52 protein-coding genes (1 of these 52 only partly in view) are annotated in these 56,909 nt (G+C 72.2%); 34 read left to right on the plus strand and 18 right to left on the minus strand.

Annotated elements, in window-relative coordinates; translation table 11 throughout:
- Positions 1–22: 22 nt before the first annotated feature.
- Complete coding sequence (locus ACPA54_RS07655) at positions 23–940, minus strand: SCO3374 family protein (RefSeq protein ID WP_423527924.1); 918 nt, start codon at positions 938–940, stop codon at positions 23–25.
- 503 nt (positions 941–1,443) lie between these two features.
- On the opposite strand from ACPA54_RS07655, the gene ACPA54_RS07660 reads away from it, so the two are divergent.
- Complete coding sequence (locus ACPA54_RS07660; RefSeq protein ID WP_423527925.1) at positions 1,444–3,972, plus strand: ATP-dependent Clp protease ATP-binding subunit; 2,529 nt, start codon at positions 1,444–1,446, stop codon at positions 3,970–3,972.
- Between the two features lie 179 nt (positions 3,973–4,151).
- Here the strand turns inward: ACPA54_RS07660 and ACPA54_RS07665 are convergent, their stop codons facing one another.
- Positions 4,152–4,574 carry an ATP-binding protein gene (locus ACPA54_RS07665; RefSeq protein ID WP_423527926.1) on the minus strand — a complete coding sequence of 141 codons (423 nt, stop codon included), beginning with the start codon at positions 4,572–4,574 and terminating at the stop codon, positions 4,152–4,154.
- Between the two features lie 138 nt (positions 4,575–4,712).
- Between ACPA54_RS07665 and ACPA54_RS07670 the strand changes: the two genes are divergently transcribed.
- Together ACPA54_RS07670 and ACPA54_RS07675 are read left to right on the plus strand one after the other, a co-directional pair.
- Entirely contained in the window at positions 4,713–5,567 is an 855-nt protein-coding gene (locus ACPA54_RS07670; RefSeq protein WP_423527927.1) for a DUF5753 domain-containing protein, read from the plus strand.
- Positions 5,564–5,791 carry a DUF397 domain-containing protein gene (locus tag ACPA54_RS07675; RefSeq protein WP_345678020.1) on the plus strand — a complete coding sequence of 76 codons (228 nt, stop codon included), beginning with the start codon at positions 5,564–5,566 and terminating at the stop codon, positions 5,789–5,791. The genes ACPA54_RS07670 and ACPA54_RS07675 overlap by 4 nt, the downstream gene beginning before the upstream one ends.
- Positions 5,792–5,875: 84 nt before the next feature.
- On the opposite strand, the gene ACPA54_RS07680 is transcribed toward ACPA54_RS07675, so the two are convergent.
- Complete coding sequence (locus ACPA54_RS07680) at positions 5,876–8,080, minus strand: MMPL family transporter (RefSeq protein ID WP_423527928.1); 2,205 nt, start codon at positions 8,078–8,080, stop codon at positions 5,876–5,878.
- A 103-nt stretch (positions 8,081–8,183) separates the two neighbouring features.
- Here ACPA54_RS07680 and ACPA54_RS07685 point away from each other — a divergent pair, with 103 nt between their 5' ends.
- The 3 genes from ACPA54_RS07685 to ACPA54_RS07695 all read left to right on the plus strand — a co-directional run bounded on the left by ACPA54_RS07685 (position 8,184) and on the right by ACPA54_RS07695 (position 10,323).
- Positions 8,184–9,023 carry a TetR/AcrR family transcriptional regulator gene (locus tag ACPA54_RS07685; protein ID WP_423527929.1) on the plus strand — a complete coding sequence of 280 codons (840 nt, stop codon included), beginning with the start codon at positions 8,184–8,186 and terminating at the stop codon, positions 9,021–9,023.
- Positions 9,024–9,064: 41 nt separating this feature from the next.
- The gene (locus ACPA54_RS07690; protein WP_423527930.1) at positions 9,065–9,847 is read left to right on the plus strand and encodes an SDR family NAD(P)-dependent oxidoreductase; all 783 of its coding nucleotides are present in this window, start codon (positions 9,065–9,067) and stop codon (positions 9,845–9,847) included.
- 95 nt (positions 9,848–9,942) lie between these two features.
- Complete coding sequence (locus tag ACPA54_RS07695) at positions 9,943–10,323, plus strand: tetratricopeptide repeat protein (RefSeq protein WP_423527931.1); 381 nt, start codon at positions 9,943–9,945, stop codon at positions 10,321–10,323.
- Between the two features lie 16 nt (positions 10,324–10,339).
- Here ACPA54_RS07695 and ACPA54_RS07700 read toward each other — a convergent pair whose 3' ends face one another.
- The 3 genes from ACPA54_RS07700 to ACPA54_RS07710 form a co-directional block, all read right to left on the minus strand.
- Positions 10,340–11,035 (minus strand): lysoplasmalogenase, encoded by a 696-nt coding sequence (locus ACPA54_RS07700; RefSeq protein ID WP_423527932.1) that lies wholly within the window; start codon positions 11,033–11,035, stop codon positions 10,340–10,342.
- Complete coding sequence (locus ACPA54_RS07705; RefSeq protein ID WP_423527933.1) at positions 11,032–11,889, minus strand: sterol desaturase family protein; 858 nt, start codon at positions 11,887–11,889, stop codon at positions 11,032–11,034. The genes ACPA54_RS07700 and ACPA54_RS07705 overlap by 4 nt, the downstream gene beginning before the upstream one ends.
- Positions 11,890–11,979: 90 nt before the next feature.
- The gene (locus ACPA54_RS07710; protein ID WP_423527934.1) at positions 11,980–12,870 is read right to left on the minus strand and encodes an HhH-GPD family protein; all 891 of its coding nucleotides are present in this window, start codon (positions 12,868–12,870) and stop codon (positions 11,980–11,982) included.
- A 227-nt stretch (positions 12,871–13,097) separates the two neighbouring features.
- On the opposite strand from ACPA54_RS07710, the gene ACPA54_RS07715 reads away from it, so the two are divergent.
- Positions 13,098–13,955: a DUF4232 domain-containing protein gene (locus ACPA54_RS07715; protein WP_423527935.1), complete on the plus strand. Its 858-nt coding sequence runs from the start codon at positions 13,098–13,100 to the stop codon at positions 13,953–13,955.
- 81 nt (positions 13,956–14,036) lie between these two features.
- On the opposite strand, the gene disA is transcribed toward ACPA54_RS07715, so the two are convergent.
- The gene (gene disA / locus ACPA54_RS07720) at positions 14,037–15,143 is read right to left on the minus strand and encodes a DNA integrity scanning diadenylate cyclase DisA (RefSeq protein WP_345678579.1); all 1,107 of its coding nucleotides are present in this window, start codon (positions 15,141–15,143) and stop codon (positions 14,037–14,039) included.
- An 86-nt stretch (positions 15,144–15,229) separates the two neighbouring features.
- Positions 15,230–16,615 carry a DNA repair protein RadA gene (gene radA, locus ACPA54_RS07725; protein ID WP_423527936.1) on the minus strand — a complete coding sequence of 462 codons (1,386 nt, stop codon included), beginning with the start codon at positions 16,613–16,615 and terminating at the stop codon, positions 15,230–15,232.
- Positions 16,616–16,816: 201 nt separating this feature from the next.
- Here radA and ACPA54_RS07730 point away from each other — a divergent pair, with 201 nt between their 5' ends.
- Both ACPA54_RS07730 and ACPA54_RS07735 read left to right on the plus strand, forming a co-directional pair.
- Positions 16,817–18,415 (plus strand): hypothetical protein, encoded by a 1,599-nt coding sequence (locus ACPA54_RS07730; protein WP_423527937.1) that lies wholly within the window; start codon positions 16,817–16,819, stop codon positions 18,413–18,415.
- A gap of 149 nt (positions 18,416–18,564) precedes the next feature.
- Complete coding sequence (locus ACPA54_RS07735) at positions 18,565–20,301, plus strand: BACON domain-containing protein (protein WP_423527938.1); 1,737 nt, start codon at positions 18,565–18,567, stop codon at positions 20,299–20,301.
- Between the two features lie 45 nt (positions 20,302–20,346).
- Here ACPA54_RS07735 and ACPA54_RS07740 read toward each other — a convergent pair whose 3' ends face one another.
- Complete coding sequence (locus tag ACPA54_RS07740; protein ID WP_423527939.1) at positions 20,347–21,099, minus strand: DUF3109 family protein; 753 nt, start codon at positions 21,097–21,099, stop codon at positions 20,347–20,349.
- 208 nt (positions 21,100–21,307) lie between these two features.
- On the opposite strand from ACPA54_RS07740, the gene ACPA54_RS07745 reads away from it, so the two are divergent.
- From ACPA54_RS07745 to ACPA54_RS07815, 15 genes are all read left to right on the plus strand, one after another.
- Positions 21,308–22,240, plus strand: coding sequence for a Ppx/GppA family phosphatase (locus ACPA54_RS07745; protein ID WP_345678574.1), 933 nt, complete (start codon positions 21,308–21,310; stop codon positions 22,238–22,240).
- 461 nt (positions 22,241–22,701) lie between these two features.
- Positions 22,702–23,505 carry a sugar phosphate isomerase/epimerase family protein gene (locus ACPA54_RS07750; protein ID WP_423528297.1) on the plus strand — a complete coding sequence of 268 codons (804 nt, stop codon included), beginning with the start codon at positions 22,702–22,704 and terminating at the stop codon, positions 23,503–23,505.
- A gap of 1 nt (position 23,506) precedes the next feature.
- The gene (locus ACPA54_RS07755; RefSeq protein WP_423527940.1) at positions 23,507–24,124 is read left to right on the plus strand and encodes a TetR/AcrR family transcriptional regulator; all 618 of its coding nucleotides are present in this window, start codon (positions 23,507–23,509) and stop codon (positions 24,122–24,124) included.
- Between the two features lie 170 nt (positions 24,125–24,294).
- Entirely contained in the window at positions 24,295–26,148 is a 1,854-nt protein-coding gene (ilvD, locus tag ACPA54_RS07760; RefSeq protein ID WP_423528298.1) for a dihydroxy-acid dehydratase, read from the plus strand.
- A gap of 214 nt (positions 26,149–26,362) precedes the next feature.
- The gene (locus ACPA54_RS07765) at positions 26,363–28,210 is read left to right on the plus strand and encodes a TIGR03767 family metallophosphoesterase (RefSeq protein ID WP_423527941.1); all 1,848 of its coding nucleotides are present in this window, start codon (positions 26,363–26,365) and stop codon (positions 28,208–28,210) included.
- Positions 28,211–28,339: 129 nt separating this feature from the next.
- Positions 28,340–29,266: a proline dehydrogenase family protein gene (locus ACPA54_RS07770; RefSeq protein ID WP_423527942.1), complete on the plus strand. Its 927-nt coding sequence runs from the start codon at positions 28,340–28,342 to the stop codon at positions 29,264–29,266.
- Positions 29,267–29,359: 93 nt separating this feature from the next.
- Positions 29,360–30,169 (plus strand): pyrroline-5-carboxylate reductase, encoded by an 810-nt coding sequence (gene proC / locus ACPA54_RS07775; protein ID WP_423527943.1) that lies wholly within the window; start codon positions 29,360–29,362, stop codon positions 30,167–30,169.
- A complete protein-coding gene (locus ACPA54_RS07780; RefSeq protein ID WP_423527944.1) occupies positions 30,166–30,813 on the plus strand; it encodes an HAD family hydrolase in 648 nt (215 codons plus the stop codon). The genes proC and ACPA54_RS07780 overlap by 4 nt, the downstream gene beginning before the upstream one ends.
- A gap of 70 nt (positions 30,814–30,883) precedes the next feature.
- Positions 30,884–32,170 (plus strand): MFS transporter, encoded by a 1,287-nt coding sequence (locus ACPA54_RS07785; RefSeq protein ID WP_423527945.1) that lies wholly within the window; start codon positions 30,884–30,886, stop codon positions 32,168–32,170.
- A gap of 10 nt (positions 32,171–32,180) precedes the next feature.
- Positions 32,181–33,368, plus strand: a complete 1,188-nt coding sequence (locus ACPA54_RS07790) for an acetoin utilization protein AcuC (RefSeq protein WP_423527946.1) — start codon at positions 32,181–32,183, stop codon at positions 33,366–33,368.
- 85 nt (positions 33,369–33,453) lie between these two features.
- Positions 33,454–34,272 (plus strand): phosphatase, encoded by an 819-nt coding sequence (locus ACPA54_RS07795; RefSeq protein ID WP_345678566.1) that lies wholly within the window; start codon positions 33,454–33,456, stop codon positions 34,270–34,272.
- Positions 34,273–34,420: 148 nt separating this feature from the next.
- The gene (locus tag ACPA54_RS07800; RefSeq protein WP_020549639.1) at positions 34,421–34,624 is read left to right on the plus strand and encodes a helix-turn-helix domain-containing protein; all 204 of its coding nucleotides are present in this window, start codon (positions 34,421–34,423) and stop codon (positions 34,622–34,624) included.
- Between the two features lie 203 nt (positions 34,625–34,827).
- Positions 34,828–34,926, plus strand: coding sequence for a 30S ribosomal protein bS22 (locus ACPA54_RS07805; RefSeq protein WP_012854759.1), 99 nt, complete (start codon positions 34,828–34,830; stop codon positions 34,924–34,926).
- Between the two features lie 212 nt (positions 34,927–35,138).
- Positions 35,139–36,224 (plus strand): NAD-dependent epimerase/dehydratase family protein, encoded by a 1,086-nt coding sequence (locus ACPA54_RS07810; protein WP_423527947.1) that lies wholly within the window; start codon positions 35,139–35,141, stop codon positions 36,222–36,224.
- On the plus strand, positions 36,217–37,404 hold the full coding sequence (locus ACPA54_RS07815; protein WP_423527948.1) for a lysophospholipid acyltransferase family protein: 1,188 nt from the start codon (positions 36,217–36,219) through the stop codon (positions 37,402–37,404). The genes ACPA54_RS07810 and ACPA54_RS07815 overlap by 8 nt, the downstream gene beginning before the upstream one ends.
- A 106-nt stretch (positions 37,405–37,510) precedes the next feature.
- Here ACPA54_RS07815 and ACPA54_RS07820 read toward each other — a convergent pair whose 3' ends face one another.
- The 3 genes from ACPA54_RS07820 to ACPA54_RS07830 all read right to left on the minus strand — a co-directional run bounded on the left by ACPA54_RS07820 (position 37,511) and on the right by ACPA54_RS07830 (position 40,966).
- Positions 37,511–38,752 (minus strand): DUF5667 domain-containing protein, encoded by a 1,242-nt coding sequence (locus ACPA54_RS07820; protein ID WP_423527949.1) that lies wholly within the window; start codon positions 38,750–38,752, stop codon positions 37,511–37,513.
- Between the two features lie 145 nt (positions 38,753–38,897).
- On the minus strand, positions 38,898–39,683 hold the full coding sequence (locus ACPA54_RS07825) for an ECF subfamily RNA polymerase sigma factor, BldN family (protein WP_345678562.1): 786 nt from the start codon (positions 39,681–39,683) through the stop codon (positions 38,898–38,900).
- Positions 39,684–39,973: 290 nt separating this feature from the next.
- Entirely contained in the window at positions 39,974–40,966 is a 993-nt protein-coding gene (locus ACPA54_RS07830) for an HAD family hydrolase (RefSeq protein WP_423527950.1), read from the minus strand.
- Positions 40,967–41,177: 211 nt separating this feature from the next.
- Between ACPA54_RS07830 and ACPA54_RS07835 the strand changes: the two genes are divergently transcribed.
- From ACPA54_RS07835 to hemB, 6 genes are all read left to right on the plus strand, one after another.
- Complete coding sequence (locus tag ACPA54_RS07835; RefSeq protein ID WP_423527951.1) at positions 41,178–41,483, plus strand: glutaredoxin family protein; 306 nt, start codon at positions 41,178–41,180, stop codon at positions 41,481–41,483.
- 160 nt (positions 41,484–41,643) lie between these two features.
- On the plus strand, positions 41,644–42,444 hold the full coding sequence (locus ACPA54_RS07840) for a redox-sensing transcriptional repressor Rex (protein WP_423527952.1): 801 nt from the start codon (positions 41,644–41,646) through the stop codon (positions 42,442–42,444).
- A gap of 46 nt (positions 42,445–42,490) precedes the next feature.
- The gene (locus ACPA54_RS07845; protein ID WP_423527953.1) at positions 42,491–43,840 is read left to right on the plus strand and encodes a glutamyl-tRNA reductase; all 1,350 of its coding nucleotides are present in this window, start codon (positions 42,491–42,493) and stop codon (positions 43,838–43,840) included.
- A gap of 14 nt (positions 43,841–43,854) precedes the next feature.
- Positions 43,855–44,799 (plus strand): hydroxymethylbilane synthase, encoded by a 945-nt coding sequence (gene hemC, locus ACPA54_RS07850; protein ID WP_423528299.1) that lies wholly within the window; start codon positions 43,855–43,857, stop codon positions 44,797–44,799.
- Positions 44,796–46,403, plus strand: coding sequence for a bifunctional uroporphyrinogen-III C-methyltransferase/uroporphyrinogen-III synthase (locus ACPA54_RS07855; protein ID WP_423527954.1), 1,608 nt, complete (start codon positions 44,796–44,798; stop codon positions 46,401–46,403). The genes hemC and ACPA54_RS07855 overlap by 4 nt, the downstream gene beginning before the upstream one ends.
- 44 nt (positions 46,404–46,447) lie before the next feature.
- Complete coding sequence (gene hemB / locus ACPA54_RS07860; protein ID WP_423527955.1) at positions 46,448–47,407, plus strand: porphobilinogen synthase; 960 nt, start codon at positions 46,448–46,450, stop codon at positions 47,405–47,407.
- A gap of 91 nt (positions 47,408–47,498) precedes the next feature.
- On the opposite strand, the gene ACPA54_RS07865 is transcribed toward hemB, so the two are convergent.
- The 5 genes from ACPA54_RS07865 to ACPA54_RS07885 all read right to left on the minus strand — a co-directional run bounded on the left by ACPA54_RS07865 (position 47,499) and on the right by ACPA54_RS07885 (position 50,718).
- Positions 47,499–48,077: an anthrone oxygenase family protein gene (locus ACPA54_RS07865; protein WP_423527956.1), complete on the minus strand. Its 579-nt coding sequence runs from the start codon at positions 48,075–48,077 to the stop codon at positions 47,499–47,501.
- Between the two features lie 191 nt (positions 48,078–48,268).
- Positions 48,269–49,567: a DUF2786 domain-containing protein gene (locus ACPA54_RS07870; protein WP_423527957.1), complete on the minus strand. Its 1,299-nt coding sequence runs from the start codon at positions 49,565–49,567 to the stop codon at positions 48,269–48,271.
- A 47-nt stretch (positions 49,568–49,614) separates the two neighbouring features.
- Positions 49,615–49,905: a type II toxin-antitoxin system RelE family toxin gene (locus tag ACPA54_RS07875; RefSeq protein WP_423527958.1), complete on the minus strand. Its 291-nt coding sequence runs from the start codon at positions 49,903–49,905 to the stop codon at positions 49,615–49,617.
- A complete protein-coding gene (locus ACPA54_RS07880) occupies positions 49,898–50,182 on the minus strand; it encodes a type II toxin-antitoxin system Phd/YefM family antitoxin (RefSeq protein ID WP_423527959.1) in 285 nt (94 codons plus the stop codon). Before ACPA54_RS07880 ends, ACPA54_RS07875 begins: the two co-directional genes overlap by 8 nt.
- A gap of 128 nt (positions 50,183–50,310) precedes the next feature.
- Complete coding sequence (locus tag ACPA54_RS07885; protein WP_423527960.1) at positions 50,311–50,718, minus strand: Rieske (2Fe-2S) protein; 408 nt, start codon at positions 50,716–50,718, stop codon at positions 50,311–50,313.
- Positions 50,719–50,918: 200 nt separating this feature from the next.
- Here ACPA54_RS07885 and ACPA54_RS07890 point away from each other — a divergent pair, with 200 nt between their 5' ends.
- Positions 50,919–52,481 carry a class I adenylate-forming enzyme family protein gene (locus ACPA54_RS07890; RefSeq protein WP_423527961.1) on the plus strand — a complete coding sequence of 521 codons (1,563 nt, stop codon included), beginning with the start codon at positions 50,919–50,921 and terminating at the stop codon, positions 52,479–52,481.
- A gap of 209 nt (positions 52,482–52,690) precedes the next feature.
- Here ACPA54_RS07890 and ACPA54_RS07895 read toward each other — a convergent pair whose 3' ends face one another.
- Positions 52,691–53,305 carry a cysteine hydrolase family protein gene (locus ACPA54_RS07895; protein WP_423527962.1) on the minus strand — a complete coding sequence of 205 codons (615 nt, stop codon included), beginning with the start codon at positions 53,303–53,305 and terminating at the stop codon, positions 52,691–52,693.
- A 96-nt stretch (positions 53,306–53,401) separates the two neighbouring features.
- On the opposite strand from ACPA54_RS07895, the gene ACPA54_RS07900 reads away from it, so the two are divergent.
- From ACPA54_RS07900 to ACPA54_RS07910, 3 genes are all read left to right on the plus strand, one after another.
- Entirely contained in the window at positions 53,402–54,643 is a 1,242-nt protein-coding gene (locus tag ACPA54_RS07900) for an amidohydrolase family protein (RefSeq protein WP_423527963.1), read from the plus strand.
- 188 nt (positions 54,644–54,831) lie between these two features.
- A complete protein-coding gene (locus tag ACPA54_RS07905; RefSeq protein ID WP_423527964.1) occupies positions 54,832–55,737 on the plus strand; it encodes an SDR family oxidoreductase in 906 nt (301 codons plus the stop codon).
- 56 nt (positions 55,738–55,793) lie between these two features.
- Positions 55,794–56,909, plus strand: the 5' portion of a protein-coding gene (locus tag ACPA54_RS07910) for an acyl-CoA dehydrogenase (protein ID WP_423527965.1). It continues 72 nt past the right edge of the window; only the first 1,116 of its 1,188 coding nucleotides appear in the window; it begins with the start codon at positions 55,794–55,796; the stop codon falls past the right edge of the window.

Raw genomic sequence — 56,909 nt, forward strand, 5'->3', positions numbered from 1 at the left:
GGCCGGGTTCCCAGCCGATTCCTCAAGCCGCGCCTTCGCCCGCGAGGGATGGGGTGCCGGCGGACCGGCGGGGGAGCAGGCGCACCTGCTGGCAGGCATGCGCGAGGCCGCTCAGGAGCCGCGTGACGTCGGGGAAGCGGACGTCGACGGCCATGAGGGGTTCGGGGGTGCTGCCGGCGGCGCAGCGCAGGCGCGAAGCGGCAGGGGCGCGGAGCCAGCGCGAGGCCTCCCAGGCACGCGGCCAGGGCGCCAGCCAGGTGGCGGGCCACGGGGACGGCGCCGGCACCGAGTCGCCCGCGCCGAACGCCCGGAGATCCAGGTCGAGGCCGGCCCAGTCGAGCCAGTCGAGCAGTTCGGGCAGGCTTTCCGCGACGCCGGGGGCCACGAAGAACTGCATGCGTCCGCCCGCCGTGGCCGCGACCGGGCCGACCGGCATGCCGAACTGCTCCGCCCGCCGCAGCGCGCGCGTCCCGGCGCGGCCGGGCACGTCGAGCACGTCGAAATGCACGCCCGCGGCGAGCCGCACGGCCCGCCGGGGAGCCGTCCCCCACCACCCGAGGATCACGGCCGGATCGACGCTGCCCGCGGTGGCGCCGACGCGTGTCCCCGGTGCCGATCCCGCAACGCCGTTCGTCGTGGCACCCTGGCCGGTACTCCCCGTACTTCCGGCGCCGCCGACCGCGGCGTCCGCCGCCCCGCCGCGGCCCGCCGCGCACGCGGACGCACCGGCCGTCCGCTGCCCCGGCACCGCCGTCGCGGCGCGGCGCGGGTCCGTCGGCCACGCCGCGCCGGTGTCGGCCCCGGCCGTTTCACTGGGCTCCGTCCGGCCCCGCTCGGGCAGGACCGGCCACCCCAGCGAGCGGGCGTACCAGAGCGCCTCGTCGAGCGGGCCGGGGACGACCGGGGCCGAGCGAGGGGCGAAAAGGAGTGTCGCTGCCATAGCGTGTTCAACTCCGGGGAAGGACTCCGGTTACGAGAGGTGATTGCTCGATTGCGAAACGTGTTCACGGCAACTTCGGCCGTTGCCTCCCGGGCGGTCGGGGACACGGCGCGACCTGCGGTGTTCCGTCCATCGGGGCGCCGGGAACCGGCATACGCGCCGGGCGGCCGTGGGTATGAGCCGGGCAGGAGTGCTGTGGAGGGGGTGCGGATGCGGCGTACGCCGGTACGGAACGAGGTGGCGGACGGCCGGGGCTCGGCCGTCGGAAGCGCCGCCCGGCCGCTGCGTTCGCTTCTGGCGTACTCACAATCGGCGACTCTGCTTGGTTCGGGGGAACACTGCCCCGCACTATCGGGTTTGACTAGGTGTCCAGCGCGGCCCGCAACACGTGGGTCGCACGTCCTTGTGGACGAAGTGAGCGGTCCCGCGTGCGGGACTAGCATGCGGAAGGACAGGGAGGGGACCGTCCCCGAACTGCACGACCGCTCTGAGGAGCGATAACGATGTTCGAGAGGTTCACCGACCGCGCGCGGCGGGTTGTCGTCTTGGCTCAGGAGGAGGCCAGGATGCTCAACCACAACTACATCGGGACTGAGCACATCCTCCTCGGCCTTATCCACGAGGGCGAAGGCGTTGCCGCCAAGGCGCTGGAGAGCCTCGGCATCTCGCTTGAGGCCGTCCGCCAGCAGGTGGAGGAGATCATCGGCCAGGGCCAGCAGGCCCCGTCCGGCCACATCCCCTTCACGCCCCGCGCCAAGAAGGTGCTGGAGCTTTCGCTTCGCGAGGCGCTTCAGCTGGGTCACAACTACATCGGCACCGAGCACATCCTGCTGGGCCTGATCCGCGAGGGCGAGGGCGTCGCCGCCCAGGTCCTGGTCAAGCTCGGCGCGGACCTCAACCGGGTGCGCCAGCAGGTCATCCAGTTGCTGTCCGGGTACTCCGGCGAGAAGACCGCGTCGCCCGGCGGCGCCGGCCAGGAGGGCACGCCGTCCACCTCGCTGGTGCTCGACCAGTTCGGGCGCAACCTCACGCAGGCGGCCCGCGAGGGCAAGCTGGACCCGGTCATCGGGCGTGAGAAGGAAATCGAGCGGGTCATGCAGGTCCTGTCCCGCCGGACCAAGAACAACCCGGTCCTCATCGGCGAGCCCGGCGTCGGCAAGACGGCGGTCGTCGAGGGCCTGGCGCAGGCCATCGTCAAGGGCGAGGTGCCCGAGACGCTCAAGGACAAGCAGCTGTACACGCTGGACCTGGGCGCCCTGGTGGCCGGCTCCCGCTACCGCGGCGACTTCGAAGAGCGCCTGAAGAAGGTGCTCAAGGAGATCCGCACGCGCGGCGACATCATCCTGTTCATCGACGAGCTGCACACCCTCGTGGGTGCGGGCGCCGCCGAGGGCGCGATCGACGCGGCGAGCATCCTCAAGCCGATGCTGGCCCGCGGCGAGCTGCAGACCATCGGTGCCACGACCCTCGACGAGTACCGCAAGCACCTGGAGAAGGACGCGGCTCTCGAGCGCCGCTTCCAGCCGATCCAGGTCGCCGAGCCGTCGCTGTCGCACACCATCGAGATCCTCAAGGGTCTGCGCGACCGCTACGAGGCGCACCACCGCGTGTCGATCACCGACGCCGCGCTGGTCGCCGCCGCCACGCTGGCCGACCGGTACATCTCGGACCGCTTCCTCCCGGACAAGGCGATCGACCTGATCGACGAGGCCGGCTCCCGGATGCGCATCCGCCGGATGACCGCGCCGCCGGACCTGCGCGAGTTCGACGAGAAGATCGCGAACGTGCGCCGCGAGAAGGAGTCCGCGATCGACGCGCAGGACTTCGAGAAGGCGGCGTCGCTGCGCGACAAGGAGAAGACCCTCCTTGCCGACAAGGCGAAGCGCGAGAAGGAGTGGAAGGCCGGCGACATGGACGTCGTCGCCGAGGTCGACGAGGAGCTGATCGCCGAGGTCCTGTCCACGGCGACGGGCATCCCGGTGTTCAAGCTGACCGAGGAGGAGTCCGCGCGGCTGCTCCGCATGGAAGACGAGCTGCACAAGCGCGTCATCGGCCAGAAGGACGCGATCAAGGCGCTGTCGCAGGCGATCCGGCGTACACGTGCGGGTCTGAAGGACCCGAAGCGTCCCGGCGGCTCGTTCATCTTCGCGGGCCCGTCCGGTGTCGGTAAGACGGAGCTGTCCAAGACGCTCGCCGAGTTCCTGTTCGGCGACGAGGACGCGCTGATCCAGCTCGACATGTCGGAGTTCTCCGAGAAGCACACCGTGTCGCGGCTGTTCGGCTCGCCTCCCGGCTACGTCGGCTACGAAGAGGGCGGCCAGCTCACCGAGAAGGTGCGCCGCAAGCCGTTCTCGGTCGTGCTGTTCGACGAGGTCGAGAAGGCGCACCCGGACATCTTCAACTCGCTGCTGCAGATCCTGGAAGACGGTCGCCTGACCGACTCCCAGGGCCGGGTGGTCGACTTCAAGAACACCGTCATCATCATGACGACCAACCTGGGCACCCGGGACATCTCGAAGGGCTTCGGCCTCGGCTTCACCGGTTCGTCCGACGTCAAGACCGGCTACGACCGGATGAAGGCGAAGGTCAACGAGGAGCTGAAGCAGCACTTCCGCCCCGAGTTCCTGAACCGTGTCGACGACACGATCGTGTTCCACCAGCTGTCCGAGGACGACATCATCCAGATCGTCGACCTGATGATCGCCAAGGTGGACGAGCGCCTCAAGGACCGGGACATGGGCATCGAGCTCACCCCGGCCGCCAAGAAGCTGCTCGCGAAGAAGGGCTACGACCCGCTGCTGGGTGCGCGTCCGCTGCGGCGCACGATCCAGCGGGAGATCGAGGACACCCTGTCCGAGAAGATCCTGTACGCGGAGCTGAAGCCCGGATCGATCGTCGTGGTCGGCACCGAGGGCGGCGGCGAAGACGAGAAGTTCACCTTCGTCGGCGAGGAGAAGGCCGCGCTGCCGGACGTGCCGCCGGTCGAGGCCGCGGGCTCCGGCCCGGACCTGTCCAAGGGCGAGGCGTCCTAGCGGACTCCTGACGGATACCGTCGCCAGGCACAGCGTGTGAGGGCCGCCCCCGGGAAACCGGGGGCGGCCCTCCGCCGTTTCGCGGGCCTGCCGCGCGGATCGACCGAGCAGGCCGGGCCGGGAGGTCGCGCAGGCGGGTCGGCAGGCCGGTCGGCAGGCCGACCGGTCGGGCGGGTCGGTCAGGCCGGGACCGGGAAGCACGCGCACAAGGCCTTGCGGTCGCCGAGGACGAGGGCCTCGACGCGTTCCGCCAGCATCTGCGCGATGAGCAGCCCGCGGCCGCGCTCCTCGTCGTCGCCGGGTTCCTCGACGGTCTCCAGGTCCGGTACGAACCCCGGCGCGAAGTCCACCACTTCGATCCACATGTAGGCGGGGTCGAAGGACACCCACACCTCTATGCCCCCGCACATGCCCGCGTGCTCGACGGCATTGCCCGCGAGTTCGGAAACGACCTGCACGGGGGCGAAGCTGTCCACACCGAACTTCCGGCACAGCGCCTCGACATGCTCCCGCGCGGTCGACACCGAGCCGGGCAGCGCGGGCAGCCGGACGATATAGACGGGTTCTTGGACGGGTCCCGTAGACGCGTCGGTGGCGTGCACAGCTCTCCCTGGGGGCCGCGCGGTTGCTCTCCGTATTGACCTGAGAGCGCTATGTGTTCAAGATGAGTGAAGCACCAGCGAAACTGCACGTGCAAGTAGCTGCCGAGAAGTCGGACAAAAATCATGAAGGGGGAGATCATGGCGACCGACTCCCAGCACACCCTCAAGCGCAAGCGGTTGGGTCTGGAGCTGCGTCGTCTCCGGGAAGAACGCGGGGTCACCCGGAATGCCGCGGCCGCGGCCATCCGCGGGGACGTCTCGAAAATCAGCCGGATGGAGCTGGCGCGCGCCTACGTCAGCCGACGGGACCTCCTCGTGCTGTGCCGGCTCTACGGACTGCCGCAGCAACAGCAGGCGGAGCTGGAGCAGTTGCTGGTGGACAAGCGGCCCCGGCATTGGTGGCGCGAGTACACCGATGTGATGAACGCGTCGCTCGCCGATTTCGTCGCGCTGGAAGACGACGCCGCGGTCGAACGCGAGTACCAGCCGATGACGATTCCCGGACTGCTGCAAGTGCTCGCATATACGACGGCGGTGATGGAGACCGGGCTGCGGCCGCTCGCCGCCGACCAGATCGGCAGCCTGGTGGCGCTGCGGCAGGGCCGCGGGCGGCGGCTTTTCGACGACCCGGTGCTGGAGTTCCACGGGATCGTCAGCGAAGCCGCGCTGCATGTGGACACCGGTGGTCCGGCGGTGATGCGCGAGCAGATGCTGCACTTGGTGGAGATGGCGAAACTCCCCAATGTCACCTTTCAGGTGGTGCCGTTCCAGGGCGCGCGGCGGCCTTCCGGAACGGGATTTGTCACCCTCGGATTCACCGATCCGGATGATCTCGACGTGGCTTTCATCGAAAGCATCGGCGGTATGATCCCGCGAGATACCAAGCGCGAAGTCCGGCTCTACAGACGTTTGTTCGAATGGATCTCGACAGGCGCGCTCACGCCGGACGACACAGTCGCGCTGCTCCTCGATCGAGCGGAAAGCCTGCAATGAACAAGCTCTCGCTGTACCAGGCCGACAAGTCCGACGCGGTCTGGGTCAAGTCGTCGTTCTCCGCCGACCGGGAGGGGTGCTGCGTCGAACTGGCGCAGATCGACGGCGGGATCGCGGTCCGCGATTCCCAGGACACCGGCCGTCCGGCGCTCTGCTACACCCGCGAGGAACTCGCGGCATTCGTCGCGGGCGTCAAGGCGGGGGAATTCGACCGTTTCCTGTGAGCCGCGGGCGGCTGCCGGGACGAGCACGAACGCGGCCGTGCCCCGGGGGCGATGGACCCCCGGGGCACGGCCTTCGCATGCCGGTCAGCGGCTGCTCGGCTCCGCGACCGGTTCGGCGGGAGCCGGCGGCAGGCTTTCGCTGATGCCGACCTTTGCGTACGCGCGACGCAGCGTCTTCGGCGCGTACCAGGCGGCCGGGCCGAGCAGGCGCATCGTCGCCGGGACGAGGATCGCCCGGACCAGCGTGGCGTCGATGAGGATCGCCAGCGCGGCGCCCAGCCCGAACAGCTGCAGGAAGCTGACGGTGCTGGTCAGGAACGCGACGAAGGTGACGGCGAGGAGCGCGGCCGCGGTGGTGACGATGCGGCCGGTGCGGGCCAGGCCGTGCACCACGGCGTCCTCGGGCGTGGCGCCGGCGTCGTGGAGTTCCTTGATGCGGCTGATGACGAACACTTCGTAGTCCATGGACAGGCCGAAGGCGATGCAGAACAGCAGCACCGTCATCGAGGTGTCCATCGGCAGCGGCACGAAGCCCAGCGCGCTCGCGAAGTGGCCTTGCTGGAACACCCACACGGTGATGCCCATCGCGGCGGCGATGCTGAGCCCGTTGAGGACGAGCGCCCGCAGCGGCTGGACGACGCTGCCGGTGAACAGGAAGAGCACCACGAACGTGGTCAGGCAGATGAGGCCGAGGGCGAGCGGGATGCGGTCGGCGATGGCCTGCTTGGTGTCGACCAGGCGGGCGTCGGTGCCGCCGACCAGGGTGTGCGTGCCTTCCGGGGCGTGTACTGCGCGGATGTCGCGGACCAGGTCCTGGGCGGCGCCGGACTTCTCGTCGAGGGACGTGACCACGTAGATCACCTGGGCGTCGGGCTTGGCGGTGCCCGGTCGGCCCTGCGGGGAAGTCTCGTTGCCCTCGGCGAAGATGCCGTTGGCGCTGTCGACCCGGGCGACGCCGGGCAGCGCGGACAGGTCGCGGGCGTACCCGGACAGGTTGCCGTTGGCGCCGCTGCCGGTGACCACGACGTCGACCGCGTGCGACTCGTTGGACGTGTAGTTCTCCCGCATCGAGTCGCCGACCTGGTGGATGCCCGCGGACTTCGGCAGCACCCGCTCGTCCGGCGTGCCGAACGAGACGCCGAGCAGCGGCGACGCGGCCAGCAGCAGCACGGCGACCACCGGCAGGGCGGCGACCAGCGGCCGCTTGGTGACCGCGCCGGCGAGCCGGGACCAGAACGCGGTCTCGTCGCCCTGCACGCCGCGGATGCCCTTGATCCGCCCGGCGTCCAGGCGCGGCCCGAGCACCGAGATCAGCGCCGGGGCGACGAACAGCGCGGCCGCGGCGGCGACCACCACGACGCCGATGCCGGCGTAGGCGAACGACCGCAGGAAGTACATCGGGAAGACCAGCAGCGTGGCCAGCGCGGCGGCCACGGTCGCGGCGGAGAAGACGATGGTGCGTCCGGCGGTGCGCACCGTCTGGACGACGGCGTCGTGCACGGTCGCGCCGTTGTGCACGAGTTCGCGGTGGCGGGCGACGATCAGCAGCGCGTAGTCGATCGCCAGGCCGAGGCCGAGCGCGGTGGTGAGGTTGACCGAGTAGATCGAGACGTCGGTGAGCTTGCCGAGCACGAACAGCTCGGCGAAGGTGCCCATGATGGCCACGAATCCGATGGCCAGCGGAACCATCGCGGCGACCACCGAGCCGAACGCGAGCACCAGCAGGAGCAGGGTGATCGGGACGGCGATCATCTCGGCGACGGCCAGGCTCTTGCCGATCTGGCTCTGCGCTTCCGGGCCGAGCGCGGCGTTGCCGCCGATTTCCACGGTGATCGGGCCGTTCGGCCCCAGGTCGGCGGCGACCGCGTCGCGGGCGGCCTGCGGGAGTTCGGCGACGTCGTCCTCGGCGTTCGCCACGACGAGGGCGCGGGTGCCGTCCTTCGCCTTGAGGGAGGGCGAGCCGGTGGTCCAGTACGACATCACGTCCCGGTAGCCGGGCTGGGCGGCGAGCGCGGCGGTCAGTCGGCGGCCGGCGTCGGCGACCGCGGGGGTGTCGACGGACTGGCCGCGGGCGCGCACTTCCACGAGCAGGTTGGGTGAGCCGCCGAAGGTCTGCTCCACGGCCTGCTTGGCCTTGTAGGAGTCCGATGCGGGGTCGTCGAAGCCCTCCGACTTGAGGGCGCCGAATGCTCCGAAGCCGAGGGCCGCGGCGGCGAGCACCAGGACGGCGGCGACGGCGAGGACGGTACGGGCGCGGGTGGCGGTGAGCGTGCCTATGCGTTCCAACATGGCGGTGGCCCCAATGTTTATGCCGTCAACAATGTTCTCACTGATAACTTGGCAGTAAATGTTGGCGCTGTCAACATGGGGAGGGAGATCAGGAGGAGAACAGGTGGCGACGAAAGACGAGACCGGGGGAGCCGACGGGGCCGAGGCGGGCGCGCACGGGCCCGCGCCCAAGGCGGCCGCGCCGAAGGACGCCGCTGCGAAAGAGAGCGCGCCGAAACGTGCCGGCGGCGCAGGCCGGCGCGCGTACCACCACGGCGACCTGCGGAATGCGCTGGTGGAGGCGGGGCTCCAGCGGGTCCGCGAGGGCGGTCCGGACGCGATTGTGCTGCGCGAGGTGGCGCGGGACACCGGGGTGTCGTCGACGGCCGCCTACCGGCACTTCGAGAGCCACCAGGACCTCGTCGAAGAAGTGAAGCACCGCGGTGTCGCCGTCATGAGCGACTGGGTACGCGCCGAACTCGCCGCGTCGCCCCCCGCGGCCGACCCCGCGACCGAGGCGGTGCGGCACATCCGCGCGACCGGGCTCGGGTACGTGCGGTTCGCCCTCGCCGAACCCGGCCTGTTCCGGCTGATCTTCCGGGAGAGCAAGCACGCGGGCTCGACGGCGCTCGGCGAGACCCGGGCCCCGGTGGCGCCGCCCGCGGAGGAGCGCGACCCGTCGTACATGGTCATGGCCGACGCGCTGGACGTGCTGGTCGCCGAGGGCGTGCTCCGGCCGGATCGGCGGGCCTTCACCGACATCGCCCTGTGGGCCGCCGTGCACGGGCTCTCCACGCTGCTGCTGGAGACCGACCTCGCGAAGCTGCCGCAGGAGGCGCGCGAACAGACGATCGATCGCCTGTTCGATGTGCTCTACCACGGCATCCTCGACGAGCCGGTGTCCGGCCCGGATCCGCACGACCTGCCGGTGACCCGGCCACAGCCGCCTACCCGTTCGGGGTAGTTCGGCTGTCGGCCCGCGCCGCCCCGGCCCATCGTGGGTCTATGGGCAGTGAGATCGCGGGTGTTGCGGGGGCGACCGAGTTCGCCGATCTGACCGCGGTGGTCACCGGAGCCGGCTCCGGGATCGGCGCCGCGGTGGCCATGCGCTTGGCGGTGGGCGGCGCCCGGGTCGTGGTGGGGGACGTCGACGACGTGGGGGCGGCCCGGACGGCGTCCCGGATCAACGACGCGGGAGGCCGGGCGCGGGCGCTGCGCGTCGACGTGACGGACCCCGAGTCCGCGGCGGCGCTCGTCGCGGGCGCCGTGGAGACCTTCGGGGCGCTGCACCTGGCGGTCAACAACGCGGGCATAGCGGGCCCTGTCCAGGAACTGGCCGACTATCCGCTGGAGGCCTGGCGGCGGGTGCTCGACGTGGACCTCGACGGCGTCTTCCACGGGATGCGCGCCCAGATCCCGGCGATTCTCGAGCACGGGGACGGCGGCGCGATCGTCAACGTGACGGCGGTGCAGGGGATCGTGGGGGCGGACCGGGCGGCGGCGTACGTGGCCGCGAAGCATGCCGTGATCGGGCTGACCCAGTGCGCGGCCCTGGAGTACGCGGACCGGAACCTGCGGGTGAACGCGGTGGCGCCTGGGGGAGTGGTGACCCCGATGCTGGACGGGCTGACCCCCGACGCCCTGGCGGTGCTGCGGGCGCAGCACCCACTGGACCGGCTGGCCCGGCCGGACGAGGTGGCGGAGCTGGTGGCTTTCCTGCTGTCGGAGCGGGCGTCGTTCATTACGGGGAGCACGCACGTGGTGGATGGGGGATTCACGGCGCGGTAGGCCGAGGCGTTGTCCACAGACTGGGGAACAGAACCCGCCCCGGCGCTGTTGCTGCGGTCGTCACTCGCAGTTTCGCCCCGGAAGGAGCCCACCCCGTGACGACGCAAGCCACCGGCATGACCGTGGAGAACTACCGCTGGGCCCAGGAACTCGTCGACGCTCGCGACCCGCTGGGCGCGCTCAAGCTGATCGAGCCGCACCTCGAGGGCGAGCAGGACAACGTCGCGGTGCAGCTGCTCGCGGCGCGGGCGTACTTCGGGTCGGCGCAGCTGCGGCGGGCCGAGGAGACGCTGCGGCGGGTGGTCGAACTCGACCCGCGGGACGCGTGGGCGCTGCACGCGCTCGGGCGGACGCTGGAGCGGTCCGGGCGCGCGGCCGAGGCCGGGCCGTACTTCCGGCTCGCCGCGGCGATGTGTCCGGAGCCCGAGTATGTGACCGCCGCGTGGCGGTACACCGCGGCTCCGCAGGAGCAGTGAGGCAGCCGTAAGCCGGTCAGAAAGCGGCGGCGGACCCGGGGTCCGCCGCCGCTTCGGGTTCCCGGACGAGGACGGGCGCCCGGGTCCACGTGGTCATCAGCAGGAACTGCGCGGCCAGGTAGGTCGGCATGACGACGGCGTCCTGGCCGGGCACGAGGTCGAGGTCGGCGATGCCGCACGCGATGACCGTGTCGGACAGCAGGAACAGCGCGCCGCCGATCGCCGTCCGCCGGTCCATGCCCGCGGCGAACGCGGCCATCGCGGTGAGCAGCAGGCTGTAGCCGATGACGGGGACGAGCAGGTCGTCGAGGCCGCGCCACAGGACGGCGATCATGACCGCCCACGCCGCCGCGTAGCCGAGCGGGATCCGGCGGTCCGCGGCGATGCGCGCTCCGGCGCCGCGGAGGGCGAAGGCCCGGATGTACGCGACGTGGCCGACGGCGAAGCCGGCCATGCCGACCATGAAGAGCCCGTCGCGGTCCGGCAGCAGCCCCACGTCGCCGACGAAGCCGCCGGCCAGCGCGGTGAGCGGCAGCGCGAGGCCGCGGAACCCGCCCGCGGCGGCGACCACGTAGGCCGCGAGCAGCGGCATCAGCAGCGGCTTGGTGGCCCACCGCACCGCGCCGACGGCGGTGTGCAGGTCGACGGCGGCGAGGACCGAGTCGGCGACCGCGAAGACGAGAAACAGCACCAGCCAGGCACGCGCGTTCACGCGGCCACCGCCGGGGCGGGCGCGGCAGGTGCGGCAGGCGCCGGGCTCCACCCCGGCCCCCGGAACACCCGCCCGAACCGCTCGCGCCACCCGGTCGCGTGCCGGACGTCGTGGCCGATGGCCCGGTATTCGTGGAAGGCGACGCGCAGCGGGTTGTACGTGGCGATGTTCTTCGTCAGCCCGTAGTCCACCCGCTCGCCCTCGGGCTCGAAGGAGCGGAACAGCCGGTCCCACACGATGAGGATGCCGCCGTAGTTGCGGTCGAGGTACTGCCGGTTCGAGCCGTGGTGCACGCGGTGGTGGGACGGCGTGTTGAACACGTACTCGATTGGTTTCCCCAGCGTGTGGATGCGTTCGGTGTGGATCCAGAACTGGTAGAGCAGGTTGACCGAGTACGCGGTGAACACCATCGCCGGGGAGAAGCCGAGCAGCGCGACCGGCAGCATGAACACCAGGTGGTGCGCTCCCGTCCAGCTCTGCCGCAGCGCGGTGGACAGGTTGTAGTGGCGGCTGGAGTGGTGCACGACGTGGCTCGCCCACAGCAGGCGGATCTCGTGCATCGCCCGGTGTTCCCAGTAGTAGAAGAAGTCCACTGCCAGGACGGCCAGTGCCCAGCCCCACCACGTGCCCGGGACGTCGAGCGGCGTCAGGTGGTACCCGCCCACCCACGCCAGGGCGGCGAGCAGACCCCAGCCGAGATTCGCCGCGATGCTGCCCAGGCCCATCGACAGACTGGTCGCGGTGTCCTTGGCCGTGTAGCCGCGCTGCTCGTCGTCCGGGGCGAACCGGTACGCGAGGATCTCGACGGCGAGCAGCAGCACGAAGGCCGGGATCGCATACGTCGTGAGGTCCATGACGCGGAGATTACTCGCCGGTAGCCAAGAAGCGGAAGAGCCCGCGGCCGCCGGGTTCCGGGCGGCCGCGGGCTCCCGCGGAAGGGCAGGTCAGGCGTTCACGGGGGCGCCGGTGGGCAGCCGGTAGACGCCGTCCGCGACCGGTTCGACGAGGCCGTCGGCGACCAGGCCGTCGAGTGCGCGGGCGCGCTGCAGGGCGTCCTCCCACACCGCGTCGAGCGCGGTCTTCGGCACCGGGCCCTCGGCGTCGCGCAGCACCGCGAGGAGCTTGCCGCGGCACTGGCGGTCGGTGCCCGCGTACGTCTGGCCGCGCCGCGGCGGGCCCTCGTACGGCGGCTTCCCGGCGAGCCGCCAGGCGCACAGTGCCGCGACCGGGCAGTCCGCGCACCGGGGCGTACGCGCCGTGCACACCAGCGCGCCCAGCTCCATGATCGCGACCGCCCACTCGGCCGCGGTCTCGTCGTCGAGCGGCATGGCGTCGCCCGCGGTGCGGCGCTCCGCGGCGGTGGTGGCCTGCGGCGGGTACTCGGTGCCGTCGACGGTGCGCGCGAACACCCGGCGCACGTTCGTGTCGAGCACCGCGTGCCGCTGCCGGAACGCGAACGACGCGACGGCCGCCGCGGTGTACTCGCCGACCCCGGGGAGCGCGAGCAACTTGTCGTGGTCGTCCGGAACTTCGCCATTGTGCTGGTCGCGGATCGCGGTCGCCGCGCCGTGCAGGCGCAGCGCGCGGCGCGGGTAGCCGAGCCGGCCCCACGCGCGGACCGCGTCGCCCGGCTCGGCGTCCGCGAGGTCCGTCGGCGTGGGCCAACGGGCAAGCCACGCCTCGTACATCGGCAGCACCCGGGTCACCGGCGTCTGCTGGAGCATGAATTCGCTGACCATGACCGCCCACGCGGAGGCGTCGGGGCGGCGCCACGGCAGGTCGCGGGCGTTGTCCGCGTACCAGTCGAGGATGGGTTCGTTGAGTGCGTGCGGCATGACCCTTCGATCCTGCCATGCGTGTTCCCGACCCGGAACGGCGCCCGCCGCGTACGCGTCCCGCAGGCGCGATGCGTCACCGGATCGAGTGATGCGCCCGGCGGTTGATCATCTTGCGCGGGTTTGCCGGAAAGCGCCCTGTGAAGGTCGTCTCACCACGAGAAACTGCACGTCGGATGCGGCGCGGCTTGCGCCGGACGGGCTAACGGACGCCCTAGAGTTGCCCAGTGGACTCTGTGACCCGCCCTGTCGGCCACCTTCCCCCGTCCGTGTACTGGCGTCGACGGGCCATCGTGCTGATCGGACTCGCCGTCCTGATCGCTCTTGTCGCGTGGGCCTGCACCGCCGGGGGCGGTGGCGGCGACGACAAAGCCAAGGCCGCGTCGGAGAGTTCCACTCCGAGCGCGCCCGCCGCGCCCAACGGCTCGCCCGCACCCATCGGCCCCGGCAACACCGCCGACCCGGGCAAGTCCGGTCAGCCGTCCGGCGGTCCGGGCGCGCCCGGCACCGGAACCGGCCCGGCCAACCCCGGCGGCACGGGCGCGGCACCGGGCGCCACGGCGGGCAACTCCGCGGGCACCAACGGACAGCCGGGCAACCCGGGCGCCCCCGCGGGTGCCGGCAACGCGCCGCAGGACCCGGCGCTCGGCGGCGCCAAGCCGTGCCTGTACCAGGAGGGCGGCAACGCGACGCTGACGCTGCGCGGCGACCGTCCGGCGGACGCGAAGTACCGGGTGGGCGAGCAGGTCGCGCTCACGCTCGTGGTCACCAACGTCAGCGGCGAGACCTGCGCGGTGAACCTGTCGCCGAAGGCCGCCACCGTCGAGGTGAAGTCCGGCAACGACCACATCTGGTCGCCCGCCGACTGCGCCGGGACGCCCGCGCCCGAGGTCGTGCAGCTCCAGCCCGGCAAGAGCGCCGAGCGACGCTTCACCTTCACCTGGACGCGCAGCAACCCGAACCAGTGCACCGGGCAGGCGCCCGCGCTGAACCCGCCGCCGGCCGGGTCGTCGTTCCAGGCCACGGCCACGGTGTCGACGATGCGGTGGGCGAGCAAGGCATACGTGTGGACGGTCGCCGGGTAGGCGGCCCGACCCCGCACCCCCGACCACGCGAAAGGCCCTGCCGGATTCCGGCAGGGCCTTTCGCGTGGGTGCGCGTCCGGGTCAGACGTAGCGTTCCAGGATCGACGACTCCGCCAGCCGCGACAGGCCCTCGCGGACGCTGCGGGCCCGCGCCTCGCCGACGCCGTCGACCGCCTGGAGGTCGTCGACGCTCGCCGCGAGCAGCTTCTGCAGGCCGCCGAAGTGCTCCACGAGCCGCTCGATGACCACCGGTGGCAGCCGCGGCACCTTGGCGAGCAGCCGGTAGCCGCGCGGGCTGACCGCGGAGTCCAGCACCTCGGCGCCGGCCGTGAAGCCCAGCGCGCGGGCGACCGTCGGGAGGTCCAGCAGATCGGTGTGCGTCAGGCCGTCCAGCTCGGCCAGCACGTCCGCCTCGGTGCGCCCGCGCTTGAGCGCACGCTCCGGGATGTAGTCGCGGGCCACCAGCGACCGGTCCGGCTCGACACCGGCGATCAACTCTTCGAGCTGGAGTGCCAGCAGACGGCCGTCGGTGCCCAACTCGGTGACGTATCCGTCGATCTCGCGGGCGATCAGCCGCACCATCTCCAGGCGCTGCGACACCGCGCACACGTCGCGGACCGTCACCAGGTCCTCGATCTCCAGCGCGGACAGCGTGCCCGCGACCTCGTCGAGGCGCAGCTTGTACCGCTCCAGCGTGGCCAGCGCCTGGTTGGCGCGGGAGAGGATGGCGGCGGAGTCTTCCAGTACGTAGCGGCGGCCGTTCACGTACAGCGCGATCAGCCGCATCGACTGGCTCACCGAGACCACCGGGTAGCCGGTCTGCTTGTTGACGCGCTCGGCGGTGCGGTGCCGGGTGCCGGTCTCCTCGGTCGGGATCGACGGGTCGGGCACGAACTGCACGCCGGCCCGCACGATCTTGGTGCAGTCCTTGTCGACGACCAGGCCGCCGTCGAGCTTGCACAGCTCGCGTAGCCGGGTCGCGGAGAACTCGACGTCGAGCACGAAACCGCCCGTGCTCAGCGACTCGACGGTCTTGTCGAACCCGAGGACGATGAGGCCGCCGGTGTTCCCGCGCAGGATGCGCTCCAGCCCGTCGCGCAGGGCCGTGCCCGGCGCGACGGCCATCATCGATGCCCGTACCAGGGCCTGCTCGGCCGCGCCCTTGTCGGTCCGGTCATTCGTTGCCACAGAACTCCCCGTGGTCGTCGCCGTCCCCGGCTGCGGCGGCGATGCTGCCCGGCCCCGCTACCGCTGAGAAAGATCGGTGGAAAAGTCTACCTGCGCGACACAAGGGAGAATGCGCGCAGCGCCTCGGAGATGTCCGCCACTTCCGTGACCCGCATGCCCGCGGGCACCTTGCCGGGGTCCGGCGGGACCAGCGCGTGCGTGAATCCGAGCCGGTGCGCCTCGGCCAGGCGGCGCTGCACACCGGTGACCCGGCGCACCTCGCCGGCCAGGCCGACCTCGCCGATCGCGACGAGTTTGGCGGGCAGCGGATGGTCGGCGGCGGCCCCTGCCAGGGCGAGCGCGGCGGCCAGGTCGGCGGCCGGTTCGGTGAGCCGCACCCCGCCGACCGTCGCGGTGTAGATCTCGGTCTTCTCGAGCCGCACGCCGCCGCGGCGTTCCAGCACGGCCAGGACCATCGACATGCGCGCCGAGTCCAGGCCCGAGGTGGCACGGCGCGGCGTCGGGATCTGCGACGGCGCGACCAGCGCCTGCACTTCGGCGACCAGCGGGCGCTTGCCTTCCAGCGTCACCGTCACGCAGGTTCCCGCGACCGGTTCCTGACGCTGTGTGAGGAACAGTCCGCTCGGGTCGGGCAGGCCCTTGATGCCCTCGTCGCGGAGTTCGAAGCAGCCGACCTCGTCGGCCGTGCCGTAGCGGTTCTTGACCGCGCGCACCAGGCGCAGCCGGGCGTGCCGGTCGCCTTCGAAGTGCAGGACGACGTCGACGAGGTGTTCGAGCAGGCGGGGCCCGGCGATCGAGCCGTCCTTGGTGACGTGGCCGACGATGATCGTCGCGATGCCGCGTTCCTTCGCGATCCGGATCAGCCCGCCCGCGACCTCGCGGACCTGGGCCACCCCGCCCGGTGCGCCTTCCAGCTCGGGCGACGCGATGGTCTGCACCGAGTCGACCACGAGCAGCGCGGGCTTGACCGCGTCGACGTGGCCCAGCAGCGCCGACAGGTCGGTTTCGGCGGCCAGGTACAGGTGGTCGTTGAGCGCGCCGATCCGGCCGGCCCGGAGCCGCACCTGCGAAGCGGACTCCTCGCCGGTCACGTACAGCGTCGGCGCCTGCGGGGTGGCGAACGCGCTGGCGACCTCGAGCAGCAGCGTCGATTTGCCGACGCCCGGCTCGCCGGCCAGCAGGATCACCGCGCCGGGCACCACACCGCCGCCGAGGACCCGGTCGAGTTCGTCGACGCCGGTGGTGTGGAAGCGCGCGGCGTCGACGTTGATGCGCGCGATCGGCAGGGCGGGCGCGGTGACCGGGCCGGCCGCGACCACGCGGGCCTTCGCGCCCGCGCCGTACTCCTCGACGGTGCCCCAGGCCTGGCACTCCGGGCAGCGGCCGAGCCACTTGGGCGTGGTCCATCCGCACTCGCCGCACCGGTACGACGGACGTGCTGACTTACCGGTCGTCCCGGCGGATTTGGCCATGTGCGGCACGGTAGCCGCCCGCACCGACACCGCGCGCCGCGACCCGCCCGGTGCGCGGCCGGCGGGTGAAGCGCGGACATCGGGATGGTCACGGGACCGTGACGGCCCGACCGGAATCGGGTGGTCCTCGAGCAAAACCATGGTGGGCCCGGCGTGCCGTGCGTACGGTGAGGCCTCATGCATGGTGGGGGTGGTCCGGTCGTGGGGTCCGGACTCGCCGCGGCACTTGCGCGCGGCTGCGAGGCGGGGACGCCGGAAGGCGTCGCGGAGACGTACGACACGTACGCGGACGCGCTGTTCGCGTACTGCCGCACGCTCGTGGGGGACGAGCGCATAGCCGCGGAAGCGCTGCACGACACCGTGCTCGTGGTGCGCTCCCGGGCCCGCGGGCTCGACGACGCGTCGCTGCGCGCACTGCTGTACGCGGTGGCCCGCAGCGAATGCCTGCGGCACAGCGCGGCGGCCCGGGGCGCACCGGGGGACGCTGCGGACGTGTGGCGGCCCGGCGTCGCGCCGACGGTCGCGGTGCGCGACCGCATCCGGCTGCTGCCGCTGCTGCCGGTGGCGCTCGCGGGCGTCGACGCGGCGGAACGCGAAGCACTCGAACTGGCCGTCCGGCACGGTCTGGACGACGCGCAGCTGGGCCGCGTCCTGGACCTGCCCGAGCGGCAGGCCGCGCGGGTCGTGGCACGCGGCCGGGCGCAGTTCGCGGACTGCCTGACGGTGCACGCGGTTTGCGTGCACGCCGACCAGGAGTGCGCCGAACTCGCGGTGCTGCTGCCGGACGGTGTGGTCTCCGGCGCCGCGCTGCCCGCGCCGATCGAGTCCGGGCTGCGGGTGCCGGCCCGGCTGCATGTGGACTCCTGCCCGCTGTGCGGGCCGTTCCGGCCGAGCGGGCTGACCGGCGACCCGGACGCGGCGGTGCGGCCGGGCGGACTGGTGGACGCGCTGCTGGCGACCGGCCCGGCCCGTCCGGCGCCGCTCGGGGTGCGCGCCGATCTGCTCCGGTCGCTCACCACCGGCGCGCCGGGCGCGCACGGGCACACCCTGATCGTGGAACGCGCGGTGCGCGCCGGGCGCGACGGTTTCCCGCGCACCCGCCGCCGACTCCGTCCGCCGTTGGCCACCGCCGCGGCGGCCGCGGCCGCCGGGGTCGTGCTGACCTTCACGCTTGCCGCGTCCCAGGGCGGCCACGACACGGCGCCGCAGGCCGGGAACCTGCCGGTCGCGCTCACCTCGCCCTCCGGGGCGCCCGCAGGCGCCGACCCGGGGCAGGGCGTCGCCGGTGCGGCCGGTCCGGGCGCCGCGGTGCTGGAGCCGGTCTCGCCGGTGCCGACCGCCGCGCCCGCCACGGCGCCGAGTGCGCCGCGCACGTCGCCGGCCCCGACCGCGACCGACAAGCCGGGCAAGGGCAACGGGAACGGCTACGGCATGGGGAACGGCAACGGCCCCAAGGGGCAGGCCGGGGCGCGGGGGGACGCCCCCGGGCGGGGTGATGCGAACGGCCTACAGGTGCTCACTCCCACGCTCACACTGAGTGCCGCCCGACCGGCGGGCACGCTGCGCCTTTCGGCCGCCGACGCTCCGGTGACGTGGTCCCTCGGCGTGTCGCAGGTGCCGTGGGTTTCGTTCTCGCGCACCTCGGGGACTCTGCAGGCCGGGTCGAGCGTGTCGATCACCGTCACGTGGGACCCGGCGCGGGCCCCCGCGGGCTCGGCGGTGACCGCGACCGTGCAGGTGGCGCCAGGTGGCGCAACGATCACGATCGTCGGTCCGGGGCGCTCGTCCGCTCCGAGGTGAGCGTCGGTGAACGCCTCCGAACGCCCGTTTGGTCAACCCTGGTCACGACTGATCACGGTTCACTCCACCGTGTGATTGTGGATCCCGAAAGAAGTATGAAAGGCCAATTCACCTGAGTTCCGGGGTGTGCGCCCCCTACGTTCGCCCATGTGACGGATTCGGTGACGACGCGATCGGCAGGGACGCAGGCGGGCTCGACCACCCCGCCCGAGAAGGCGGCTGCGACGAGGTCCGGCGCGCGTGAGGGCGCGCCCGGCAAAGCGCAGGGGCGCGCGCAGTCATGGGGGCGCGCGGCGTACGACGCGTACGCCGAAGGCATCTATACGTATTGCCTCGGGACGCTCCGCGATCACACCGCCGCCGCGTCCGCCCTGCGCGGCACCTTCGTCCTCGCCGACCGGCACATCGGCCGACTGCCCGACCTCGGCATGCTCAAGCCGTGGCTGTACGCGCTCGCCCGCTACGAATGCCTGGTCCGCCTCGACGGCCGGCCCCCGCTCGCCGGGGTGGCCGCGGACGCCGCGGTCGGCGGCCGAGGCCGATCCGCCGCCGCCGGATCCGGCGGGACCAACGGGGGCGGCCCTGCCCCGCGCTCCGCCGAGCAGCGTGCCGAACTCGCCGCGCTGGCCTGGCCGGAGGCGATCGGCCTGGCACCCGCCGAACGCGAGGCGCTGGAACTCGCCATCCGCCACGGGCTCGAACCGGGCGGACTCGCCGCCGTCCTCGGCTGGGAAGAGGACACCGCCCGCGGCGTCCTGCTCGGCGCCGGGCGCGAGGTCGACCGCACGCGCGCCGCGCTCGAAGGCGCCCGAGGCGCGGTGAGCTGTCCCGAAGGACCCGGCCTCGCCGCCGCCTACACCGAACCCGGAGTACGCGACCAGCTCGTCGACCACGTCGACGAATGCCGCCGGTGCGGTCCGCACGTGCGGCTTGCCGCGGCCCGGCTGGCGCCGACTGCCGGGGCGGCCGCGGCCACGTCGGTACTCCCGTCGATCGCTCCGCCCCCCGGCCTGCGCGCCGACGTGCTCGGCGACCTCGGCCGCGGGCGGTCCGCCCAGCGCCCGGCCGAACTCTCCCGGCGTGCCACCGAGTTCGATGCGGACGGCTTCCCGGTCTTCCGGGTGGGCGCGAGCCGCGCGCGGTCCGGGCGGCGCCGCATGGCGCTGGTGGCCGTGGTGGTGGTCGCGATCGTGGCGGCGATCCCGGCGACCGTGCTGTGGCAGGCCGCGCACCGGCACGACGTCCGGGACGTGGCCCACGACGCGCGTATCAGCGCCGCCCGCGTCACCACCGTCGAGGGCTTCCCGGGCGATCGCGAGGCGTCGGCGGGCCGCAAGCTGCCGCCTACCGGGTCGGCCGCTGCGCCCCGCCCGGCCGGCTCGGCGGCCTCCGCGACCGCGTCGTCCGGCGTCCGCAGCGCGGGCCCGCAGGCCGCACCGGTCCCGTTGGGGATCGACCCGGCCGCGCCACTGCCCGTGGTGCCCGCGGGCCCGGCGGGCACGCCCTACGAACCGGCGGCGGCGCCGGTGCCGCCCGCGGTCGACGTGGCGCACGACCGCAACCGCACGGTGATCACCCTGCGCAACACCGGGACGGTGCCGGTCGATTGGACGGCGGACACAACCGCGGGATGGCTGCGCCTGAGCCGCACGTCGGGCACGCTAGCGCCGGGGGCGACGGACACCGTGACGGTCACCGTCGACGGCGCGAAGGCGCCGAGCGGGCACTGGACGGCGAACGTCCGGATCCAGCCGGGCAGTTCGCAGGTCACCATCGAAGGGGCGACAGGCGGAGAGCCGAGCGCGAGCCCGTCGGCGCCGTCCTCGTCGACCACGCCGACCACGTCGGCACCGGCCACGGGGCCCGCGACGACGGGGAAGCCGTAGAGCGGGCCGGCGGGGCGCCGTGACGATGCCCCGCCGGGTGTCCGACTACTCCGGGTCCGCCGGGTGCGGCGCCCACTTCGCGGCCTCGTGGGCGCGGCACGCGTCGGCGAGGACGGCGTACGCCTCGTCGCCCATCAGCTCGCGCAGCTCCGGCTCGTACGACACGTACACCGGGTCCGCCGCGACGTGCGCTTCCTTCGCGCTCGTGCACCACCAGTGCAGGTCGTGCCCGCCCGGGCCCCAGCCGCGCCGGTCGTACTCGCCGATGCCGACGACCAGGACGCGGGTGTCGTCCGGCCGGTCGACCCAGTCGTAGGTCCGTCGGATCGGCAGCTGCCAGCACACGTCCGGCTTGGCTTCCAGCGGATGCCGCCCCTCGCGGAGCGCCTGCGCGTGCAGCGCGCAGCCCTCGCCGCCGGCGAAGCCCGGCCGGTTGAGGAACAGGCACGCGTTGTCGACCCGGCGGGTGCGCGGCTCGTCGTCCTCGTCCGGCTCGGTCACACCCTCGGTGTGGCCCAGGTCGTGGAACTGCCAGGTCTCCGGCGTGAGCCGCCCGACCCATTCCATGACGCGCTTCTCGTCGTCGTCGTCCGACCAGTGCGCGCCGAGCGAGCAGCAGCCTTCCTGCGGGCGCGACGCGATGCCTTTGCAGCCGCTGCCGAAGACGCACGTCCAGCGCGACGTCAGCCACGTCAGGTCGCAGCGGTAGACCTGCTCCGGCTCCTCCGGATCGTCCGCGGGGACGGGGTCGGGGAACTCGAACCAGGCACGGGGGAAATCGAGGCTTACTTCGGGCACGCGACAAGGGTAAACGCGGGCCGTGTGGGACAGCGCGCAGCACGCCGGGACACGGCCCGCCGCGCCGTTCGCCCGCCGCCCGCCCGATGCCCTCCCGTCGCCCCGGGGGCCGCCTGCCGGACCGTCCGCGGAGCGGTCCGGTCGCCGAAAGGTCACGGAGCGGTGCACTCCGCATAGCCGCGGGTCCCGGTCGGCTAGCGTCGTGGGTATGCGACTCGGTGTTCTTGACGTGGGCTCCAACACGGTCCACCTGCTTGTGGTCGACGCGCACCAAGGCGCCCGGCCGCTGCCCGCGTACTCCCACAAGACGGAGCTGCGGCTCGCCGAGTTGCTGGAGCCGGACGGGACGCTCGGCGAGGCGGGCGCCGAGCGCCTCGTGGAGACCGTCGCGGACGCGCTGGAAGTCGCCGAGGACAAAGGCGTGGAAGACCTGCTGCCGTTCGCCACGTCGGCGCTGCGCGAGGCACCCAACGGCGAGGAGGTGCTCGCCCGGGTGCGCCGCGAGACCGGCGTCGACCTGCAGGTCCTCACCGGCGCCGACGAAGCGCGGCTGACGTTCCTGGCGGTGCGCCGCTGGTTCGGCTGGTCGTCCGGGCGGCTGCTGGTGCTCGACATCGGCGGCGGATCGCTGGAGATGGCGGCCGGCACGGACGAGGAGCCGGACGCCGCGGTGTCGCTGCCGCTCGGCGCCGGGCGCCTGACCCGCACGTGGCTGCACGGCAATCCGCCGTCCGCCGACGAGGTGCGCGTGCTGCGCAAGCACGTCCGCACCGAGATCGCCCGCACGGTGGCCGAATTCAGCCGGCTCGGGCGGCCGGACCACGTGGTCGCCACGTCCAAGACGTTCAAGCAGCTCGCCCGGATCGCCGGAGCGTCCGCGTCGAGCGAGGGCCCGTACGTCAAGCGCGTGCTCACCGGTGCCGCGCTCGTCGACTGGCTGCCCCGGCTCGCCGCGATGAGCACCGAGCAGCGCGCCGGACTGCCCGGTGTCTCCGAGGGCCGGGCCGCGCAGCTCGTCGCCGGGGCGGTCGTCGCGGACGCCGCGCTCGACCTGCTCAACGTGTCGCAGCTGGAGATCTGCCCGTGGGCGCTGCGCGAGGGCATCATCCTGCGGCGGCTGGACTGGATGGCCGGCCACTGACCGCACCGGCGGACCGGCGGCTCCCGCGACCCCTGGCGGTCCGGGCGGCGCCGACCGCACCGCCGGTATCGACGGGCTGACGGCATGATCGATTTGCGGCGGTTTCCGATCGCTGCCGATCGCACTTCGCGGGTGTCTTGCCGCGCGGCGTCCGTTTCATCCGGAACGCGGCCTTCCCGTCGGCGCGACGCGACTGTGCGCGTTAGGGGGTCCCCGAGGCGTTCGTGCGTTCTACTCTTGGCGACGTGGCCGACCCCAGGGATCACTTCGATCACGCCGCGCCCCGCCCCTCCGCCGGAGTCGCGGTGCCCGTGACATCGGGCTCCGTCGCGGCCGTGCCCGTGACATCGGGCTCCGTCGCGGCCGTGCCCGTGACATCGGGCTCCGTCGCGGCCGTGCCCGTGACATCGGGCTCGGTCACGGCCGTGCCCGCGACGGCGGCACGCCTCCCGGACGCGATCCTGCGCGTCCCGGACGCCAAGATCGCGCTGTCCACCGCGTCCGTCTACCCCGACTCGACCGCGGACGCGTTCGAAATGGCCGCGCGGCTCGGCTACGACGGCGTGGAGATCATGGTGTGGACCGATCCGGTCAGCCAGGACATCGAAGCGCTGCGCCGCCTGTCCGACCACCACGGCGTGCCCGTCCTCGCGGTGCACGCGCCGTGCCTGCTGATCACCCAGCGGGTCTGGGGCACCGACCCGTGGCAGAAACTCGTCCGCGCCCGCACCGCCGCGGAACGCCTCGGCGCCCGGACGGTCGTGGTCCACCCGCCGTTCCGCTGGCAGCGCGCCTACGCGAAATCCTTCGTCGACGGGATCCGCCGCATGGCCGACGAAACCGACGTCCGGTTCGCCGTGGAGAACATGTTCCCCTTCCGCTACCGGGACAAAGAACTCGCCGCCTACGCCCCCGACTGGGATCCCACCGACGAGGACTTCCGCGACTTCACCCTCGACCTGTCGCACACCGCCACGTCCCGCGTCGACGCCTTGGCGCTCGCCGCGAAGATGGGCGGCCGGCTCAGCCACATCCACATGGCCGACGGCAGCGGCTCGATCAAGGACGAACACCTCATCCCCGGCCGCGGCACCCAGCCCTGCGCCGAGATGCTGGAACGTCTCGCCGGAGACGGGTTCGCCGGGACCGTCGTCCTCGAAGTCAACACGCACCGTGCCGCCAACCGCGCGGAACGCGAAGCCGACCTCGCCGAAGCCCTCGCCTTCACCCGGCTCCATCTGGCCGCGGCGGCCGAGGTGCCCTGACATGGCCGCGCAACGGGGGGATGGGGGACGCCGCGGGCCGGGCCGGCCCGCGGGACGGCGCACCGGAGCGCCCGACACGCGGCGGCAGATCCTCGACGCCGCCCGCACCGAGTTCGCCCGCACCGGCTACTCCGGTACCTCGGTCCGCGGCATCGCCCGCAGCGCCGGTGTCGACCCCGCCTTGGTGCACCACTATTTCGGTCCCAAGGAACGTGTTTTCGCCGCCGCCCTCGACCTGCCCGTCGACCCCGGCGACCTGGTCGCCCGGATCGTGGCCGGCGGCCCCGACCGGATGGGCGAGAGCCTCGCCCGTGTCTTCTTCGGGCTGTGGGACGACCCCGACCTGCACCCGCGGATGCTCGCCCTCCTGCGCACCCTCCTGGCCGGCGACGAGGCGGGCGGACTGATCCGCGACTACCTGACCACCGAGGTGGTCGCCCGTCTCGTCCGCGAGCTGGACGTGCCGGACGCCGAGCTGCGCGCCGGCCTGTGCGGGGCCCAGCTCACCGGCGTCGCGTTCACCCGCTACGTGCTGCTCATGGAGCCGCTGGCCTCCGCCGACACCGAGACACTGGTCGCCGCGGTGGGTCCCGCTCTGCAGCGCTACCTGGCCGGATAGCGGTCCGGGGGCCACATTCCGGACGGCCACGTCATCTCGGCGCGGTCCGCCGTAAGCTCGTCGGTACCCCAACAACCGCCGGGTGCCGGTACTCCTGAGAGTTCCGCGGCGCCCGGGGCGGGTGGGGCGAGGACGGATCCGGACACCACCAACGAGAGGGTGTGCCCACAGTGCCGCAACTGAGGTCTCGGACGGTCACCCACGGCCGCAACATGGCAGGCGCCCGCGCGCTGCTCCGCGCCGCGGGCGTAGAGCGCGAGGACTTCGGCAAGCCGATCGTCGCCATCGCGAACAGCTTCACCGAGTTCGTGCCCGGCCACACCCACCTCGCCCCGGTAGGCCGCATCGTCTCCGACGCCGTCAAGGCGGCGGGGGGCATCCCGCGCGAGTTCAACACGATCGCCGTCGACGACGGCATCGCGATGGGCCACAGCGGCATGCTCTACTCCCTGCCGTCCCGCGAGCTGATCGCCGACGCCGTCGAGTACATGGTCAACGCGCACCAGGCCGACGCCATCGTGTGCGTCTCCAACTGCGACAAGATCACCCCTGGCATGCTGATGGCCGCGCTGCGACTGAACATCCCCGTGGTGTTCGTGTCCGGCGGCCCGATGGAGTCCGGCAAGGCCACCCTCGTCGACGGCACTGTGCGTGCCCACCTCGACCTGATCACCGCGATCGCCGACTCGGCGTCCGACCAGGTCAGCGACGAGGACCTGGAGCGCATCGAGGAAGCCGCCTGCCCGACCTGCGGCTCCTGCGCGGGCATGTTCACCGCCAACTCGATGAACTTCCTCGTCGAGGCGATGGGCCTCGCGCTGCCCGGCAACGGCTCGGTGCTGGCCACCCACACCGCCCGCAAGGCGCTGTACGAGGAGGCCGGCGCGGTCGCCGTCGAGCTGTGCAAGCGCTACTACGACCAGGACGACACGTCCGTCCTGCCGCGCAGCATCGCCACCCGCGACGCCTTCGAGAACGCCATGGCGCTCGACATCGCCATGGGCGGCTCGACGAACACGATCCTGCACCTGCTCGCCGCCGCACAGGAGGGCGAGGTCGACTTCGACATGGGCGACATCGACGCCCTGTCGCGCCGCGTGCCGTGCCTCGCCAAGGTCGCCCCGAACAACGCGCCGTACCACGTCGAGGACGTGCACCGCGCGGGCGGCGTCCCGGCGCTGCTCGGCGAACTCCAGCGCGCCGGGCTGCTCAACGAGGGCGTGCACGCGGTGCATGCGGCGTCGCTCGCCGAGTGGCTCAAGAACTGGGACGTGCGCGGCGGCTCGCCGTCGCCGGAGGCCGTCGAGCTGTTCCACGCGGCGCCCGGCTGCGTGCGGTCCGCGACCGCGTTCAGCCAGTCCGAGCGCTGGGAGTCGCTCGACCTCGACGTCGAGAAGGGCTGCATCCGCGACGCGGCGAACGCCTACAGCAAGGACGGCGGCCTGGGCATCCTGGTCGGCAACCTCGCGGTGGACGGCTGCGTGGTCAAGACCGCGGGCGTCGACGAGTCCATCTGGACGTTCTCCGGCCCGGCGGTCGTCGTCGAGTCGCAGGAGGACGCCGTCGACGCGATCCTCACCAAGCGGGTCAAGGAAGGCGACGTGGTCGTCGTCCGCTACGAAGGCCCCAAGGGCGGCCCGGGCATGCAGGAGATGCTGTACCCGACGTCGTTCCTCAAGGGCCGCGGCCTGGGCGCCAAGTGCGCGCTGATCACCGACGGCCGCTTCTCCGGCGGCACCTCGGGCCTGTCCATCGGCCACGTCTCCCCGGAGGCCGCGGCCGGCGGCGTCATCGCCCTCGTCGAGGACGGCGACATCATCCGCATCGACATCCCGAACCGGTCGATCGAACTCGACGTCTCCGACGCCGAACTCGATGCCCGCCGCGAGAAGCTCCTCGCGACCCTGGGCAAGTACCGCCCGGCGAACCGCGACCGCCAGGTCAGCACCGCCCTGAAGGCGTACGCGGCCATGGCCACCTCGGCCGACAAGGGTGCGGTCCGCGATGTGAGCATGCTGGGCTGAGCGCTGCCTGCACGACCCTCCGCCGCCCCCGAGCCGACCGGCTCGGGGGCGGCGGTGTTTCCGGCCGGCGCCCGGTACTTCCGAGGGCGTCCGGTCCGCCGAAATACCCGCCGGGGAGGAGGACCGCGGCCCCTACCCTTCGGTAGCGTCGTGCGCCACGTGCCCCGCACCGGGCGGGCGCGGGGTGGTCAGAGGCGATAGGGGAGGCCGCGCGATGGGTGTGAGTCGTCGGGAAGTGCTGCGGTACGGCGCGGCGGGGGCCGCCGCGGTCGGGGCCGGGAGCGCGCTCACCGGGTGCTCCGACGACAAGAGCGACGACAAGGGCAAGCCCGGGCAGCCGTCCGGCGGCGCGTCCGCCGGGGCCGGCCAGACCAACGCCTGGTCGACGACGCTGGAGAAGACCCTGGTGCTCGGCCCCGCGGGTGCGGGCGGCTACCGGAAGATCGTCGAAGGGCCGGGGGAGCCGCACCTGCTCCGCGGCGACCTGGCGTCCGCCGACCAGAAGGCCGACGCCGCGGTCAAGGCGCGCGCCGCGAAGCGCAAGCCGGTGCTGGCGTTCGCGCAGCTCACCGACATGCACATCGTCGACTGCCAGTCGCCCGCCCGCGTCGAGTTCCTCGACCGCAACCGCGACCCCGGCGAACCGATGGCCAAGCTGCTGCCCGTGGAAGGCGCCTACCGGGCGCAGGAGATGATGTCGGCGCAGGTCGGCGAGGCGATGGTGCGGGCCGTCAACAAGGTCGGCAAGGGCCCGGCCACCGGCGCGCCGATCGAGTTCACCATCGTCACCGGCGACAACACCGACAACGTCCAGTACAACGAACTGCGCTGGTACATCGACCTGCTGGACGGCAAGGACATCACCCCCGACTCCGGCGACAAGACCAAGTACGAAGGCGTCGCCGACCAGGTCGCCTACGACGAGCACTACTGGCACCCCGACGGCACCCCGCCCGGCGCCAAGGACGACCTGCCGCGCGCCAAATACGGCTTCCCGACCGCGCCCGGCCTCCTCGACGCGGCCCGCAAGCCCTTCAAGGCCACCGGCCTGCGCATGCCCTGGTACGCCGCGTACGGCAACCACGACGGCCTGGTGCAGGGCAACATCGCCCCGTCCGAGATCGTCAACAAGGTTGCCGTCGGCGCGAGCAAGGTCACCGCGCTGCCGCCGGGCACGAACACGGTGCTGCTGCTCCTCCAGCTCCAGCAGGGCAACCAGCAGGCCGTGCAGACGCTGCTGTCCGGCCCGTCCCGGCCGGTCTCCGCGGACGCCGACCGACGCCTCCTCAACCGCACCGAGACGGTCAAGGAGCACTTCCGCACCGCGAGCAAGCCCGAAGGCCACGGCTTCTCGCCGGACAACGTGACCGCCAACACCGCCTACTACGCCGCCGACCACGGCAAGGTCCGCTGCCTCACCCTGGACACCGTCAACCCCAACGGCGGCTCCGAAGGCTCGCTCGACCAGCAGCAGTTCGCGTGGCTGACCGAGCAGCTCAAGGCGGGCAGCAGCAGCTACCTCGACGAGCAGGGCGCCGCGGCGCAGAACCCCGGCGCGGCCGACAAGCTCTTCGTCGTCTTCAGCCACCACACCGCGGAGTCCATGGACAACGCCGCGGGCGGCAACCGGGTCCTCGGCGAGCAGGTCAAAAACCTGCTCCTGCGCTTCCCGAACGTCGTCGCGTGGGTCAACGGCCACTCCCACCGGAACAACGTGACCGCCTACCCCCGCCCGCAGGGCAGCCCCGTCCCCGGCGGCTTCTGGGAGGTCAACACCGCCGCGCACATCGACTGGCCGCAGCAGGCGCGCATCGTGGAGATCGCCGACAACACCGACGGCACCCTGTCGGTGTTCGGCACCGTCGTCGACAGCAGCGCGCCCGCGTCCAACGGCGGCAAGCTCGACGACCCGATAGCCCTCGCCGCGCTGTCCCGCGAACTCGCCGCCAACGACTGGCAGGAGCGCGAGCGCGACGACCCGGCCAAGGACGGCAAGCGCGGCAAGGTCGACGACCGCAACGTCGAGCTGCTCCTGCCCGCGCCGACGTGGTGGAAGAGCTGAGTCGCCGACGGTGAGCCCACGGCGGGAGCAGGGCCGTCAGACCCTGCTCCCGCGGTGTGACAAATCCGGCAAAACGATCGATCGTCGGCGTACCGTGGAGGCCCCGCCGCCGAACCGAAGCGAGAACCCGTGCTGCGCCAGGTGCTGCTCTCCGCCTCCCGGAGCACCAAGGTCAAGAACTTCGTCGAAACCGCCCCGGTCACCAGCGCGCTCGTCCGCCGCTTCGTCGCCGGCGACCACGCCTTCGACGCCGTACGCGCCACCGAACACCTCGCCGCACAAGGCCTCTACGCGACCGTCGACCACCTCGGCGAAGACACCCTCGACCCCGCGCACGCCGAAGCCGCCTGCATCGCCTACCTGATGCTGCTGTCGCGCCTGCGCGACGCCGGACTCGCCCGCAACGCCGAAGTCTCCGTCAAACTCTCCGCCCTCGGCAGCGCCCTCCCCGGCGGCACCGCCCTCGCCCTCCGGCACGCCCGCAACATCTGCGCCGCCGCCGACAAAGCCGGCACCACGGTCACCCTCGACATGGAGGACCACACCACCACCGACGCCACCCTGGAGACCCTCCGCGCGCTGCGCGCGGACTACCCGTGGGTCGGCGCCGTGCTGCAGGCCTCGCTCCGCCGCACCGAAGCCGACTGCCGCGACCTCGCCGGCGAAGGATCCCGCGTCCGCCTGTGCAAAGGCGCCTACCGTGCCCCCGGCTTCGCCGCCTTCACCACCCGCGCCGACGTCGACCTCAGCTACGTCCGCTGCCTCAAGATCCTCATGGCCGGCGCCGGATACCCCATGGTCGCCACCCACGACCCGCGGCTCGTCGAACTCGCCGGCATACTCGCCGCCCGCAACCGCCGCGCCCCGGGCAGCTACGAGTACCAGATGCTCTACGGCGTCCGCCCGGCCGAACAGGCCCGCCTCGCCGCCCGGGGCGAGAGGGTGCGCATCTACGTGCCGTACGGTGACCAGTGGTACGGGTACCTCATGCGCCGTCTGGCCGAGCGCCCCGCCAACCTGGCCTTCTTCCTGCGGTCCGTCGCCGGCAGGCACTGACCGACCGGGCGGAAGCGCCGCACCGACCGAGACAGCCCGCGCGCCCCGCTCACGCCGAGCCGGGCGCGCACGACCACGCACGAGGTGGCCTAAATGACCCGACGGGTCGCGGTGATCGGCGCCGGCAAAATCGGCGAAGCCCTGCTCTCCGGCATGCTGCGCGGCGGCAAGCGGCCCGAGGACCTCATCGTCACCGCCCGCCGCGACGAACGCGCCCGCGAACTCCACGACCGCTACGGCGTGGAGACGGTGACCAACGCCGAAGCCGCGAAGGCCGCGGACACCCTGATCCTCACCGTCAAGCCGCAGGACATGGGCACCCTCCTCGACGAACTCGGCCCGCACGTGCCCGACGACCGGCTCGTCGTCTCCGGCGCGGCCGGCATCCCCACCGCGTACCTGGAGCAGCGGCTCGCGGCCGGCACCCCCGTCGTGCGCGTCATGACCAACACGCCCGCGCTGGTCGACGAGGCCATGAGCGCCATCTCCGCGGGCGCGCACGCCACCGAGGAGCACCTCAAGCGCACCGAGGAGATCTTCCGCGGGGTCGGCAAGACCATCCGGGTGCCGGAGAAGCAGCAGGACGCCGTCACGGCGCTGTCCGGATCCGGGCCGGCCTACTTCTACCTGCTGGTGGAAGCCATGACGGACGCCGGGATCCTGCTCGGGCTGCCGCGGGCCGCCGCGCACGAGCTGATCGTCCAGGCCGCGGTGGGCGCCTCGGTGATGCTGCGGGACTCCGGGGAGCACCCGGCGCTGCTGCGCGAAGCCGTGACCTCGCCCGCGGGCACGACCATCGCGGCGATCCGCGAACTGGAGAACCACGGCGTCCGCGCGGCGCTGCTCGCGGCGTTGGAAGCCGCCGCCAACCGTTCCAAGGAATTGGCCGAGGGGCTCAAGTGAGGCCGGACCTGGTCGTCTTCGACAACGACGGGGTCCTGGTCGACAGCGAGCCGATCGCGAACGCGGTGCTGGCCGGACTGCTGACGTCGTACGGGATCCCCACCACGACCGAGGAGGCGATCCACGACTACATGGGCGGGTCGCTCGGCCGGGTGCGGGAACTCAACCGGGCACGGCACGGGCGGGAGCTGCCCGCGGACTTCGAAGACGCTTACCACGCGGGGATCTTCGCCCGGTTCCCGACCGAGATCCGGCCCGTCGCCGGGGCCGCCGAGCTGCTCGACGCGCTGACCGCGGCCGGGGTGCCGTTCTGTGTGGCGTCGTCCGGGACGCACGAGCGGATCCGCCTCACCCACGACGCGACCGGGCTGCGCGGCCACTTCACCGACGCGCGGATCTTCAGCAGCCAGGACGTGGCACGCGGGAAGCCCGCGCCGGACCTCTTCCTGCATGCCGCGGAGAAGATGGGCGCCGTACCGGCCCGGTGCGTGGTGATCGAGGACAGCCCGCTCGGGGTGGCCGCGGCCCGCGCCGCCGGGATGCGGGTGTACGGGCACGCCGCACTGACGCCCGCGGAGCGGTTGGCGGACGCCGACGTGGTCGCGGGCGGTTTGGGGGAGATTCGGGCCCTGCTCGGGGTGTGAGACAGGCCCAGGCAAAAGATCGGCCAAGAAATCTGTCAACTGACCTAACCCGCCAGTAACGTCCCGCCTCATGCAGGCCACCGAACCGCAGGACCCGGCAGGCGCCGCCGACGGGCCCGCCGCGATACCCGACCGCGACCCCGGCACGCCGGCCCCGGGCGCCGGGCGGGTCGACGCCGCCGTGCGCCGGGCCCGGGTCGCGGTCATGGCCGGCTTCCTGATCCAAGGCGCGTCGTTCGCCGCCCTGGTCACCAGGCTCACCGGCATCCAGGACCGCTACGGGCTCGGCGACGGCACCCTGACCCTGGTCGTCTCCCTCGTCCCGATCATCGCGGGCGTCGGCAGCGTCCTCGCCGAGACCCTCGTCCACCGGTACGGCAGCAAACGCGTCCTGTGGACCGCCCAGCCGATCGTCTGCCTCACCCCCGTCGGCGTCGGCCTCGGCACCGAGGTCTGGCAGCTCGCCGCCATCCTCGCCGTCTTCGGGCTCTCCCTCGGTGCCGTCGACGCCTCCATGAACATGCAGGCCGTCGCCATCCAGGCCCGCGAAGGCCGCAGCGTCGTCAACGGCTTCTACGCCGCCTGGAGTGTCGGCGGCATGCTCGGCGCCGGGATCGCCGTGCTCTCCGACCACAAAGACGTCGCCCTGATCGTCATGTACGCGATCACCGGCGCCATCACCGCCCCCGCCGCCGTCCTCGCCGGACGCCACTACCTGCCGAAATCCGCCGTCCCGGCACCCGCCGCGAGCACCGACGGCAAGCCCGGCGTCCCCTGGCGCGTCCTGCTGCCGCTGTGCGCCGTCATGACCTTCATCTACCTCGGCGACTCGGCCGTCTCCACTTGGGGCTCGGTCTACGCCGACAAGGTCCAGCACGCCGACGCCAACAAAGCCCTGCCCTACCTGCTCTACATGATCACCCAGCTCGTCGGCCGCTCCCTCGGCGACCTCGGCGTCCGCCGCTGGGGCGCCCTCCCCGTGGTCCGTGCCGGCGCCGTCACCGCCGCCGCCGGCTTCGCCGTCGTCGTCGCCGCCCCCGAGCAGGTCACCGCCCTCGTCGGCTTCACCGTCCTCGGCGTCGGCCTCTGCACGCTCGTGCCGCTCACCTTCGCCGCCGGAGCCGTCACCAGTCCCCAGGACCCGGACGCCGCCATCGCCCGCCTCAACCTCTTCAACTACGCGGGATTCCTCATCGGCACCCCGCTCGTCGGCGCCGTCGGCGACCTCGCCGGGTTCCGTGCCGCGATGGCCGTCCCGCTCGTCCTCGTCCTCGCGATCCTGCCGCTGGCCTCGGCCTTCGCGCCCCAGGGTGAAGCCCGTCACGAGGGCCTCCGGAAGAACACGTCCGACCGGTAGCGTGAAGGCCATGAGCCGAGCCGCGCAGCTGTTGTGGGACGACCGCATGACCGGCTACGACTTCGGCACCTGGCACCCCATGAAGCCGGTCCGGCTCCGCCTCACCTTCGACCTCGTCCGCGCCTTCGGCCTCGACACCGGCGAAGCCCTGCGCGTCCTCGCCCCGGCCGCCGCGACCGACCACGAACTCGCGCTCGTGCACAGCCCCGAGTACATCGCCGCGGTCCGCCGCGCCGGCGAGGACCCGTCCGCCGCCGACCCGGCCCGCGGCCTCGGCACCGACGACACCCCGGCGTTCAAGAACATGCACGACGTCTCCGCGCTCATCGCCGGCGCGTCGCTCGCCGCCGCGGACGCCGTCTGGCAGGGCGACGCCCCGCACGCCGTCAACTTCGCGGGCGGCCTGCACCACGCCATGCCCGGCGCCGCCGCCGGATTCTGCGTCTACAACGACCCGGCCCTCGCCATCGCCCGGCTCCTCGAACGCGGTGCCGAACGCGTCGTCTACGTCGACGTCGACGTGCACCACGGCGACGGCGTCCAGGCCGCCTTCTGGAACGACCCGCGCGTCCTCACCATCAGCCTCCACGAGAGCCCGCGCTTCCTGTTCCCCGGCACCGGCTTCCCGGACGAGACCGGCGGCCCCGACGCCGAGGGCACGGCCGTCAACGTCGCCCTCCCGCCCGGTATCGCGGACGCCAACTGGCTGCGCGCCTTCGACGCGATCGTGCCGCCCCTCGTCGAGGCCTTCCGGCCGCAGGCCATGGTCAGCCAGCACGGCGCCGACACCCACATCGAGGACCCGCTGGCCCACCTCGCCCTCACCATCGACGGCCAGCGCCAGGCCGCGGTCGCCCTGCACGACCTCGCGCACCGGTTCTGCGACGGCCGCTGGATCGCCACCGGCGGCGGCGGGTACGCGGCCACCGACGTCGTCCCGCGCATCTGGACCCACCTGGTCGCCGAGGCCGCGCACACGCCGATCGACCCCGAGTCCGAACTGCCCTTCGAGTGGCGCGAGCAGGTCCGCATCATGACCGGCGAGACCGCACCGCACCGCATGACCGACGGGCGCACCCCCGACTTCCGGCCCTTCTCGGCCGGCTACGACCCCGGCGACCGCCTCGACCAGGCCGTACTGGCCACCCGCCGGGCGGTCTTCCCCGCCCACGGGATCGACCCCCTCTTCGACCTCTGAGGCCCCCGGGATCGCCTGAGATGTCCGAGCCGCGGGTAACCGAACGTCGGTCGCAACCCTTCGAGCTACCGGGCAGGTGGACGACGTGACGGCAGTCGGCAACGGACAGGTCCCCGACCGCGCGGCATTGCGCGCGCATCTCGTACGCAGCCGCATCGCGGGCGACGTGGCGACCCCGCGGGAGAACAACCTGCGGCACTTCCGGCTCATGAGCGAGCGCCATCCCGGCTACCTCTTCGGCCTGGAACCCGACGGCACGTGGACCCCCGACGAGGTCCTCGCGCTGATGGTCCGCCGTTGCGGAGTCGCCGCCGACCCCGCCCACCTGAACGGCCAGGACACCATCGACCCGGACCTCACGATCGCCGCCCTGGACGCCTACGCCGTCCGCCTCGGCCGCGCCGCCCGCGACCGGGAGCGCGTCGTCGTCGCCACCGGTCACCCGGACGGCCTGCTCGACTGGTACCGCGGCGTGGCGCGCGCCCTCCGGGACGCCGGGTGTACCCTCCTCCGCCCGGCCCGCGACTGGACCTACAAGACGCCCGCCTCGGAAGGCGCCAAACTCCGCTCGATCGACTACCGCGGCCCGGTCGCCGTGGTCGTCGACGACGTCGGCGAGCCCAAGCACACGCACTCGGCCCGCCCGATCCGCGCGATGCTCACCGCGCTCGCGGACGCCGGCGAGGAACTGCCCGGCCTCGTGGTCGGCGACCACGGCTGGGCGGGCGGGGCGGGCCAGGCGGGCGTCGACGCGATCGGTTTCGCGGACTGCAACGACCCCGCGCTGTTCGTCGGCGTGGAGGAAAACCGGGTCGCGGTGGCCGTTCCGCTGGACGACAACGTGGCCCCGCACCTGTACAAACCGCTGCTGGCGTACTGCCTGGATCGTGCGGGACTGTCCTGAATCAAGCCGGATGGGCGAAACAGGCCGGATAACTCCTCCTCTTCCCCACTGGTACCACCCGCCACTACCCTGAAAGTACGCACGTGCGTGTGGATGTCACCGGAGGGGAAGCCGGTGCCCGTCGCGTGCTGAATGGTTCAGGTGCGGCATGGCTTCTGGAGAGAGGCCTCTCAACGAGGTCAATTTTCTGACTGTGGCCGAGGTGGCTGCGGTGATGCGGGTCTCGAAGATGACCGTGTACCGGCTGGTGCACAGCGGCGAGATGCCCGCGATCAGGGTTGGCCGGTCGTTCCGGGTTCCGGAACAGGCCGTCCACGACTACCTGCGGGATTCGTACGTCGAAACGGCGTAGACCCGCGGGTGCGCGCTTAGCGACCGGGTCGCCCCCGGACGCCTCATTTCGGGGTGCCCGGGGACGGCGAGTAGGCTATGCGCGACGTGCGGACTGACTTGGTTCCGCGCAGTGGAATGCGTTCCTGCCCTGGGTGGTGGGAGCGGTCCGTTCTCTCCGCGCAGGCGGGGTCGTCCGTTCGTACATGTGAGCGAGGTCTATCCATGGGCTCTGTCATCAAGAAGCGCCGCAAGCGCATGGCGAAGAAGAAGCACCGCAAGCTGCTCAAGAAGACGCGCGTCCAGCGCCGTAACAAGAAGTAGTCGCGATTCTTGCCGGGCCGCCGCCTTTCACCCTCTTGCGGGTGCGAGGCGGCGGCCCGTTGCGTTTCCCGCTCGGCCGTTCGGTGTGAACGCCTGGTTAAGCGTGTCCTGGATCGTCCCGGAAGGGGTGTCGGGACAGTACGTTGTGTCCCGTCGCTTGGCGTGCGCGGCCGGGTACCGGCCGTGGCCCGAGCGGGGAGAGGGCTGGCGGTATGTCCAAAGTCGTACTGGTCACCGGGGTGACCCGGGATCTGGGGAGCCGGTTCGCGCGCCTGGTGCGCGGGATGCCCGGGGTCGAGCGGGTGGTCGGCGTGGATGCCGTCGAGCCGCGGCACGAGCTGGACGGGGTCGAGTTCGTCCTCGCGGACATCCGCAACCCGATGATCGCGAAGGTCGTGGCGTCCGCCGGCGTGGACACCGTGGTGCACCTCAGCCCGGCCGAGACGCCGCCGACCGGGTATCCGGGGACGGCGGTGTCCGCGAAGGAGACCAACGTCATCGGCACCATGCAGCTGCTCGCGGCGTGCCAGAAGGCGCCGTCGATCCGCACGCTGGTGGTCCGGTCGACGACCGCGGTCTACGGGGCCTCGCCGCGCGACCCGGCGATCTTCGAAGAGGACATGGAGCCGCGCGTCCCGCCGACGTCCGGCTGGGCGAAGGACGCCGTGGAGGTCGAGGGCTATGTGCGCGGCTTCGCGCGGCGCCGCCCGGACGTCGCGGTGTCGGTGCTGCGGTTCGCGCCGATCCTCGGGCCGACGATCAGCTCGTCGATGGCCGACTACTTCGGGCTTGCCCTGCTGCCGACCGTGCTGGGCTACGACCCCCGGCTGCAGTTCCTGCACGAGGAGGACGCGCTCGACGCGCTGCGGGTGGCCATGGCGGCCGGGCAACCGGGTACGTACAACATCGCCGCGGACGGGGTACTGCTGCTGTCGCAGGCCGCGCGGCGGCTCGGGCGGCCCGCGGTGCCGGTGCCGTCGCCCGCGGTCGGACTGGTCGGGCAGGGGCTGCGCCGGGTCGGCGCGGCGGATCTGTCGGCCGAGCAGGTGCGGCTGCTGACGCACGGGCGGGTGGTCGACGCGTCGCGGGCCCGGGAGCGGCTCGGGTTCGTGCCGCGGCGGACGACCGCGGAGACGTTCGAGGACTTCGTGCGCGGCCGCGGGCTGCGCGGGTTGGCCGCCCCGGAGCGGGTGGGCCGGCTGTCGGACCAGATCGCGTCGCTGCTGGCGGCGGGCGCGGCGCAGGCAAGCGCAGGGCAGGCAAGCGCAGGGCAGGCGAGGAGGAGTGCTGATGGGTGACGCCCGGATCATCCCGTTCGAGGGCGGCGCCCGGGGCGCGCGGCGTTCCGGGCGGTCGGCACGGTCGGCGCAGTCGGCCGAGTCGGCGCTGCGGCAGCCGGTCGCGGACGAGCCGGAGGAGTTCCCGGCGCGGGACGAGGCGGCCGGGGAAGCCGAGGAGGCTCCGGACGGCGCGGAGGTGCCGGTCCGGGAGGCGCGGCGGCTCGGGGCCGGTGCCGGCGAGCGGGCGGGGCGCCCGGAGGCGGGGCGGTCGCGGGGGGCCGGGCTCGGGATGTTCGCCGGGGCGCTGGGCGGGCTGGTGGGCGGTGCGGCGCGCGGGCTCGCGGAGGGGCTGGCGGGGCCGGACTGGGAGGACAAGGCGGCCGACGGGCTGGCGTTCCTCCGGCGCCGGGTCACCGGCGCGTACGAGGTCGACGAGTTCGGCTTCGACCAGGAGCTGACCGACCAGCTGGTGATGTCGATCCTGCGGCCGTTGTACGAGAAGTACTTCCGGGTGGAGGTGCGCGGTCTGGAGCATGTCCCGGCGAAGGGCGGCGCGTTGATCGTCGCGAACCACTCCGGGACGCTGCCGCTGGATGCGCTGATGACGCAGGTGGCGGTGCACGACCACCATCCGGAGGCGCGGAATCTGCGGCTGCTGGGTGCGGACCTGGTGTTCCAGCTGCCGCTGGTGGGGGAGCTGGCGCGGAAGAGCGGGCACACGCTGGCGTGCCATGCGGATGCCGAGCGGCTCTTGTCGCAGGGCGAGTTGGTGGGGGTGTGGCCGGAGGGCTACAAGGGCTTGGGGAAGCCGTTCAAGGACCGGTACAAGTTGCAGCGGTTCGGGCGGGGCGGTTTCGTGTCGTCGGCGCTGCGGACCGGGGTGCCGATCGTGCCGTGCTCGATTGTCGGTGCCGAAGAGATTTATCCGATGATCGGCAACTTCCGGACGCTGGCGCGGCTGCTGGGTCTGCCGTATTTCCCGGTGACGCCGACTTTTCCGGTGCTCGGGCCGGTGGGTCTGGTGCCGTTGCCGACGAAGTGGCGGATCGAGTTCGGCGAGCCGATTCGGACGGACACCTATCCGGCGCACACCGCGGACGATCCGATGGTGGTCTTCAACCTGACGGACGAGGTGCGGGAGACGATCCAGCACACGATTTACAAGGTCCTCATGCACCGGCGGTCGGTGTTCTTCTGAGGGCGCGTTCGGCATGAGCGGCAGGGCGGCATGAGCGAGGGCCCGGGCGGAGAATCCGCCCGGGCCCTCGTTTGCCGGTCTGCCGCCGTACCGTGCCGACCGGGCCTCAGGGCTTCTGGGTCTGCGGTGCGCCGCCGATGGTGATGCCGATGCCCGGCAGGCCGGGCAGCAGCGGCGGGACGTTGAGGCCCACCGGCGGGAGTGCCGGTGCCGGGACGTTGACGCCGACGGGGCTCGGCGTCGCCGCCGGGGTCGCCGTTCCCGTATTGGTCGGTTCGAGCAGCGGGATGTTCACGCTCGGCAGCACGCCGGCCGGTGCGGTGACCGCGCCGGGGGCGCCGCCGGGCACGGCGTCCCGGCCGGGCTGTGCCGGGGCCGGGGCGGCGCCGGGCGCCTGCGTGGTGCCGGGGCCGGGGCGGCCGCCGGGTCCCTGGGTGGTGCCGGGGTGCCCGGGTCCGACCGACTTGCCGGTGCCGGACGACGCCTCGTCGTCGGGGCCGACGGCGCCGGGGATGGTGGTGACCTGGGCGCGGATGTCGTTCAGGAGGTTCCACACCATGGCGCGGTCCGCGGCGAGTTCGCCGGGGAGCCGTTCGTCGATGCGGTCCATGCGCGTGCGGCCGTTCTGCGCGAAGTCGGCGAGGTCGCGCATGGGGCCGACCTTGCTCTGGTTCGCGTTGTACGTGTCGGTGAGCAGGGCGCGGCCGTGCGTGGTCTCGTCGCGCATGTCGGTGAGCACCTCTTTGAGGTGGCCCGTGGTGCTCGCGGACACGGTGCCGTTGCCGCTGCGGTCGAGCAGCCGCTCGGCTTCGGACAGCCGGGTGCGGGCCTGCTTGAGGTATTCCTCGCCGCGTTCGCGGTCGGAGCCGGCCCAGGACAGCTTGAGGTCTTCGATGCCGCGCTTGACGCTGTAGGTCATGTCGCCGGGCAGGGCATCGGTGCTGGCGTACGCGATGCCGCCGAGGCTGCCGCCGGTCAGCACGAGGGCGGCACCGGCCACCGCGCAGCGGCGGCGCCAGCGGGTGGCGCGGGTTCGTACGGCGGGGACCGCGCGGCGGTGTGCGCCGCGGGGGGCGGGGACGGCGGCCGCCGCGGGCAGCGCGGCGGCCTCGTCGAGGAGGCGGGCGCGGAGCGCGGCGCGGAAGTCGGCCGCAGGGGCGGGCGCTTGGCCTCCGGTGTCTCTCAGCAGGGCGACCGCGGCCAAATGTGCCGCGGTCTCCGGGTCTCCCGGGCCGTCCGGGCCGTTTCCGGGGGCTTCCCCCCGGCTCGGCGCGAGGCCGGATTCCAGTTCGTCGAGCGCCTGCGCAAAGGCCGCAATGCGCCGTCGGTCCACAACCGCGATGCTCACGGGCCGCACCTCCTCTCCCCAGATCCTCGTCCGGGGACGTCTACGGGTCGGGGGCCGTGAGTCGGCTCCCCGCCGCGTCGCGCCCCCGAGGGGGTCGCTATCTGGGAGAACGACTCGATGCCCTCGGGGGTTACGGAAGTGTGATTCACCGCACGTCCTCCGGCAGGAGGCGTGCGAGGGTGCGGACGGCTCGGTACTGCAGGGTCTTGATGGCTCCCTCGTTCTTGCCCATGATGCGGGCGGTCTCGGCGACGGAGAGGCCTTGCAGGAAGCGGAGGGTGACGCATTCCTGCTGCTGGGGGTTGAGCTTGCGGACCGCTTCGAGGAGCGCGGCGTTGGAGAGGGTCTCCAGGACGCAGTCCTCGGGGCTGGCCTCGACCTCGTTCGCGTCGAGCATTTCGCCGGTGGTGACTTCGAGGCGGAAGCGGCTGGACTTGAAGTGGTCGGCGACCAGGTTGCGGGCGATGGTGACGAGCCAGGCGCCGAAGTCGCGGCCCTGCCAGGTGAACGTGCCGATGCGGCGCAGGGCGCGCAGGAACGTCTCGCTGGTGAGGTCTTCGGCGACGGCTTTGCTGCCGACGCGGTAGTAGATGTAGCGGTAGACCGTGTCGAGGTAGTTGTCGTAGAGCTGGGCGAAGGCCTCGTTGTCGCCTTCCTGGGCGAGTTCGACCAGCGCCATGATGCGGGCCGCTTCGCCGTCGGGGGCGCTCCCGCGGGTGTAGCCGGAGCCGCGGGCCGGTTTGGCCGGCTCGGTGGTCCCGGTCTTCGCCGCGCGGCTGAGCGCACCGGAGAACGTGCTTTCGCGGGTGCGTCCCGTGTCGGCGACGGAGGCGGCGAAGGCGAGGTCGTTGGGCCAGGGGGCGAGCGCGGCGATCACCGCCGCTCGCAGCGTCGCCAGCCCGGTCACGTCAACCCGGACGATTCGGTGCACGGGACTCCCTGTTGCGTCGGCATCATCTTCGGCGTCATGACTTGCTGTGCGGGGACGGTCACCCATCGTAGGGACATCGGTGACTGCTGTGCGCCGATCGAGAATAACGCTTAGTAAAGGAAGGGATACCAAGTGTGTCCATCGGCGATGCGAAGCTACCGCTCTGGCCCGCGGAAGTGTGCGGTTTGGGCTATTCCCAAGACAGGCCCAGCGTTCGGTGCTACAAGCCGCGTATCTCCGCGTGTCGGGCGCGTGTTGGCCGACGCGTGCGGCGGTGGAAAGCCATCCGGTCAGACGAGTGCGGCGCGGCGGCGGACGGCGGTGCCGGCGGCCAGCGCGCCGGCGACGGCGCCGATTCCGGCGGCGGCGGGAATGCCGATGCGGGCGGCTTTGCGGCCGGTTCGGTAGTCCTTGGTACGCCAGCCGTGTCTCCGGGCGTGGCGCCGGAGTCGGCCGTCCGGGTTGACCGCGCAGGGGTCGCCGACGAGGGACAGCATCGGGATGTCGTTGGCCGAGTCGCTGTAGGCGGAGCAGTCCGCGAGGTCGAGGCCTTCGCGGGCGGCGAGGCCGCGGACGGCTTCGGCTTTGGCTTCGCCGTGCAGGAGTTCGCCGACGAGGCGGCCGGTGTACTGGCCGTTGCGGGTCTCCGAGACGGTGCCGAGGGCGCCGGTGAGGCCGAGGCGGCGGGCGATGGTCGAGGCGATCTCGATGGGCGCGGCGGTGACGAGCCAGACCTGGCGGTCGGCGTCGAGGTGCATTTGGGCGAGGGCGCGGGTGCCGGGCCAGATCTTGTCGGCCATGTACTCGTCGAAGATCTCTTCGCCGAGGGCGGTGACTTCCTCGATGGTGTGGCCCTTGACGAAGGACAGGGCGGCTTCCTGGGCGTCGCCGACGTGGCCCATGTGCTCGCCGCCGAGCCGGAACCGGGCCTGCTGCCAGCCGAAGCGGGCGATGTCGCGGGTGTCGAAGAAGTCGCGGGCGTAGAGGCCGCGGGCCATGTGGAAGATCGACGCGCCGCGCATGACGGTGTTGTCGAGGTCGAAGAACGCCGCGCCGAGAAGCGGCGGTTCGTTTTCCGCCGGTTCGGGCGTGTCGCCGGGGGTTTCGGGGCCGGTTTCGGGGCCGGGCCCGGCCTCCGTGCCGGTTTCCGCGCCGGTGTCCGGGCGGCCGCCGGGCAGCTCGTCCGGGTGGGCGGTGGCGTGGGCGGCGGCTGCCGCGGCCTCGCCGGCCGTGACCGCGCGCGTGAGCGAATTCCGTCCGACACCTCGGCGCAGGAGAGCCATACCGCGAGCCTAATCGCCGCGCGTTGCGGGTGTGTGGCGCTCCGCTTGCGCTTGTGTGTTGCGTTGATGAGCGCTTGATGCAGGACGCGCCCGAAGTGCTGCGGGAATTCGGCGGATCCGCGGCCATCCTCGACCGAACCTGATCGCAGGCGATGTCCGTCGGTGTCCGGGCATGGTCCCGGCCACTCCTTCGGCCGAGGACAATCGAAAGGTGAGCATCTTTCGCCGGCGCAGTGGCGCCCCCTCGGATTCCTCCCCGCGAACCACCCGTGCGGAGTCGCGGGCGGAGCTGGTCACCCTTCTCACGCGTCCCGGCTGCCACTTGTGCGACGACGCGCGGGCGGTGGTGGCGCGTGTGGCGGGAGAGCTGGGTGTGCGCTGGGAGGAGGTCGACATCACGAGCGACCCGAAGTTGGAGGCGGAGTACGGGGAGCAGATCCCGGTGACGTTCGTCGACGGGCGACAGCACGACTTCTGGCGGGTCGACGAACGCCGCTTTCGCGCTGCCTTGGGGTGAACGCCGAGTCACCATCTGTGAGCGAGTTCACAAGGCTTCCCGGGAACCGCCGCGTGATGCATGTCACGACAGGTACACAAAACGGACATCGGCTTTGTGCACACGTTCACAAGAGCCTAACCTGGCAGTCGAAACCGCAGGTCCCACCCACAGGAGCACCGTGGCTACAGGCCGTACCGAGCGACCGGCGCACCGGGGACGCGGTATTCCCGAGGCGACGGTGGCGCGGCTCCCGCTGTACCTCCGAGCGCTGACCGCGCTGTCGGAGCGCGGTGTGCCGACCGTGTCCTCCGAGGAACTGGCGGCCGCCGCAGGGGTCAACTCCGCGAAGCTGCGCAAGGACTTGTCGTACCTCGGGTCGTACGGCACGCGCGGTGTCGGCTACGACGTCGAGTACCTCGTCTACCAGATTTCCCGCGAACTCGGTCTGACGCAGGACTGGCCGGTCGCCATCATCGGGATCGGCAACCTGGGCCACGCGCTCGCCAACTACGGCGGGTTCGCGTCGCGCGGGTTCCGGGTGGCGGCGCTGCTGGACGCGGACCGCGCGGTCGCGGGGCAGCGGATAGCCGGCATGGTCGTGCGGCACATGGACGACCTCGAGCAGATCGTGCGCGACGACGGCGTGTCCATCGGGGTCATCACGACGCCGGCGCCGGCCGCGCAGGGTGTCGCGGACCGGCTGGTCGCCGCCGGGATCACGAGCATTCTGAACTTCGCACCGACGGTGCTGACCGTGCCCGAGGGCGTGGACGTCCGCAAGGTCGACCTGTCGATAGAGCTGCAGATCCTGGCGTTCCACGAGCAGCGCAAGTCGTCGACCGAGTCGGCTCCTGGGCCCGCTCCGGTGCCTGCTGCGGTGACTCCCGCAGTTTCCCCTGCTGTTCCCCCCGCCGTAACCCGGCCGACCGCCTCGGGCGGCGACCTCGGCGGCGATTTGCCCGAGGTGATGCCGGCGTGAACGTCGGACCAGTAGTTGCCCCCTGCCCGATCGCGAGGACCGAAGCATGAGCGTCCTCGTCGTCGGGCTGAGCCACCGCACCGCTCCGGTAAGCCTGCTGGAGCGGGTGTCGGTGTCCGGTGACACCCAGACCAAGCTGCTGCGCGACATCGCCGGCGCCGAGCCGGTGGCCGAAGCGCTGCTGCTGTCGACCTGCAACCGCGTCGAGCTGTACGCGGACGTCGACCGCTTCCACGGCGGCGTCGCCGATCTGTCCGGGCTGCTCGCGCAGCACACCGGCGTCGGCATCGACGAGCTGACCCCGCACCTGTACGTGCACTACGAAGAGCGCGCGGTGCACCACCTGTTCTCGGTCGCGTGCGGCCTGGACTCGATGGTGGTGGGCGAGGGCCAGATTTTGGGCCAGCTCAAGACAGCGCTCGCGCTCGCGCAGGAGCAGGACACCGCCGGGCGCGTGCTCAACGACCTTGCGCAGCAGGCGCTGCGGGTCGGCAAGCGCGCGCACAGCGAGACGGACATCGACCGGGCCGGCCAGTCGCTGGTCACGGTGGCGCTGGCGAAGGCCGAGGAGCTGGTGCGCCCGGTGGCGGGCGCGCGGACCCTGGTGGTCGGCGCGGGCTCGATGAGTTCGCTGGCCGCGGCGACCCTGCAGCGGCAGCACGCGGGCAACATCGTCGTCACGAACCGCACCTACGAGCGTGCCGAGCACCTGGCCGACCAGGTCGGCGGGCGCGCGGTGCCGATGACGGCGCTGCCGGACGCGATCGCCGCCGCGGACGTGGTGATCTCGTGCACCGGCGCGACCGGCCTGGTGATCACGGCCGCCGAGGTCGAGCGGGTCCTCGAAGCGCGGCGCGACCGCGGTGCCGAGGACGCGCTGGTGCTGATCGACCTGGCGCTGCCGCGCGACGTCGACCCCGCGGTGCACGGCATGGACGGCGTGCACGTCATCGACCTGGAGCTGCTGGCCGACCTGGGGTCGGGCGTGCAGGGCACCGCGGACGTCGACGTGGTGCGGCGCCTGGTCGCCGACGAGGTCGCCGAGTTCGCGAACGCGCAGCGCGCGCAGGTCGTGACGCCGACGGTGGTGGCGCTCCGCGCGATGGCCGCCGACGTGGTGCGCGGCGAACTGGAGCGGCTGGCCGGGCGGACCCCGGAGCTGGACGCGAAGGAGCGCGGCGAGGTCGAGCAGACCGTGCGGCGCATCGTGGACAAGCTGCTGCACGCGCCGACGGTGCGGATGCGGCAGCTCGCCGGCGAGCCGGGCGGCGCGTCGTACGCCGAGGCGCTGCGCACGCTGTTCGACCTGGGCCCGGGGCCGATGGCCGCGGTGAGCCGCGCCGACGTCGAGTCGGCGCCGGCCGCGGGCGAGAGCCGGGAAGGCGGTGCCGCATGACCCGCATGACCCGCATGACCGACAAGCCGTTGCGGCTGGGGACGCGGCGCAGTGCGCTGGCGATGGCCCAGTCCGGGCATGTCGCCGCGGCGTTGACCGAGCTGACCGGCCGCGAGGTCGAGTTGGTGGAGATCACGACCTACGGCGACACGTCGCGGGAGCACTTGGCGCAGATCGGCGGGACGGGCGTGTTCGTCTCGGCGCTGCGCGACGCGCTGCTGGAAGGCAGTGTGGACTTCGCGGTGCACTCGCTGAAGGACCTGCCGACCGCGGACCCCGAGGGTCTGGCGCTGGCGGCGGTGCCGCTGCGTCAGGACCCGCGGGACGCGCTGATCGCGCGCGACGGGCTGACGCTGGGCGAGCTGCCCGCGGGGGCCCGGATCGGCACGGGATCGCCGCGCCGTGCCGCGCAGTTGCGTGCGCTGGGGCTCGGGCACGAGATCGTGCCGATCCGCGGCAACGTGGACACGCGCATCAAGTTCGTCACGTCCGGCGAGCTGGACGCGGTCGTTTTGGCCAAGGCGGGCCTTGCCCGGCTGGGTCGTGCGGAGGAGGCCACCGAGGTCCTCGATCCGCTCCAGATGCTGCCGGCCCCCGGTCAAGGGGCGCTGGCGGTCGAGTGCGCGTCTTCGGACACGTCGCTCGTCGAACTGCTCGGTGTTCTCGACGACCCCGGTACCCGGGGCGCCGTGCTTGCCGAGCGCATGCTGCTCGCCGAACTGGAGGCCGGTTGCTCGGCTCCGGTGGGCGCTCTCGCGGACGTGTCCGCGGGGGAGTCCGACGGCGAGGAGGTCACCGAGCTGTACCTGCGGGCGATCGTCGCGAGTGCCGACGGCGCCCACAGTGTGCGGTTGTCCGCCACCGGACCCCTGGACGAGGCGGCGTCGCTCGGCCGATCGCTGGCCGCGGAGATGCTTGCCCGGGGTGCCGCCGGTCTTATGGGGGAGCGCGTCCCTTGAGCCCCAGAGCGAAGAAGAAGCCCAGCGGAACCGTCACCTTCGTCGGTGCCGGACCCGGTGATCCGCGTCTGCTGACGCTGCGTGCGGTGGAGGTTCTCGCCGACGCCGATGTCGTCGTCGCAGATGCCTCGACGCGCGCCCAAGTGCTGTTCCACGCCCGCCCCGACGTCGAGGTCGTCGACCCGTCGGGCGGCGAGGACGGCGAGCCGCTGGCCGCCGCGGGCCGCGCGAAGCTGCTGGTGACGGCGGCGCGCGCGGGCAAGCAGGTGGTCCGCACGGTGGACGGCGACCCGGTCGTCGACCAGAGCGTGGTGGACGAGATCGCCACCGTCGCGAAGGCGAAGGTGCCGTTCGAGGTCGTGCCCGGCGTGCCGGTGTGCACGGCCGTGCCGGCGTACGCGGGTGTGCCGTTGCACAGTGCCCGTTCGGGCGGCGGCGTGCGGGTCCTGGACACCGCCGAGGCGACGACCGACTGGGCGACCGTGGGGGCCGCGGACGGCACCCTGGTGCTGCGCGGCCCGATCGACCAGATCGCGGAGATCGCGCAGGAGCTGGTCGCGGGCGGCCGCAAGCCGGCCACGCCGGTGTCGGTGACGACGAACGGCACCACGACCGAGCAGCGCACGATCGTGTCGACGCTGGCGAACGTCGCGGCGGACCTGAAGACGGCGCGGGTCGTGCAGCCTGCCGTCGTGGTGGTCGGCGACGTGGTCGGGCAGCGGGACACGCTGTCGTGGTTCGAGACGAAGCCGCTGTTCGGGTGGCGGGTGCTGGTGCCGCGGACCAAGGAGCAGTCGGCGTCGCTGTCCGAGCAGTTGCGCTCGTACGGTGCGGTGCCGCACGAGGTGCCGACCATCGCGGTCGAGCCGCCGCGTACCCCGCAGCAGATGGAGCGGGCCATCAAGGGCCTGGTCACCGGCCGCTACGAGTGGGTGGCGTTCACCTCGACCAACGCGGTGAAGGCGGTCCGCGAGCGGTTCGAGGAGTACGGCCTGGACGCGCGTGCGTTCGCCGGCATCAAGGTCGCCGCGGTGGGCGAGCAGACCGCGAAGGCGCTCGTGGACTTCGGCGTGAAGCCGGACCTGGTGCCGAGCGGCGAGCAGTCGGCCGCCGGGCTGCTGGAGGACTGGCCGCCGTACGACCCGGTGTTCGACCCGATCGACCGGGTGTTCCTGCCGCGTGCCGACATCGCGACCGAGACGCTGGTCGCGGGCCTGGTGGAGCTGGGCTGGGAGGTCGACGACGTCACCGCGTACCGCACGGTGCGCGCGGCGCCGCCGCCCGCCGAGACCCGCGAGGCGATCAAGGGCGGCGGGTTCGACGCGGTGCTGTTCACCTCGTCGTCCACGGTCCGGAACCTGGTCGGTATTGCGGGCAAGCCGCACGCGGTGACGGTGATCGCGTGTATCGGTTCGGCGACCGCGAAGACCGCCGAGGAGCACGGATTGCGCGTGGACGTCATGGCGCCGGAGCCTTCTGTGGCAGCCTTGGCGGAGGCCCTCGCGGAGTTCGGCGCGGCGCGGCGGGCTTCCCTGATCGAGGCGGGCGACCCGGTGACGCGGCCGAGCGAACGGCGTCCGGGGTCGCGGAGGAAGGCGAAGTAGCGATGTCCGACGCATTGCCGGAGTCCGGCGGCGGTTTTCCTCTGATGCGACCGAGGAGGCTGCGCCGGACCCCGGCGATGCGGCGCCTCGTCGCGGAGACCCGGCTGCACCCGGCGGATCTGATCCTGCCGGTGTTCGTGCGGGAGGGCGCGGCCGAGCCGGTGCCGATCTCGTCGATGCCGGGCGTTGTGCAGCACACGCGTGACTCGCTGCGGAAGGCCGCGCACGACGCGGTCGCGGCGGGGGTCGGCGGGCTGATGCTGTTCGGCGTGCCGGAGCACAAGGACGCGTGCGGCACCGCCGGCACGGATCCGGAGGGTGTCCTCCAGATCGCGATCCGGGATGTGAAGGCCGAGGTGGGCGACGCCGCGGTGGTCATGTCGGACCTGTGCCTGGACGAGTTCACCGACCACGGGCACTGCGGCGTGCTGCGGCCCGACGGGTCGGTCGACAACGACGCGACGCTGGCACGCTATGCCGAGATGGCGGTCGTGCAGGCCGCGGCGGGCGTCGACATGGTCGGCCCGAGCGGCATGATGGACGGCCAAGTCGGCTATGTGCGGCGGGCGTTGGACGCGGCCGGATTCGCGGATGTGGCGATCCTGGCGTACAGCGCGAAGTACGCGAGCGGCTTCTACGGGCCGTTCCGCGAGGCCGTGCAGTCGTCGCTGCAGGGCGACCGGATGACCTACCAGCAGGACCCGGCGAACTCCGACGAGTCGCTGCGCGAGGTGATGCTGGACATCGCCGAGGGTGCCGACGTGGTGATGGTGAAGCCGGCCATGTCGTACCTGGACATCGTGCGGCGGATTGCCGACGCGGTGGATGTGCCGGTGTCGGCGTACCAGGTCAGCGGCGAGTACTCGATGGTCGAGGCGGCCGCCGCGCACGGGTGGATCGACCGGGACCGGGTGATCATGGAGACCCTGACGTCGGTCAAGCGCGCGGGGGCGACGACGATACTGACGTACTGGGCGACGGAGGTGGCGGGGAAGCTGCGCTGATCCCCGCGTTTGTGCTCATGCCGCGGCCCCCGACCGGAACTCCGGTCGGGGGCCGCGGTGTTGCTGGGTGAGGGTGCGGTGTGGTGCCGGGTCAGCCGCGGTTGCGGCGGAACACGCGGACAGCCTGGATGCCGGCCGCGAAGGCGGCGGTGGTGAGGACGGCGCGGACGCCGTTCCACAGGTTCCAGACGTCCTCGAAGTCGGTACGGGCCTTGGCCGGGTTGGCGTCGCCCTTGCTCGCGAGCATCTCGTTGAGGGGGACGTTGATGCCGGACGTGGTCAGCACCGTGGTCGTGTACAGGGCGAACGCGGCGACGGCCCACTTCATCGCGGTGCCGCCGCCGGTCTTGCGCAGCTTCCAGGCGGCGATCGCGGGGAACGCCATCGCGCCGAAGAACGCGGCGAAGAACAGCGGGTTCTCGATCTGCACGTTGATCTTCTGCATGCTGTCGACGAAGCCGGCGTCGTTCTTGCGGCCGAGCATCGGCATGACCCAGACGCTGAAGAGCACGTAGGTGCCGGCCATCAGGCCGTTGGCGATCGCGCTGGAGACAAGCCAACGCCCGATCCAGACACGGGTCTTGGCGGCCGCGGCAGCGCCGGCGGCGGCAGTGGGGGCGGCGGGGGCGGCGAGCGGGGCGGGGGTCCAGGGGCGGTCGACGGCAGACATGGTGAACTCCTTGAAGCAGCAGGGTGATTCGTGCGGCGTTCGAGGCGGTTCCCGGTGTTCTCCGCGGTTCCGTTCCCTCGGTGCTTCAAGATTCGCGCAACGCAAGGAGGGCAACAACGGCCAACATCGGAACCCCGGTTAACCCAGGGATTACCGATGGCGCGAGGGCCTGTGCGGGGGTGTGCGGACGGTCAGCGCCGGGGGCGGGGCAGGGTCGCCCGGGGGCCCAGGGCCGCACGGTCGGCGGCTGCTTGGCCGTGCGTCCAGCCGGCCTCGTCGCGGATACGGACGCGGTGGGTGACGAGGTTGGGGAACATCTGCGCGGCCGCGTCCTCGACGGCGACCGCGCGGGACGCCAGCACGGGGAGCAGGTCGCGCTCGGGAGCGGCCGCGGGGCCGTGCCCGGCGTCCGCCGCGGCCTCTTCGGCCGCCTGTTCCTTGGCCTGCTCCGCGGCGCGGGCGAGGCGTTCGCCGATGCGGTCGGCGTAGGCGATGAGGAAGGACTGCCGGAAGTCCCGGGACCGGGACGACGCGCGCTTCGGTTTGCCGCCCGCGCGGTCGGCGCGGGTCATCGCGGCGGTGGCCTGGGTGAGGAGCGAGGTGTAGAGCAGTTCGACGGCGTCGAGGTCGGTGTCGAAGCCGATGACGGTGGCGAAGCCGAAGTCCGGGGACCAGACGGTGCGGCAGCGGTTCGCGTCGCACACCGCGTCGAGGAGCATCGCTTTGGCTTCGTCGTAGGGCGCGTCGACGCCGATGCGGATGGCCGACGGCCGGGTGCCGCCGCCTTCGCCGTCCCGGCCGGCGGTGAGGAGTGCTTCGTCGATGCTGTAGCGGGCGACGAGTTCCTGGGCTTTGGCGCTGAGCGACTCGGCTTCGTCGGGGAACTCGGTCGATTCGGCTTTGGCGAGCAGCGCGCGGATGCGGGCGAGCATGCGCGGCTCGGTGCCCGTGGTGCGCGTCGTGCCTGTGGTGCCTGTACCGGCCGTGGGGTGCGGGTGTTCGGCGGCTTCCGCGTGCAGGGGGGTGATGCCGGGGAGGCGGGAGAGCAGCCGCAGGGTCTCCAGGGCGTACCCGGCGGTCTCGAAGCGGGTGAGGGCTTCGCGGCGGGCGACCTCGGCGAGGTAGTCGCCGTCGTCGGTCCACCACACGTCGGCGTCGGTGTCGCGCAGCTGCGCGGTCCAGCGGGTGCCGCGCGCGCCGGGGGTGTCGCGGCGGGCGGCGGCGGCGATCAGGTCGGCGGTGAGGCGCACGTGCCGGTCGTCGAGGTCGCGGGCGGCCATGCGGACGACGTCGGCGGGCTGCCAGCCGCGCGCCCAGCAGCCTTCCACGACGCGGGTGCCGAGCGCGAGGTAGGCCCTGGCCGTGTCGGCCCAGCGTTCGGGGGTCGCGGCGAGGCGGGAGGCGCCCGCGTCGAGCGCGTCCTGCCCGGCGTCCGGGTCGGACGTGCCGAGGAGGGCGTGCAGGATCTCGTCGAGGAGCGCGGCGGGCATCCCCCTATTGTCCGCGACGCGGGCAGTAGCGTGCCGTGGCTCCCCGGTTACACCAAGTGCAGGACGGTGCGCGGGGCGATGTCGAGGACGTCGACGGTGCCGGTGCTCTCGTCGGCGGTGTAGCGGACCCGGTAGGTGCCGCGTTGGGCGCACCACATGCCGGACAGCGAGTCGCACAGCGGCAGGCCGACCTCGTAGGGCTGCATGAGCAGCGGGCCGGTGATGAAGCGGTAGGCCGCGCACGCCACCGATTGGGGCAGCCGGTCGGTGAGCGCCCGGCGGGCCTCGGGAGCGATGCGCAGGAGGTAGGCCCCCGGGCGGACTTCGACGTCAGCCATCGCTCTGTCTCCGCTCGGCCATGATCTCGGCCAACTCCTCGACGGTCGCGTAGTTTCCGGCGGCGATGTCGCGCCGCGCCTGGTCGATGCGGATGCGTGCGGAGCTGTCGTTGAGGAGGGCGAGGGTCTCCTGGAGCGCCTCGTAGTCCTCGGCGGAGAGCATCACGACGGCCGGTTCGCCGTTCCGGGCGATCGCCACGAGGCCGCGGGTGCGGACGATCTCGTCCACGAGAGAGGCGAGCTGCGCTTGCGCCTGGGTCAGCGGCAGCATCCTCATGGGGGCAAATTGTAAGCCGCGGAAGCGTTTTGGTCAGGTAGTCCGACGAACACCCAAGCGATTGGTGGGGCTACTGCCGGGTAGCCGATTGGTTTAGTCCAGATAGTCCGGAGGCCTGGGCGCGTGGGTCAGGCGGCGGGCGGTCCGCAGGCGGCGCGGCGGGCGTCGCGCGGGGTGCGGGGCGCGGGGGTGATGTAGATGCTGCCGTCGAGCACCGTGGCGGTGTACGTGCGCACGTCCCGGCACGTCAGTTCGCCGAGGGACTTGCCCGTGTCGACCCGGAAGGTGGCCTTGTGGGAGGGGCAGGTGACCTGTTCGCCGGCGAGGGTGCCGCGGGAGAGGAGGGCCCCTTTGTGGGGACAGCGGTCCTCGAAGGCGTGGACGGTGTCGCCGTGCCGGACGACCGCGATCGGCGGGTGGTCGCTGATCCGGTGCAGGCGGCCTTCGGGCACGGCGGTGAGCGGCCCCGCGTTCACGGCGCCTTCGGGGACGCAGGGCGGGGGCTCCCGGCGGTCCCGGCGGAACGGCACCTTCATAGCGGGCAGGGTAGGCATGCCTTCGTGGGAAAGACAGGGGCGCGCCGACCGGGCGTGATCGAATTCACGTTGCAGGCCGGGAGTGACCTGCCCCACCCTTCCGGTCCGCCCCGATTCTGACGTACCGTCAGGTTCGCATGCCGTGCCTGTCGTGCGGGCGGCCGCAGCCGGGTTGGCGAACCATCTCACGTGGAGGGCACGTGTCTGATCCGATCTACGACGCCAAGACGCTCTGGGAGCTGGTGGAGCGCCGTGCCGCGGCCACGCCGGACACCCCGATGCTGCTCGACCCGGCGGACCGCACGGTCACGTTCGGCGAGTTCAAGGCGTGGGCGGAGCGGGTTGCGGCGGGCTACCACGCGCTGGGGATCACCGCCGGCACGCGGGTGACCTGGCAGCTGCCGACCCGGATCGAGTCGATCGTCGCCGCGACGGCCCTCGCGCGGCTGGGTGCGGTGCAGAACCCGATCATCCCGTTCTACCGGGAGAAGGAGGTCGGCTTCTGCCTCCGGCAGACCGACGCCGAGTTCTACCTGACGCCGGGCACCTGGAAGGGCTTCGACTTCGTCGCGATGGGCGAGGCGCTGGGCAAGGAGCAGCCGGGCGGCCTCACGGTCCTCGTCGCCTACGACGAGCTGCCCGAGGGCGACCCCGCGTCGCTGCCGCCCGCGCCGACCGACGGCGACGAGGTGCGCTGGCTGTACTACACGTCGGGCACGACGTCGGACCCGAAGGGCGTGCAGCACACCGACGGCACGCTGATCGCGGGCGGCATCGGCCTGGCGAAGGCGCTCGACATGGCGCAGACGGACGTCGGCTCGATCGCGTTCCCGTACGCGCACATCGCCGGTCCGGACTACGTCAACACGCTGCTGATCACCGGTTTCCCGGCGGTCATCATCGAGACGTTCGACCCGGCCGGGGTCATCCCGGTCTACAAGCGGCTCGGCGTCACGATGGTCGGCGGCGGCCCGGCGTTCTACGTCGCGTTCCTCAACGAGCAGCGCAAGCAGCCCGGCGAGAAGATCATCCCGTCGCTGCGGATCGTGTCCGGCGGCGGCGCGCCGAAGCCGCCGGAGCTGTACCACGAGGTCGTCGACGAGATGCAGGCCGTGCTGTGCCACGGCTACGGCATGACCGAGTCGCCGATGATCGCGCAGGGCGGCCCGAACGACTCCGCGGACCAGCTGAAGTTCACCGAGGGCAAGCCGGTGTTCGGCATCGAGGTGCGGATCGTCCGTGCGGACGGCACGGCCGCCGGTCCGGACGAGGAGGGCGAGGTCCGGCTGCGCGGCCCGATGGTGTTCAAGGGCTACACGGACCCGGAGCTGACCAAGGAGGCGTTCGACGAGGACGGCTTCTACCGCACGGGCGACCTGGGCAAGCTCCGGGCGGACGGGCACCTTTCGCTGACCGGGCGGCTGAAGGACGTGATCATCCGCAAGGGCGAGAACATCTCCGCGCGGGAGATCGAGGACCTGCTGTTCGCCCACCCGAAGGTGGCGGACGTCGCGGTGGTCGGCCTGACGGACCGCGAGCGCGGCGAGCGGGTGTGCGCGGTGGTCGAGCGTCAGCCGGGACAGCCGGACCTGGAGTTCGACGAGATGGTGCGGTACCTGAAGGACGCGAGCCTGATGGTGCAGAAGATCCCGGAGCAGTTGGAGGTCGTCGACGCGCTGCCGCGCAACGACACGCTCCGCAAGGTGCTCAAGTTCAAGATCCGTGACGAGTACAACGCCAAGCCGTGGACCCCGCGGCGGTAGGCGGACGAACGAAACGGCCGGGCGGCCGGGGCGCTTGCGCGCCTCCGGCCGCCCGGCCGTTTCGCGTCGGGGACCGCGGGACGGGACCGGCGGGAGAGGCACGACGAGGGCGGGGAGAGCTGCGGGGGAGTGCCGAAGGCCGGAGGTGCCGACGTGGCCCCGGCGTTGGCGCGGCCTGCGCGCCGCGCCGCCGACTCGTCGCTCCGCTGTCACCGCCAGGCGGCGAGGATCTCGTCCGTCGTGGTGATCGTCGCCACCGCGTTCAGGGTGTTGGCGAGGACCGCTTCCGCGTACTCCGGGGGGAAGCCGGCGACGCCGTCACGCGGGATGACGAACTGGAATCCGGCGTTCACGGCGTCCATCGCGAAGTTGAGCATGCCGACGTTGAGGGACACGCCGACGCCCACGACGGTCTGCACGCCGAGGTTGCGGAGCACCGCCGCCAGGCCGGTATCGGCCATCGGGCCCAGGCCGTGATAGCGCGTCAGGACGAGGTCGGATTCGGCCACTTCGATGCCGTCTGCGACGTCTGCCGCGGTCGACCCGGGAAGCAACTGCACGGGGGCTTTGGCCGCCGCGCCGAACATCCGCGCATTTCGGTTGGCCCCTTGGCCGTCCGGGCGCCGCACGGCGAGGCAGTGCAGGACGGGTACGCCCGCGGCGCGCGCGGCCTTGCACAGTGTGTCGATGGCCGGAATCAGACCCTGGGTCTGCTCGGCGAGGGCGGGGAAAACCGCCTGCTTCCCGATCACGCCGTTCTGGCATTCCTGGGTGACCAGGGCGGTCGTCCCGGGAGCGAGCAACGTACCCATATCGAGTGCCATGTGAGCCTCCTGACGGACCAGCCGCTTGCTGTTGCCCGCAGGGAGAGATTACGCTAAATCTGACGGTCCATCAGATTCAGTCCGTAGGAGGGGCCGATGAGCGCCAACCTGCCCGAGCAGGACGCCACCGAGTCCGGCAACAGCTTCGGAGAGCTTCCGAAGATCATCAGCGTCGATGACCACGTCATCGAACCGGCGCACCTGTTCGAGCGTTGGCTGCCGGCCAAGTTCCACGACCGGGGCCCCAAGCATGTCCAGACGGGCATCGGGCAGCTGGAGTACGTCGGTGCGAGCTACAAGATCACGACCGACCCGGACGGGCCGCTCGCGGACTGGTGGTTCTACGAGGACCTGCGCTTCCCCTACAAGCGGAACATCGCCGCGGTCGGCTTCAGCCGCGACCAGATGACGCTCGAAGGCATCACGCGCGAGGAGATGCGCCCGGGTCTGTACGACCCGAAGGAGCGCCTGAAGGACATGGACCTCAACCATGTCGAGGCCTCCCTGTGCTTCCCGACCTTCCCGCGGTTCTGCGGCCAGACGTTCTCCGAGGCCAAGGACAAGGAAGTTGCCCTGGCCTGCGTCCGCGCCTACAACGACTGGATGGTCGAGGAGTGGTGCGGTGACTCGGGCGGCCGCCTGATCCCGCTGATCATCATCCCGCTCTGGGACGTCGACCTCGCGGTCGCCGAGATCATCCGCAACGCCGACCGCGGCGTCACCGCGGTGTGCTTCTCGGAGATCCCCGCGTTCCTGGGCCTGCCGAGCATCCACACCGGCTACTGGGACCCGTTCTTCCGCATCTGCGAGGAGCGCGGCGTCACCATCAACATGCACATCGGCTCGTCCTCGACGATGCCCGCCGCGTCCCCCGACGCGCCCGCGGCCGTCCAGGCGTCGCTGAGCTTCAACAACGCGATGGCGTCGATGGCGGACTTCATCTTCGCCGGCATCCCCGCCCGCTACCCGCGGCTCAAGCTGGCCTACTCCGAAGGCCAGATGGGCTGGATCCCCTACGCCCTCGAGCGCATGGACGACGTGTGGGAGGAGCACCGCGCGTGGGCCGGCGTCGGCGACGGCCTGGCCGAGCGCCCGTCGTTCTACTTCCACCAGAACATGTACGCGTGCTTCTTCCGCGACCAGCACGGCGTCAACTCGCTGGACTCCATCGGCGTGGACAACGTCACGTTCGAGACCGACTACCCGCACGTCGACTCGACCTGGCCGCACACCAAGAAGGTCGCCGAAGAGCACCTGGCCGGCCTCGACAAGGAGACCGTCTACAAGATCATCCGCGGCAACGCCATCCGGATGCTCAACCTGGACTTCGACAAGTAATACGCGGAGTCACCGGCGGGAGGCCGACCGGTAGCGCAAGACATCGGCACCACCCGACGGCGGCCTGCCGGACGCGCGAATGTGACGCGTCCGGCAGGCCGTTCGCGGGTATTTGACTAGTCGTCAGATCTAGACTCCAAGGCCAGGTCAGGTCAGGGGTACTTCCAGAGGGGACCGGTAGGGTCGACATGGGTATCTGCGAGGGACGCGTCGTCATCGTCACCGGCGCGGGCGGCGGCATCGGCCGCGAGCACGCGCTGGCGTTCGCCCGCGAGGGCGCATCCGTGGTGGTCAACGACATCGGCGCTTCCCGCCAGGGCGACGGCCGCTCGCCGGGCCCGGCCCAGCAGGTCGTCGACGAGATCGAGGCGATGGGCGGCAAGGCCGTCGTCAACGCCGACGACGTCGCCGACTGGGAGGGCGCCGGGCGCCTGATCCAGACCGCGATCGACACCTTCGGCCGCCTCGACGTGCTGGTCAACAACGCCGGCTTCCTGCGCGACCGCATGCTCGTCTCGCTCAGCGAGGCCGAGTGGGACGCGGTCGTCCGCGTCCACCTCAAGGGCCACTTCGCGACCATGCGGCACGCCGCCGCCTACTGGCGCGAGCAGGCCAAGGCCGGCAACCCGGTCGACGCCCGCATCATCAACACCAGCTCCGGCGCCGGCCTCATGGGCTCGGTCGGCCAGGGCAACTACGCCTCCGCCAAGGGCGGCATCCTCACCCTCACGCAGATCGCCGCGGTCGAGTTCGGCCGCTACGGTGTCACCGTCAACGCCATCGCCCCGGCCGCGCGCACCCGCATGACCGAAGAGGCCATGCCCGACATGGTCGCCGCGCCGACCGACGGCTCGTTCGACTTCTACGACCCGGCCAACATCTCGCCGCTGGTCGTCTGGCTCGGCTCGCCCGAGTCCAAGGACGTCACCGGCCGCTGCTTCGAGATCGAGGGCGACAAGGTCTCGGTCGCGGTCGGCTGGCAGCACGGCCCCGAGGCCCGCGCCGGCCGCCGCTGGGAGCCGGCCGAGCTGGGCCCCGTCGTCGCCAAGCTCGTCGACGAGGCGCCCGCCCCCACGCCGGTCTACGGTGCCTGACCGCTCCGCCGGTCCCTTGAGGTCTGAGGTCTGACGAGGTCTGAGAGGTAGTAGCGATGGACCTGAGGTACACCGAAGCCGAGGAGCGGTTCCGCGGCGAACTGCGCGCGTGGCTCGCCGAGGCGCTGCCCAAGCTGCCGCCGAAGCCGGACCGCAACGACTGGCCGGGCCGCCGCGCGTACGACACCGCGTGGCAGCGCATGCTCTTCGACGCCGGATACGCCGGCATCCACTGGCCCGTCGAGGCCGGCGGCAAGGGCGCGACGCCGACCGAGCACCTGATCTTCCTGGAGGAGACCGAGCGGGCGGGCGCGCCGTACGTCGGCGCGAACTTCGTCGGCCTCCTGCACGCCGGCCCGACGGTCAACGCCGCCGGCAACGAGGAGCAGCGCCGCAAGTACCTGCCGGGCATCCTGTCCGGCGACGACGTGTGGTGCCAGGGCTTCTCCGAGCCGGGCGCGGGCTCCGACCTCGCGTCGCTGCGCACCCGCGCGGTGCGCGACGGCGACGAGTACGTCATCAACGGCGCGAAGATCTGGACCTCGCACGCCGAGGTCGCGGACTACTGCGAAATGCTCGTGCGCACCGACCCGGACGCGCCCAAGCACAAGGGCATCACCTGGCTCATCGTGCCGATGGACACGCCGGGCATCACCATCCGCCCGCTCGAGACGATCATGGGCACGTCGGAGTTCGCCGAGGTCTTCTTCGACGACGTCCGCGTGCCGGTCGCCAACCGGGTCGGCGAGGAGAACGACGGCTGGCGCGTCACCATGGTCACGCTGTCGTTCGAGCGCGGCACCGCGTTCGTCTCCGAGGTCGTCGCCTGCCAGCGCCTGCTGCACGAACTCGCCGAACTCGCCAAGAAGGTCACCCGCAAGAACGCCACCGCGTGGGACGACGTCGCGCTGCGCCGCGAACTCGGGCACCTGACCGCCGAGTTCGAAGCGCTGTGGGCGCTCACCAAGTGGAACGTCTCCGAGGCGGCCCGCGCCGGCATGCCCGGGGTCGGCGGCTCGGTCTTCAAGCTGCGCTTCTCCGAGACCAAGCAGAAGGTCTACGACCTGGCGCACCGGCTCCTCGACCGGGCCGCGCTGTGCGTCGAGGACGTGGCGGGGCTGCCGAGCGGCGAGCTGATGGACGAGCGGCTGTCGTCGTTCTCGTACACGATC

It is taken from the genome of Uniformispora flossi (assembly GCF_049534875.1).
Taxonomy (GTDB): Bacteria; Actinomycetota; Actinomycetes; order Streptomycetales; family Streptomycetaceae; genus Yinghuangia; species Yinghuangia aomiensis.

What these genes read in the sequence shown, in the direction of transcription:
- ACPA54_RS07655 (WP_423527924.1), bottom strand. Translation starts at nt 940, where the DNA reads ATGGCAGCGACACTCCTTTTCGCCCCTCGCTCGGCCCCGGTCGTCCCC.
- ACPA54_RS07660 (WP_423527925.1), top strand. Translation starts at nt 1,444, where the DNA reads ATGTTCGAGAGGTTCACCGACCGCGCGCGGCGGGTTGTCGTCTTGGCT.
- ACPA54_RS07670 (WP_423527927.1), top strand. Translation starts at nt 4,713, where the DNA reads ATGGCGACCGACTCCCAGCACACCCTCAAGCGCAAGCGGTTGGGTCTG.
- ACPA54_RS07675 (WP_345678020.1), top strand. Translation starts at nt 5,564, where the DNA reads ATGAACAAGCTCTCGCTGTACCAGGCCGACAAGTCCGACGCGGTCTGG.
- ACPA54_RS07680 (WP_423527928.1), bottom strand. Translation starts at nt 8,080, where the DNA reads ATGTTGGAACGCATAGGCACGCTCACCGCCACCCGCGCCCGTACCGTC.
- ACPA54_RS07690 (WP_423527930.1), top strand. Translation starts at nt 9,065, where the DNA reads ATGGGCAGTGAGATCGCGGGTGTTGCGGGGGCGACCGAGTTCGCCGAT.
- ACPA54_RS07705 (WP_423527933.1), bottom strand. Translation starts at nt 11,889, where the DNA reads ATGGACCTCACGACGTATGCGATCCCGGCCTTCGTGCTGCTGCTCGCC.
- ACPA54_RS07710 (WP_423527934.1), bottom strand. Translation starts at nt 12,870, where the DNA reads ATGCCGCACGCACTCAACGAACCCATCCTCGACTGGTACGCGGACAAC.
- radA (WP_423527936.1), bottom strand. Translation starts at nt 16,615, where the DNA reads ATGGCCAAATCCGCCGGGACGACCGGTAAGTCAGCACGTCCGTCGTAC.
- ACPA54_RS07745 (WP_345678574.1), top strand. Translation starts at nt 21,308, where the DNA reads ATGCGACTCGGTGTTCTTGACGTGGGCTCCAACACGGTCCACCTGCTT.
- ACPA54_RS07755 (WP_423527940.1), top strand. Translation starts at nt 23,507, where the DNA reads ATGGCCGCGCAACGGGGGGATGGGGGACGCCGCGGGCCGGGCCGGCCC.
- ACPA54_RS07765 (WP_423527941.1), top strand. Translation starts at nt 26,363, where the DNA reads ATGGGTGTGAGTCGTCGGGAAGTGCTGCGGTACGGCGCGGCGGGGGCC.
- proC (WP_423527943.1), top strand. Translation starts at nt 29,360, where the DNA reads ATGACCCGACGGGTCGCGGTGATCGGCGCCGGCAAAATCGGCGAAGCC.
- ACPA54_RS07785 (WP_423527945.1), top strand. Translation starts at nt 30,884, where the DNA reads ATGCAGGCCACCGAACCGCAGGACCCGGCAGGCGCCGCCGACGGGCCC.
- ACPA54_RS07790 (WP_423527946.1), top strand. Translation starts at nt 32,181, where the DNA reads ATGAGCCGAGCCGCGCAGCTGTTGTGGGACGACCGCATGACCGGCTAC.
- ACPA54_RS07800 (WP_020549639.1), top strand. Translation starts at nt 34,421, where the DNA reads ATGGCTTCTGGAGAGAGGCCTCTCAACGAGGTCAATTTTCTGACTGTG.
- ACPA54_RS07805 (WP_012854759.1), top strand. Translation starts at nt 34,828, where the DNA reads ATGGGCTCTGTCATCAAGAAGCGCCGCAAGCGCATGGCGAAGAAGAAG.
- ACPA54_RS07810 (WP_423527947.1), top strand. Translation starts at nt 35,139, where the DNA reads ATGTCCAAAGTCGTACTGGTCACCGGGGTGACCCGGGATCTGGGGAGC.
- ACPA54_RS07815 (WP_423527948.1), top strand. Translation starts at nt 36,217, where the DNA reads ATGGGTGACGCCCGGATCATCCCGTTCGAGGGCGGCGCCCGGGGCGCG.
- ACPA54_RS07830 (WP_423527950.1), bottom strand. Translation starts at nt 40,966, where the DNA reads ATGGCTCTCCTGCGCCGAGGTGTCGGACGGAATTCGCTCACGCGCGCG.
- ACPA54_RS07845 (WP_423527953.1), top strand. Translation starts at nt 42,491, where the DNA reads ATGAGCGTCCTCGTCGTCGGGCTGAGCCACCGCACCGCTCCGGTAAGC.
- hemC (WP_423528299.1), top strand. Translation starts at nt 43,855, where the DNA reads ATGACCGACAAGCCGTTGCGGCTGGGGACGCGGCGCAGTGCGCTGGCG.
- hemB (WP_423527955.1), top strand. Translation starts at nt 46,448, where the DNA reads ATGCGACCGAGGAGGCTGCGCCGGACCCCGGCGATGCGGCGCCTCGTC.
- ACPA54_RS07865 (WP_423527956.1), bottom strand. Translation starts at nt 48,077, where the DNA reads ATGTCTGCCGTCGACCGCCCCTGGACCCCCGCCCCGCTCGCCGCCCCC.
- ACPA54_RS07870 (WP_423527957.1), bottom strand. Translation starts at nt 49,567, where the DNA reads ATGCCCGCCGCGCTCCTCGACGAGATCCTGCACGCCCTCCTCGGCACG.
- ACPA54_RS07875 (WP_423527958.1), bottom strand. Translation starts at nt 49,905, where the DNA reads ATGGCTGACGTCGAAGTCCGCCCGGGGGCCTACCTCCTGCGCATCGCT.
- ACPA54_RS07880 (WP_423527959.1), bottom strand. Translation starts at nt 50,182, where the DNA reads ATGAGGATGCTGCCGCTGACCCAGGCGCAAGCGCAGCTCGCCTCTCTC.
- ACPA54_RS07885 (WP_423527960.1), bottom strand. Translation starts at nt 50,718, where the DNA reads ATGAAGGTGCCGTTCCGCCGGGACCGCCGGGAGCCCCCGCCCTGCGTC.
- ACPA54_RS07895 (WP_423527962.1), bottom strand. Translation starts at nt 53,305, where the DNA reads ATGGCACTCGATATGGGTACGTTGCTCGCTCCCGGGACGACCGCCCTG.
- ACPA54_RS07900 (WP_423527963.1), top strand. Translation starts at nt 53,402, where the DNA reads ATGAGCGCCAACCTGCCCGAGCAGGACGCCACCGAGTCCGGCAACAGC.
- ACPA54_RS07905 (WP_423527964.1), top strand. Translation starts at nt 54,832, where the DNA reads ATGGGTATCTGCGAGGGACGCGTCGTCATCGTCACCGGCGCGGGCGGC.